The sequence below is a fragment of the Arthrobacter sp. B0316-5-4 genome (assembly GCF_059090325.1).
Genome location: NZ_JBNHFN010000001.1, coordinates 859169 through 916144 on the forward strand (window position 1 = coordinate 859169; position 56976 = coordinate 916144).

At 64.2% G+C, this 56976-nt stretch carries 50 protein-coding genes and 1 pseudogene (2 of these 51 only partly in view); 15 read left to right on the plus strand and 36 right to left on the minus strand.

Annotated elements, in window-relative coordinates; genetic code table 11:
• Positions 1 to 165: the 5' portion of a YesL family protein gene (locus AC5RU9_RS03925; protein WP_494015398.1), read on the minus strand. 528 nt of this gene lie to the left of the window's left edge; the window shows 165 of its 693 coding nt (coding positions 1-165); the start codon lies at positions 163 to 165; the stop codon falls past the left edge of the window.
• A 337-nt stretch (positions 166 to 502) separates the two neighbouring features.
• Between AC5RU9_RS03925 and AC5RU9_RS03930 the strand changes: the two genes are divergently transcribed.
• Positions 503 to 2608: a DUF6807 family protein gene (locus AC5RU9_RS03930; RefSeq protein WP_494015399.1), complete on the plus strand. Its 2106-nt coding sequence runs from the start codon at positions 503 to 505 to the stop codon at positions 2606 to 2608.
• 62 nt (positions 2609 to 2670) lie between these two features.
• Here AC5RU9_RS03930 and AC5RU9_RS03935 read toward each other — a convergent pair whose 3' ends face one another.
• Genes AC5RU9_RS03935 through AC5RU9_RS03955 form a run of 5 tightly spaced genes read right to left on the minus strand, consistent with a single transcriptional unit; the run spans position 2671 to position 7843 of the window.
• Positions 2671 to 3954 (minus strand): MFS transporter, encoded by a 1284-nt coding sequence (locus AC5RU9_RS03935; RefSeq protein WP_494015400.1) that lies wholly within the window; start codon positions 3952 to 3954, stop codon positions 2671 to 2673.
• A gap of 17 nt (positions 3955 to 3971) precedes the next feature.
• Positions 3972 to 4640, minus strand: coding sequence for a Poxvirus protein I5 (locus tag AC5RU9_RS03940; RefSeq protein ID WP_494015401.1), 669 nt, complete (start codon positions 4638 to 4640; stop codon positions 3972 to 3974).
• An 11-nt stretch (positions 4641 to 4651) separates the two neighbouring features.
• Positions 4652 to 5578: a carbohydrate ABC transporter permease gene (locus AC5RU9_RS03945; protein WP_494015402.1), complete on the minus strand. Its 927-nt coding sequence runs from the start codon at positions 5576 to 5578 to the stop codon at positions 4652 to 4654.
• Positions 5575 to 6525, minus strand: coding sequence for a carbohydrate ABC transporter permease (locus tag AC5RU9_RS03950; RefSeq protein WP_494015403.1), 951 nt, complete (start codon positions 6523 to 6525; stop codon positions 5575 to 5577). The genes AC5RU9_RS03945 and AC5RU9_RS03950 overlap by 4 nt, the downstream gene beginning before the upstream one ends.
• Positions 6526 to 6556: 31 nt before the next feature.
• Positions 6557 to 7843: an ABC transporter substrate-binding protein gene (locus AC5RU9_RS03955; RefSeq protein ID WP_494015404.1), complete on the minus strand. Its 1287-nt coding sequence runs from the start codon at positions 7841 to 7843 to the stop codon at positions 6557 to 6559.
• Between the two features lie 207 nt (positions 7844 to 8050).
• Between AC5RU9_RS03955 and AC5RU9_RS03960 the strand changes: the two genes are divergently transcribed.
• Complete coding sequence (locus AC5RU9_RS03960; RefSeq protein ID WP_494015405.1) at positions 8051 to 10069, plus strand: beta-galactosidase; 2019 nt, start codon at positions 8051 to 8053, stop codon at positions 10067 to 10069.
• A gap of 72 nt (positions 10070 to 10141) precedes the next feature.
• Here the strand turns inward: AC5RU9_RS03960 and AC5RU9_RS03965 are convergent, their stop codons facing one another.
• The 3 genes from AC5RU9_RS03965 to AC5RU9_RS03975 form a co-directional block, all read right to left on the minus strand.
• Positions 10142 to 11497 (minus strand): ABC transporter substrate-binding protein, encoded by a 1356-nt coding sequence (locus AC5RU9_RS03965; RefSeq protein ID WP_494015406.1) that lies wholly within the window; start codon positions 11495 to 11497, stop codon positions 10142 to 10144.
• Positions 11498 to 11630: 133 nt separating this feature from the next.
• Positions 11631 to 12563, minus strand: a complete 933-nt coding sequence (locus tag AC5RU9_RS03970) for a carbohydrate ABC transporter permease (protein ID WP_211713444.1) — start codon at positions 12561 to 12563, stop codon at positions 11631 to 11633.
• Positions 12556 to 13500: a carbohydrate ABC transporter permease gene (locus AC5RU9_RS03975; RefSeq protein WP_494015407.1), complete on the minus strand. Its 945-nt coding sequence runs from the start codon at positions 13498 to 13500 to the stop codon at positions 12556 to 12558. The genes AC5RU9_RS03970 and AC5RU9_RS03975 overlap by 8 nt, the downstream gene beginning before the upstream one ends.
• Before the next feature lie 300 nt (positions 13501 to 13800).
• Between AC5RU9_RS03975 and AC5RU9_RS03980 the strand changes: the two genes are divergently transcribed.
• Genes AC5RU9_RS03980 through AC5RU9_RS03990 form a run of 3 tightly spaced genes read left to right on the plus strand, consistent with a single transcriptional unit; the run spans position 13801 to position 18244 of the window.
• A complete protein-coding gene (locus AC5RU9_RS03980) occupies positions 13801 to 15081 on the plus strand; it encodes a dienelactone hydrolase family protein (RefSeq protein WP_494015408.1) in 1281 nt (426 codons plus the stop codon).
• The gene (locus AC5RU9_RS03985; protein WP_494015409.1) at positions 15078 to 17138 is read left to right on the plus strand and encodes a DUF6807 family protein; all 2061 of its coding nucleotides are present in this window, start codon (positions 15078 to 15080) and stop codon (positions 17136 to 17138) included. Before AC5RU9_RS03980 ends, AC5RU9_RS03985 begins: the two co-directional genes overlap by 4 nt.
• On the plus strand, positions 17135 to 18244 hold the full coding sequence (locus AC5RU9_RS03990) for a M24 family metallopeptidase (RefSeq protein WP_494015410.1): 1110 nt from the start codon (positions 17135 to 17137) through the stop codon (positions 18242 to 18244). The genes AC5RU9_RS03985 and AC5RU9_RS03990 overlap by 4 nt, the downstream gene beginning before the upstream one ends.
• 73 nt (positions 18245 to 18317) lie before the next feature.
• On the opposite strand, the gene AC5RU9_RS03995 is transcribed toward AC5RU9_RS03990, so the two are convergent.
• From AC5RU9_RS03995 to AC5RU9_RS04015, 5 genes are read right to left on the minus strand one after another with little or no spacing between them, the layout of a single operon-like run.
• Positions 18318 to 19772: an aldehyde dehydrogenase (NADP(+)) gene (locus tag AC5RU9_RS03995; RefSeq protein WP_494015411.1), complete on the minus strand. Its 1455-nt coding sequence runs from the start codon at positions 19770 to 19772 to the stop codon at positions 18318 to 18320.
• Positions 19753 to 20889 carry a mandelate racemase/muconate lactonizing enzyme family protein gene (locus tag AC5RU9_RS04000; protein ID WP_494015412.1) on the minus strand — a complete coding sequence of 379 codons (1137 nt, stop codon included), beginning with the start codon at positions 20887 to 20889 and terminating at the stop codon, positions 19753 to 19755. Before AC5RU9_RS04000 ends, AC5RU9_RS03995 begins: the two co-directional genes overlap by 20 nt.
• A complete protein-coding gene (locus AC5RU9_RS04005) occupies positions 20889 to 21794 on the minus strand; it encodes a 5-dehydro-4-deoxyglucarate dehydratase (RefSeq protein WP_494015413.1) in 906 nt (301 codons plus the stop codon). Before AC5RU9_RS04005 ends, AC5RU9_RS04000 begins: the two co-directional genes overlap by 1 nt.
• Positions 21791 to 22789, minus strand: a complete 999-nt coding sequence (locus tag AC5RU9_RS04010) for an NAD-dependent epimerase/dehydratase family protein (RefSeq protein ID WP_494015414.1) — start codon at positions 22787 to 22789, stop codon at positions 21791 to 21793. Before AC5RU9_RS04010 ends, AC5RU9_RS04005 begins: the two co-directional genes overlap by 4 nt.
• A gap of 29 nt (positions 22790 to 22818) precedes the next feature.
• On the minus strand, positions 22819 to 24231 hold the full coding sequence (locus tag AC5RU9_RS04015) for a Gfo/Idh/MocA family protein (protein ID WP_494015415.1): 1413 nt from the start codon (positions 24229 to 24231) through the stop codon (positions 22819 to 22821).
• A gap of 179 nt (positions 24232 to 24410) precedes the next feature.
• On the opposite strand from AC5RU9_RS04015, the gene AC5RU9_RS04020 reads away from it, so the two are divergent.
• Entirely contained in the window at positions 24411 to 25439 is a 1029-nt protein-coding gene (locus AC5RU9_RS04020; protein WP_211713453.1) for a LacI family DNA-binding transcriptional regulator, read from the plus strand.
• A gap of 19 nt (positions 25440 to 25458) precedes the next feature.
• Here AC5RU9_RS04020 and AC5RU9_RS04025 read toward each other — a convergent pair whose 3' ends face one another.
• Complete coding sequence (locus AC5RU9_RS04025; protein ID WP_494015416.1) at positions 25459 to 26208, minus strand: FadR/GntR family transcriptional regulator; 750 nt, start codon at positions 26206 to 26208, stop codon at positions 25459 to 25461.
• Between the two features lie 77 nt (positions 26209 to 26285).
• Here AC5RU9_RS04025 and AC5RU9_RS04030 point away from each other — a divergent pair, with 77 nt between their 5' ends.
• Complete coding sequence (locus tag AC5RU9_RS04030; protein ID WP_494015417.1) at positions 26286 to 27617, plus strand: alpha-hydroxy acid oxidase; 1332 nt, start codon at positions 26286 to 26288, stop codon at positions 27615 to 27617.
• Positions 27618 to 27634: 17 nt separating this feature from the next.
• On the opposite strand, the gene gdhA is transcribed toward AC5RU9_RS04030, so the two are convergent.
• The 3 genes from gdhA to AC5RU9_RS04045 all read right to left on the minus strand — a co-directional run bounded on the left by gdhA (position 27635) and on the right by AC5RU9_RS04045 (position 31028).
• Positions 27635 to 28972, minus strand: coding sequence for an NADP-specific glutamate dehydrogenase (gene gdhA / locus AC5RU9_RS04035; RefSeq protein WP_211713454.1), 1338 nt, complete (start codon positions 28970 to 28972; stop codon positions 27635 to 27637).
• A gap of 204 nt (positions 28973 to 29176) precedes the next feature.
• Positions 29177 to 29710, minus strand: a complete 534-nt coding sequence (locus tag AC5RU9_RS04040; RefSeq protein ID WP_211713455.1) for an ArsR/SmtB family transcription factor — start codon at positions 29708 to 29710, stop codon at positions 29177 to 29179.
• Positions 29711 to 29801: 91 nt separating this feature from the next.
• Positions 29802 to 31028 (minus strand): acetoin utilization protein AcuC, encoded by a 1227-nt coding sequence (locus AC5RU9_RS04045; protein ID WP_494015418.1) that lies wholly within the window; start codon positions 31026 to 31028, stop codon positions 29802 to 29804.
• 103 nt (positions 31029 to 31131) lie between these two features.
• Here AC5RU9_RS04045 and AC5RU9_RS04050 point away from each other — a divergent pair, with 103 nt between their 5' ends.
• Both AC5RU9_RS04050 and AC5RU9_RS04055 read left to right on the plus strand, forming a co-directional pair.
• Complete coding sequence (locus AC5RU9_RS04050) at positions 31132 to 32565, plus strand: TrkH family potassium uptake protein (protein ID WP_494015419.1); 1434 nt, start codon at positions 31132 to 31134, stop codon at positions 32563 to 32565.
• 40 nt (positions 32566 to 32605) lie between these two features.
• Entirely contained in the window at positions 32606 to 33244 is a 639-nt protein-coding gene (locus tag AC5RU9_RS04055) for a potassium channel family protein (protein ID WP_011775951.1), read from the plus strand.
• Between the two features lie 3 nt (positions 33245 to 33247).
• Here the strand turns inward: AC5RU9_RS04055 and proC are convergent, their stop codons facing one another.
• From proC to AC5RU9_RS04090, 7 genes are all read right to left on the minus strand, one after another.
• Entirely contained in the window at positions 33248 to 34078 is an 831-nt protein-coding gene (gene proC, locus AC5RU9_RS04060; protein WP_211713458.1) for a pyrroline-5-carboxylate reductase, read from the minus strand.
• Between the two features lie 307 nt (positions 34079 to 34385).
• The gene (locus AC5RU9_RS04065; protein WP_211713459.1) at positions 34386 to 35219 is read right to left on the minus strand and encodes a sugar phosphate isomerase/epimerase family protein; all 834 of its coding nucleotides are present in this window, start codon (positions 35217 to 35219) and stop codon (positions 34386 to 34388) included.
• Position 35220: 1 nt separating this feature from the next.
• On the minus strand, positions 35221 to 36336 hold the full coding sequence (locus AC5RU9_RS04070) for a Ppx/GppA phosphatase family protein (RefSeq protein ID WP_494015420.1): 1116 nt from the start codon (positions 36334 to 36336) through the stop codon (positions 35221 to 35223).
• A 77-nt stretch (positions 36337 to 36413) separates the two neighbouring features.
• Positions 36414 to 36848 carry an SseB family protein gene (locus AC5RU9_RS04075; protein ID WP_211713461.1) on the minus strand — a complete coding sequence of 145 codons (435 nt, stop codon included), beginning with the start codon at positions 36846 to 36848 and terminating at the stop codon, positions 36414 to 36416.
• Between the two features lie 66 nt (positions 36849 to 36914).
• Positions 36915 to 39638, minus strand: coding sequence for a type I DNA topoisomerase (gene topA / locus AC5RU9_RS04080; protein WP_211713462.1), 2724 nt, complete (start codon positions 39636 to 39638; stop codon positions 36915 to 36917).
• A gap of 125 nt (positions 39639 to 39763) precedes the next feature.
• The gene (locus AC5RU9_RS04085; protein ID WP_494015421.1) at positions 39764 to 40465 is read right to left on the minus strand and encodes an ArsR/SmtB family transcription factor; all 702 of its coding nucleotides are present in this window, start codon (positions 40463 to 40465) and stop codon (positions 39764 to 39766) included.
• Positions 40462 to 42129 carry a DUF7059 domain-containing protein gene (locus AC5RU9_RS04090; protein WP_494015422.1) on the minus strand — a complete coding sequence of 556 codons (1668 nt, stop codon included), beginning with the start codon at positions 42127 to 42129 and terminating at the stop codon, positions 40462 to 40464. Before AC5RU9_RS04090 ends, AC5RU9_RS04085 begins: the two co-directional genes overlap by 4 nt.
• 94 nt (positions 42130 to 42223) lie before the next feature.
• On the opposite strand from AC5RU9_RS04090, the gene AC5RU9_RS04095 reads away from it, so the two are divergent.
• Positions 42224 to 42667 carry a DUF6023 family protein gene (locus AC5RU9_RS04095; RefSeq protein WP_494015423.1) on the plus strand — a complete coding sequence of 148 codons (444 nt, stop codon included), beginning with the start codon at positions 42224 to 42226 and terminating at the stop codon, positions 42665 to 42667.
• A 65-nt stretch (positions 42668 to 42732) separates the two neighbouring features.
• Positions 42733 to 43263, plus strand: coding sequence for a DUF6023 family protein (locus AC5RU9_RS04100; RefSeq protein ID WP_211713466.1), 531 nt, complete (start codon positions 42733 to 42735; stop codon positions 43261 to 43263).
• A gap of 9 nt (positions 43264 to 43272) precedes the next feature.
• Here AC5RU9_RS04100 and trhO read toward each other — a convergent pair whose 3' ends face one another.
• Positions 43273 to 44169 carry an oxygen-dependent tRNA uridine(34) hydroxylase TrhO gene (trhO, locus tag AC5RU9_RS04105; RefSeq protein ID WP_211713467.1) on the minus strand — a complete coding sequence of 299 codons (897 nt, stop codon included), beginning with the start codon at positions 44167 to 44169 and terminating at the stop codon, positions 43273 to 43275.
• A gap of 146 nt (positions 44170 to 44315) precedes the next feature.
• On the opposite strand from trhO, the gene AC5RU9_RS04110 reads away from it, so the two are divergent.
• Both AC5RU9_RS04110 and AC5RU9_RS04115 read left to right on the plus strand, forming a co-directional pair.
• Complete coding sequence (locus tag AC5RU9_RS04110; protein WP_494015424.1) at positions 44316 to 45011, plus strand: GNAT family N-acetyltransferase; 696 nt, start codon at positions 44316 to 44318, stop codon at positions 45009 to 45011.
• Between the two features lie 95 nt (positions 45012 to 45106).
• Positions 45107 to 47449: a DEAD/DEAH box helicase gene (locus AC5RU9_RS04115; protein WP_494015425.1), complete on the plus strand. Its 2343-nt coding sequence runs from the start codon at positions 45107 to 45109 to the stop codon at positions 47447 to 47449.
• A 64-nt stretch (positions 47450 to 47513) separates the two neighbouring features.
• On the opposite strand, the gene AC5RU9_RS04120 is transcribed toward AC5RU9_RS04115, so the two are convergent.
• From AC5RU9_RS04120 to ssd, 7 genes and pseudogenes are all read right to left on the minus strand, one after another.
• Entirely contained in the window at positions 47514 to 47798 is a 285-nt protein-coding gene (locus AC5RU9_RS04120) for an Rv3654c family TadE-like protein (RefSeq protein ID WP_494015472.1), read from the minus strand.
• Between the two features lie 95 nt (positions 47799 to 47893).
• Positions 47894 to 48280: a TadE family type IV pilus minor pilin gene (locus tag AC5RU9_RS04125; RefSeq protein ID WP_494015426.1), complete on the minus strand. Its 387-nt coding sequence runs from the start codon at positions 48278 to 48280 to the stop codon at positions 47894 to 47896.
• Positions 48277 to 48435, minus strand: a pseudogene (locus AC5RU9_RS04130) (DUF4244 domain-containing protein); the annotation flags it as partial. The gene AC5RU9_RS04125 and the pseudogene AC5RU9_RS04130, both read right to left, overlap by 4 nt.
• Before the next feature lie 472 nt (positions 48436 to 48907).
• Positions 48908 to 49516 carry a type II secretion system F family protein gene (locus tag AC5RU9_RS04135; protein ID WP_494015427.1) on the minus strand — a complete coding sequence of 203 codons (609 nt, stop codon included), beginning with the start codon at positions 49514 to 49516 and terminating at the stop codon, positions 48908 to 48910.
• Entirely contained in the window at positions 49516 to 50292 is a 777-nt protein-coding gene (locus AC5RU9_RS04140) for a type II secretion system F family protein (RefSeq protein WP_494015428.1), read from the minus strand. Before AC5RU9_RS04140 ends, AC5RU9_RS04135 begins: the two co-directional genes overlap by 1 nt.
• Positions 50289 to 51551 carry a TadA family conjugal transfer-associated ATPase gene (locus AC5RU9_RS04145; RefSeq protein WP_494015429.1) on the minus strand — a complete coding sequence of 421 codons (1263 nt, stop codon included), beginning with the start codon at positions 51549 to 51551 and terminating at the stop codon, positions 50289 to 50291. Before AC5RU9_RS04145 ends, AC5RU9_RS04140 begins: the two co-directional genes overlap by 4 nt.
• Entirely contained in the window at positions 51548 to 52660 is a 1113-nt protein-coding gene (ssd, locus tag AC5RU9_RS04150) for a septum site-determining protein Ssd (protein WP_494015430.1), read from the minus strand. Before ssd ends, AC5RU9_RS04145 begins: the two co-directional genes overlap by 4 nt.
• A 143-nt stretch (positions 52661 to 52803) precedes the next feature.
• Between ssd and AC5RU9_RS04155 the strand changes: the two genes are divergently transcribed.
• Together AC5RU9_RS04155 and AC5RU9_RS04160 are read left to right on the plus strand one after the other, a co-directional pair.
• Complete coding sequence (locus AC5RU9_RS04155; protein WP_494015473.1) at positions 52804 to 54495, plus strand: bifunctional 3'-5' exonuclease/DNA polymerase; 1692 nt, start codon at positions 52804 to 52806, stop codon at positions 54493 to 54495.
• A 160-nt stretch (positions 54496 to 54655) separates the two neighbouring features.
• A complete protein-coding gene (locus AC5RU9_RS04160) occupies positions 54656 to 54874 on the plus strand; it encodes a YegP family protein (protein ID WP_494015431.1) in 219 nt (72 codons plus the stop codon).
• Here AC5RU9_RS04160 and AC5RU9_RS04165 read toward each other — a convergent pair.
• The 3 genes in view from AC5RU9_RS04165 to AC5RU9_RS04175 are tightly spaced (at most 8 nt apart) and all read right to left on the minus strand, a layout consistent with a single transcriptional unit that may run on beyond the window.
• Positions 54871 to 55548: an NUDIX hydrolase gene (locus AC5RU9_RS04165; RefSeq protein ID WP_494015432.1), complete on the minus strand. Its 678-nt coding sequence runs from the start codon at positions 55546 to 55548 to the stop codon at positions 54871 to 54873. The genes AC5RU9_RS04160 and AC5RU9_RS04165 overlap by 4 nt on opposite strands.
• On the minus strand, positions 55545 to 56339 hold the full coding sequence (nth, locus tag AC5RU9_RS04170; RefSeq protein WP_494015433.1) for an endonuclease III: 795 nt from the start codon (positions 56337 to 56339) through the stop codon (positions 55545 to 55547). The genes AC5RU9_RS04165 and nth overlap by 4 nt, the downstream gene beginning before the upstream one ends.
• 8 nt (positions 56340 to 56347) lie before the next feature.
• Positions 56348 to 56976: the end of a hypothetical protein gene (locus AC5RU9_RS04175; RefSeq protein ID WP_494015434.1), read on the minus strand. The gene runs 811 nt beyond the window's last position; only the last 629 of its 1440 coding nucleotides appear in the window; its start codon lies beyond the right edge, outside the window — the gene reads right to left on this strand; it ends in the stop codon at positions 56348 to 56350.

Genomic DNA, 56976 nt, shown 5'->3' on the forward strand with positions numbered 1-56976 from the left:
CACCTTGTCCCGCACCAACACCTGCGCGGCAGCTGTACTGGGCCCGAAGCCCAGAACGACGCCACCCAGGACCGTGAAGACGATCCACAGCACGTTCAAACAGGCTATCCAGACGAGCGTGTCGAAAAGCGTGTAGGCCTTGAAGCCGAATCCACCGGACGCCATGGCTCCCCTTTCTCCATCGTTGCAGAACAGGCCCAACCATCCGGCGGCACTGGTTCTTTCGAGTGGCCAGAAGAACGGCGAGGGCCGGTCACTTGGGTGCGGCCCAGGTGGGCCATCTCACAGAGTAAACGCTTTCCCGAAAACTTAGACGCTCCGCGCGGATGGAGTCAAGACCCTTCTTGAATCGTTACATTTCCGGGCAAGTCGCGTTACACTGGGCTGGACCGGAGATGGGAAAGCGCTTGCTGGGTATAGCCTGAACCCTCCGGAACACTTGATGTGAAAACCCGACGACGGCGTCACCCGCCTTCGTCTGCACCGCCAGCAGAGGAGAGCCATGGACGCCCGCTCCGTCGAGTCCGCCACCAGCCCAAACCCCCTTGGCGCCGCACCAGTGCGCAGCGAAGGAGCAACGAGCGAAACAACAGCACCCGAGCCGACCGCCCGGACTACGCCGGCGCGGATCGCTTTGGTAGGTGTCCATGGCTTCGGCGTCCATCACCTGCACAACCTCGAAAGGCTCCGCGCCGAGGGCCTGGTGGACTTGGTCGCAGTAGCGGATCCCAACCCTCCGGCCGCAGGAACCCTGCCAACGACAACCGCCGTCCATAGCAATCTGGAAGGGCTGCTGGCCGGCAATCACCGTCCGGACGTCATCATCGTGGCCACCCCCATCCAGACCCACGCCCCTTTGGCCTTGTCCGTGCTTGCCGCCCGGGCCGACCTCTACCTGGAGAAGCCACCAGTCGCCTCCATGAAAGATTTCCTCCGTCTCCAGGAAGCTGCGAGCGCGGCCGGTCGCAGCGTGCAGATCGGCTTTCAGAGCCTGGGATCCCATGCCCTGACCGCACTGGAGAAGCTGGCGCAGGGCCAATCCACGGCGGAACTACCCCGGATAGGCACTCTCAAAGGCATCTCCGCCACCGGCCGATGGGTCCGGGACCGCGCCTATTACAAGCGCTCCCGTTGGGCAGGCAAGCGGAGCCTGGACGGCGTTGATGTGGTGGACGGCGTAGCTACGAACCCGTTGGCCCACGCCATCGCGACAGCACTGCGAATCGCCGGTGCACGCCACGCCGGGGATCTTGCCTCCGTAGACACCGATCTCTATCGCGCCAACGACATCGAATCGGACGACACCTCGGTGATCCGAATGCGTACCACCGCTGGTTTGCCCATCACGTGTGCCCTCACGCTTTGCGCCGCGGAGTCGGTGGAACCGTACGTCACGCTGCATGGCACGGAAGGAACGGCGGTATTCCATTACACGGAGGACCGCGTCACCGTTCGCACCGAAAGCGGGGAAACGTCGCACACCTTCGGTCGCGAAGACCTCACCGCGAACCTCCTGCAGCACCTCTCTGATGGCACGCCGCTGCTCAGCCCGCTCGATCACAGCGGCGCGTTCATGCGGGTCCTGGAAGCCATCCGTACGGCCGACGCGCCGGCCCTCATCCCCACGGAAAGCGTCATCTGGGTGGGAACGGGCGATCAAGCCCACGCCGTGATCCCCCATATCGAGGACATCCTGGACCGTGCCACCCGTGCGCATGCCACCTTCGCCGAACTGGGGCTCCCCTGGGCGCGGCCGGTCACATCAGGCGCCGAGGCCCTGTTCACTTCCCCCGCCGCCGCCGAGCCAGCCATGCCGGCCGCCGTCCTGCGCAGCGGAAGGGGCCTCGAGCGGGAGCTCTCCCCCCGTCCCTACCTGCACCCGGTGTCTACCCAAGCCGGAATTGTGGTGACGGACCACCTGGCCTCGGACCATGCCTGGCATCTCGGCACCGGGTTCGCGCTGCAGGATGTCAACGGAAGCAACTTCTGGGGCGGCCGCAGCTACCGCAGGACTGCTGGAAAGTACGTGGACCTGAACGATCACGGCCGGGTGGACATCCTAGGCGTAACCCGCGGAAGTGGCCACGCAGCACTGGAACTTGAGTGGTTCGGGGCCGACGGCAACCTGCTCCTGGAAGAGCATCGAACCTTCAACCGCAGCCTCGTCAGCCCCAGCACGTGGCGGCTGGACATCCAGACCCAGCTCACCGCCGTCGTCGATGTCACGCTTGGGAGCCCGGGTTCGCATGGTGCCGCCGGAAGCGGCTACGGTGGCTTCTTTTGGCGGCTGCCTGTCAACTCTTCGCCGCGCGTCTTCTCCTCCACAGCCGAGGGAGAGCCGGCTGTGCACGGTTCCGTTTCGCCGTGGCTGGCTTGGTCGGGAGAGTTCGACGGCGGCCCCGCCACCTTGGTGTTCGGCGCGCCTGTGGAGTCCCCCGATCCGTGGTTCGTGCGCTGCAGCGGCTACCCGGCAGTGGGCTCGGCCTTGGCCTGGGACAGTGCGGTGGAGTTGGCCCGGGGCACTTCGCTGGCACGCACCAACACGGTCTGGATCAGTGATGGTTCCCTGGATGTGGACGAGATCGAAGCGCTTGTAGCCAGCCGCTGATTACACGCACCACGTCGCCGGGAGTTGGCAGTTAATAACAGTCCGCTCCCGTGGAACTGTCATCAATTGCCACCTCGACGGGAACAGCGCCACAGCAGCAACCCGATCACCGCGGCAGACGCCATGCCCAGCGCCCCGGTGATGACCAGCCCCGTACGCACACCGAAATCCTCGGTCAGCCACCCCGCCAACAACCCACCCAGGGCGTGACCGCCCAGGAGGAGGGGGAAGTAGAGCGCCAGGACACGTCCGCGGACACTCGCTCCGGCTTCGAGTTGGACGGCAGTCGCAGCGCTGGTGAGGAACACCAGGGTCATGAAGCCCACCACAATGAGCATCACCACGAACCACTCCTGCGTCGGCATCAACGCGGCCAGCAGCTGGGTCAGGCCAAAGAGCCCGGCGCTGGCCACCATTCCCTTGCGTCCGAACCGTTTGATCCGGGTAGCGACCAAGGCGCCGGCCAGGGCTCCGAGCGCGCTGACGGTGTTGAAGAGGCCGAAACCGGCCGGACCACTGTGCCACACCCGGTCAGCGAAGGCTGCCAGGACAACGGGCCCGTTCATGCCGAAGGCACCCAGCAAACCGGCCAGGAGCATGGTTAGGAGGAGGGGTGGACGGGCACGGACGAACCGGAACCCAGCCAGGACCTGGCCGCGACCTGACCCGGGGCCGGGCTGTACCGGCGAGTGGTGGAGCTCCCCCGGACGGATGGATGCGATCATCACCAGGACCGCCACGCCAAGGCCTGCGTTGGCAGCGAAGGCCGCTGCCGGACCCGTATGGGCAATCACCACACCGGCAAGCGCAGGACCTGCCATGGCTCCCAGTTGCCCGATCGCACTGTTCAGTCCGATGGCCGCAGGCAGGCCGGCGTCGCCTACCACTTCATTGACGAACACCTGCCTGGCCGGCCCATCAATGGCACTCGTTATCCCCAAGGCGATGCACGAAGCGTAGACCACCCACACGTCGGTGCCGCCCATCGCATTCCACACGGCAAGGCCAGCAGCAAGCACCACGGCGACCGACTGGCATACCAGCAGGATGCGGCGTTTGGGGAAGAGGTCCACCAGCACACCACTGACGGGGCCCACCACCAGCATGGGAAGGAACTGAAGTGCAACGGCCAGGCCCACCGCAGCCGGGCTGCCGGTGAGCTGGAGGACCAACCAGTCCTGCGCGAGCCGTTGCATCCAGACGCCGCCGCTGCCAACCAAGGAAAGGGTGACGAAGATCCGGTAGTTGTGGTGCCGCAGCGGATAGTGCCAGGACTCTGTGGATCGGGCACGCGTGGTTGGGGGCTTGGTTGATTGGGGGCGCGGTGGGAACGGGCGCGGCGACACGGGGAGGTCTGCTCGATTCAGCGGGTTGGTCTGGAATTTCGGTGGGAACGGATCTTGATGGCGGCTGCCGCGAGCACCAGCGTTCCGGGCACAATCACGAACAACGCCTGCAGCATCCAGACGAAGACAACTGCCATGAACACGGCGGCGAGAAGCAGCAGCGAGCCACTCCAGTCACGCAGGGAATCGCTCGTCGCACTGGCATAGGCCGCCGCCCAGCGCTGGGAGCCCGGAACGTCTGTGGGCACCTGGTCCTCGTCCCCGTTCCATGCCACCTGGCCACTCCAATTGGCCGTGATGCGCAGCAAGAGCACCGCACCGCCGGCCGCCAGGATGACTGTGGCAGGCAGGATCGCAGCCCGCCCCGGCAGTTGCCCCACCAGGGCGAGCAACAGGTTCAGGACAATCACGACGGCGGCTGCCGCCGTCGTGATTCCCAGCTTCCAACTGCCGGGAAGCGCCCGGCGGAAGTTTCCCCAAAGGCTTCGCAGGGAATCGTCCCTGCCGCTGAGGTGCCTTTCCAGGTGCGCGACGCCGGCCGCGTAGGCAGCAGGCGCCGTCACCAAGGGAACCGACAGGAGGAGCACGATGACTCCGGCCAGGATGGTTTCGGAGAACAACGCAAAGCGGTTGACCGGGATGCCGGACGTCCCCGATGACTTGCCTGTGGTGTCGATGGTGCTCATTGCCCGCTCCCTTAGCCCTTAAGCCCTTGTGTGGAAACGCCCTCGACGATGTAGCGCTGGAACACCAGGAAGAACACCAGCACGGGCAGCAGCGCCAGCACGGACATGGCGATCATCGCACCGTAGTCCGAGGACTGGGTCTGGTCCACGAAGAGCCGCAAAGCCAAGGGCAGCGGGTACTTCTCGGGGGTGTTCAGGTACAGCAATGGGCCCAGGAAGTCGTTCCAGCTCCAGATGAAGGAGAAGATCGACGTGGAAATCAGGGCCGGCTTCATCAGCGGCAGCATGATGGACCCGAAGATCCGGGCGTGCCCCGCCCCGTCGATGCGCGCCGCTTCGTCCAGTTCGGCCGGCAGGCCACGCATGAACTGGACCATGAGGAAGACGAAGAACGCATCCGCAGCAAGGAACTTACCGATTAGCAGCGGCACATAGGTGTCCACGAGGCCGAGCTGCTGGAACACGATGTACTGCGGGATGATCACCACGTGGAAGGGCAAGAGCAAGGTGGCGATCATCATGCCAAAGAAGAATCCCCGGCCGGGGAAGTTGATTCGCGCGAAGGCGTAAGCCGAGATACTTGCCGACAGGACAGTACCCACCACCGCGCCGACAGCCAGGATCAGGGAGTTGGTGAAGAACGTGAGCGTTGAGACACCGCCGATGCCGTCCATCGCGGTGGCGAAGTTGTCGAAGCTGAAGTTGTTGGACCACAGCGCGTTGTTGGCCCCGCCGATCTCGGAGTTTGGTTTGAAGGACGAAGCGATCATCCAGATAGCCGGGTAAAGAACCATTACCACCAGCGCCAAGGCAACGATGTGGAAGATGGTGCTCTTGATGCGCTTGGCCGTGACGGACTCGGACTTCGGGTTATAGACCGGTGCCGGAGTGGCGGGCTTTATCGGTTGGGGTTGTGTGGGGGTTGCTGTCGTTGTCACTTTGAATCACCGCTGTAGTGGACCCAGGACTTGGAGGTCTTGAAGAAGATCAGCGTGATGATGCCGACCACGATCACCAGTAGCCACGCCATCGCCGAGGCGTAACCCATCCGGAAATCGCTGAAACCGCGCAAGTACAGGTAGAGGGTATAGAAGAGTGTCGAGCCCGCAGGGCCACCTTCACCGTTGGAGATGATGTACGCCGAGGCAAAGATCTGGAACGCATGGATGGTTTCCATGAGCAGGTTGAAGAAAATCACCGGGGAAAGCATGGGCCAGGTGATGTTCAGGAACTTCCGGACCGGGCCGGCACCGTCCATGGAGGCTGCCTCGTAAAGGTCCGCAGGGATCTGTTTCAGGCCAGCCAGGAAGATCACCATGGGCGCACCGAACTGCCACACAGTCAGCAGGATCATCATGCCCATGGTCATGTTGGGGTTACCCACCCAGCCGCCGAGGTTGATGCCGAAGAACGACAACCCCTGGTCGACGGGGCCGGAGTCACCAAACATTGCTTTCCACACGATGGCGATGGACACGCTGGCCCCAATGAGGGACGGTGCATAGAACGCCGACCTGTAGAAGCCCTGGCCCTTGCGCTTGCTGTTGAGAAGCATCGCGATCGCCAAGGCTGCGGCGAGCTTCAAAGGCGTTCCGAACACCACGTACTGCAGGGTGACTCCCACTGATTGGAGGAAGCGCTCGTCCTGCAAGAGCGTGGTGTAGTTGTCCAGGCCGATCCATTTGGGGGCGTCGAACAGGTTGTAGTTGGTGAAGGAGAGGTACAGCGAGGAAATCATCGGGCCTACGGTCAGGGCGATGAATCCCAGCAGCCACGGCAACAGGAAGGTGTATCCGGCGCGGGCGTCGGCCCCCCGCCGCCGCGACGTGCGCGGCTGCGAGGGAGCGGACGAGGCACGCCTGCTCAGGGTTGGGCTTTGAGTCACAAGATTAATCCGTCAGTTGGGAAAGCCTGGATCAGGCGTTCTGCTTGATGAGGTCTTCGGCTTCCTTGAACCACGCATCAGCTGCACCGTCGATGGTCAGCTTGCCGTAGTTCAGGTCCGAACTGACCCGCTTGAACGTTGATTCAAGCGTGCCGAATCCGACGATGGGCGGCTCGGGAGCATCCTTGAGGTACTTCTCGATGGACTTCTCGTAATCCACCACCAGCTTGTCGGTGCCTTCGAACGTGGTGCCGTCGCGCTGGGTCTTGGACGCCGGGACGCCGCGGGAGGTCTTGAAGATCTGGCCAACCTCTGGGTCGTTGACCATGAAGTCGATGAAGCGGGCTGCGGCATCCTTGAACTTGGTCTTGGCGCTGGCCACCATCAGCATGGACGGCTTGAGGAAGAGGCCCAGGTTGTCGGGATCATCGGAGGGTACGGGAACAAGCTTCAGTTCCTTGGCGCCGCTGTCCGCAAGATAGCCGGCCATGAAGTTGTCCCAGGTGACTTCCGTTGCGGTGACGTTGGAGCCGAACGGGGACTTGGGCAGCAGTTGGGTGGTCTTGTCCTCGCCGACGATTGCGCCGGTGCCTCGCAGGTCTGCGCTGAGGTTCCACCACTTCTTGAGGTCGTCCTTGGAGAAACCAAGCTTGCCCTCATCGGTGAAGGCCTTGATGTTGTTCTGCCGCAACCAAATGTTGAAGTTCCACCAAACACTGGTGTAGTCGGTGCCGCCAAACAGCGCGCCATTGCCCTTCTGGCCAACTTCGGCCAGGAAGGCGTTGAACTCCTTGTAGTTCCATGAACCGTCCGGCTCGGCAATGCCCAGTGAAGCGAGCTTCGCGGGATCGTAGTAGACCGCGAAGGCGTTCGTGCTGGTGGGAATGCCGAACGTCTTGCCCTTGATTTGGCCGGACGGAAGGAGGGACTTGTCGAATCCGTCGGTGTTGATCTTGACCGTGCCGAGGTCCAGGAGCTGGTTCCGCTGGCCGTAGTCGCGGAGGTAGGACAGGTCCCACTGCATGACGTCCGGCAGGCCACCGCCGGCGGCTTCGGTGGCGCGCTTCTGCCAGTAGCCTGCGAAGTCGGAGAAGTTGCCGTTGACTTTGATGTCCGGGTTCTTCGTCTCGAAGAGCGCGATGGCCTTGCGGGTTCGTTCTGCACGGTCGCCATTGCCCCACCAGGTGTAGGTGATGGTGACGGGTTTGTCCGCTGAACCGGTCTGGCCCGAGGACGAGGACTGGCCACAGGCCGAGAGGAACGCAGCAGATGCGGTGCCGAGAGCCACCGTGGTGAGGAATTTCCTTCTGTCGATCATGAGAGCCTCCTTGCTCAGTTGGTGCAAGCTTGTGGAGTTCTCTACAACGTGGCAGTGATCTCGCTTACACTCGTTCTGAATCGATACAATAGCGTCAATACGGAAACTGGGCAAGCGTTTTCCAAAGAACGCGTTTTGACCGATATTCTGCATGCATACGTTCAGCAGCACCCGCAACAGTTCGGCCAACCTGACGAAGGAGTCCCCTTGACCTCCCCCTCAATTCCCCGCAGCCCCTCGGTCTGGAACAGCATTGACGGCCTCGCTTACGGTGGCGACTACAACCCCGAACAATGGCCCCGTGACGTCAGGCTCGAAGACATCGGGCTCATGAAGGAAGCCGGCGTCAACTTCCTCAGCGTGGGCATCTTCTCCTGGGGCCTCCTGGAGCCCAGCGAAGGCAACTACGACTTCGAGTGGCTGGACGAGGTTATGGACAACCTCCACGGAGCCGGCATCAAGGTAGCCCTCGCCACGGCCACCGCTTCACCGCCGGCCTGGCTGGCCCGCAAGTACCCGGAAATCCTTCCCGTCACCGCGGAAGGCACCCGACTGGAGCGTGGATCGCGACGCCACTACACGCCGTCGTCTGCTGTTTACCGCCGGTATGCCACCGGCATAACGCGCGTGATCGCCGAGCGCTATAGGGACCACCCCGCACTGGCGCTCTGGCACGTGGACAACGAACTCGGCTGCCACGTTGGCGAGTTCCACGGCGAAGAAGACGCCAATGCTTTCCGCGCCTGGCTGGAACGCCCTTACGGCACCATCGAAGAGCTGAACGAGGCCTGGGGAACGGCTTTCTGGTCCCAGCACTACGCCTCATTCGAAGAGATCATCCCGCCCGGCGCGGCCCCCACAACGCTCAATCCGGGCCAGCAACTGGACTTCGTCCGATTCAATTCGTGGGCATTCATCGACTACTACCGCGAACTGTTGGCCGTGTTACGCGAAGTCACTCCGAACGTACCGGCCACCACCAACTTCATGGTCTCCAGCGCAACGAAAACCCTGGACTACTTCGACTGGTCCAAGGACATGGATGTCATCGCCAACGACCACTACCTGGTGGCGGCAGACCCTGAGCGCAACATCGAACTAGCCTTCAGCGCCGACCTCACCCGTGGCGTGGCGGGCGGCGATCCGTGGATCCTGATGGAACACTCGACGTCGGCGGTCAACTGGCAGCCGCACAACCAGCCCAAAATGCCCGGCGAAATGCTCCGGAACTCACTGGCGCATGTGTCCCGCGGCGCAGACGCTGTGATGTTCTTCCAGTGGCGCCAAAGCAAGGCAGGCTCCGAGAAATTCCACTCGGCCATGGTTCCCCACGCTGGCCGCGACACCCAGGTATGGCGGAACGTCGTGGAACTCGGCGATGCCCTGGACAAGCTCGAACCTGTCAAGGGATCCCGGGTGGAATCGCGCGTTGCGATCGTCTTCGATTACGAGGCCTGGTGGGCTTCCGAACTGGACTCGCACCCGAACAACTCCCTGAAATACCTCGACACGATGCGTGCTTTCCACCGCTCCCTGTACCTGCGCGGAGTGACTGCGGACTTCGTCCACCCATCCGGTGACCTGTCCGGATACGACCTCATCCTGGTCTGCACGCTCTACTGCGTGACGGACGCCGCGGCGGCCTCGATCACTGCGGCCGCCGAGGGTGGCGCCACCGTCCTGATCAGCTACTTCAGCGGCATAGTTGACGAACGCGACCATGTTCGGCTCGGCGGTTACCCCGGCGCTTTTCGGGAACTGCTGGGCGTCCGCAGCGAGGAATTCCATCCGCTTTTCCCAGGCGCTTCGGTGACGCTGAGCGACGGAACAGTTGGCACGGTCTGGAGTGAACAAGTCTCTGCGGGCGCCTCCACGGACGTCCTTGCCACGTTCACCGACTACCCGCTCGACGGCGTCCCTGCACTGACCAGGCGCACCGTCGGCAACGGTTCGGCCTGGTACCTCGCAACGCTTCCCGACGCCGATGGCATCGACGCACTGACCGCCCGCCTAATCGAAGAAGCAGGGGTGACCGCCGTGACCGAGGTTTCTCCCGGCGTCGAACTCACGCGGCGGCGTGCCGAAACCGGCCGCACCTTCCTCTTCGCCATCAACCACAGCCGCGAGGACCAGCCGGTCAAGGCCGACGGCGAGGAACTGCTCAGCGGGGCCCGCTTCACTGGAGTGGTTCCCGCCGGCGCCGTGGCTGTCATCGCGGAGGACTAAACAGCATGCGCAAAAAACCGCGCCCCGGGCAGATCACGAATGATCGCCCGGGGCGCGGTGTCTTGATAAAAGCTAGCTGATGGCGGACTTCATTTCGTCCACAGCCTTCTTGCCTGCTTCGTCCGTGGAGAGCCTGTTGAAGAGGACCTCGGAGGTGTACCTCTTGACGATTTCCTGGATGGCGCCAGCACCCTTGGGCGGTGCTGCCGGAGCATCCCCGAGCTCGCCCTTGATCTGGTCGATGAAGCTCACAACCTTGACGTCGGCCTTGGCGAGCTTGGGTGCGATGGCCTCACGGACATCAGAGTTCGGGTAGACGCCGCGGTCCGCGAGGAGGGCTTCGCCGGCCTTGACGTTGTTGGTCAGGAAGTCGATGAACTTTGCTGTTTCTTCAGGGTGCTTGGTGCGGGAGGAAGCGGACCAGAACTGGGAGGCCTTGTACCAAAGCTTGGCGTCGGCTGCCTTGCCGGTCTTGGACGGGAAGCGCAGGATCTGCAACTCGCCGCCAGCAGCCTTCTCGAGGGCCGGAAGCTGGTTGGACCACCAGAAGGCGAGACCGTTCTTGCCGGTTGCAAGACCACTCTGGTCCAGCGGCGCAGCTTCGGCTTCAACTACCTCCGAGGCGGACGGGACTGCTTTCTTCTCGCTCAGTTCCTTCAGGAAGCTCCACCACTGGGCAATGTCCGAGGGCTCGAAGCCCAGTTTGCCGTCCTCGGTGTAGAGGGACTTGCCGTTCTGCCGGAGCCACACACCGAGGGAAGCCTCATCGGTGCCGTACGCTGCTGCGCCATAGGTACCCTTGGGCGACTTGGCGGTGACCTCGGCAGAGATGCGTTCGAAGTCTTCCCAGGTCCAGGTCTTGTCGTCCGGCAGGGCCACCCCTGCTGCCTGGAATACGGCCGGGTTGGCCAGGATGGTCGCAGCGTTGATGCCTGCCGCGATTCCGGTCAGGCCCTTCTCGCCCTTACCCGCATCCAAGGCGGCCGCGTCCAGCTTGGAGGTATCGATCCGGTACTTGGAGAGGTCCAGCAGTGCGCCGCGGGTGGAGTACTCGGTGATGTACTTCTCGTCCATCTGGATGATGTCCGGGGCGTCGTTGGCGGCAACCTGGGTGGCCAGCTTGTCCCAGTAGCCGCTCCAGTCTCCATACTCGGGCTTGATCTTGATGTTGGGGTTCTCGGCTTCGAAGGCGGCGATGGCTGCCTGGGTTACCTGCGCTCGCTTGTCGCCACCCCACCAGGCGAAGCGGAGCTCCACTTTTCCGTCGGCGCTCTTGGCTTCCGAGCCGCCACCGCAGGCGGTGAGCGCCAGGACGGCGGCGGCCGTTGCCGCGATGAGGGCCGAGGCGCGGAGCCTGCGCTTGGTTCGGCGGGGGGCTCCTGTTGTTGTTGCGAGGGCGACTGCTTCACCCTTGGGTTGTGCGGGCACTGTTGTCTCCGATCTTCATTGATCCTGATGCGATGTGGGAAAGCGTTTTCTTGGCTGTGTTTATGATACGAGTCACATTCTTGTATTACAAGATGGCGACTTGTATTAGTTGCTGGAATTTACGACGGCGGGCCTACTTGATGCCGGTGGTGGCGATGCCCTTGATGAGGAATCGCTGGCCGAACAGGAACACCAGGAACACCGGGAACAACGACACGATGGACATGGCGAAGAGTGATCCCCAGCTGGTTGCGGACTGCGAATCAACGAAGGCGCGCAGGGCAACGGGGACCGTGAACATGTCCGGGTCCGTCAGGTAGATCAGAGCTCCGAAGAAGTCGTTCCAGGTCCAGATGAACGTGAAGATGGTGGTGGTGGCCAACGCCGGGACCATCAGGGGCAGGATCACGCGGAGGAAGATCCGGGGGTGTCCGGCGCCGTCGATGCGGGCCGCCTCGTCGAGTTCCTTCGGGATGCCGCGGATGAACTGGACCATGAGGAACACGAAGAACGCGTCGGTGGCCAGGAGCTTGGGAACGATGAGCGGCCAGAAGGTGTTCACCCAGCCGATCTGGGAGAACAGGATGTACTGGGGCACGATCACCACGTGGAACGGCAGCATGATGGTCAGCAGCATGATGCCGAAGAACAGCTTCTTGCCGGTGAACTGCAGGCGGGCGAACGCGTAGGCGGCCATGGAGCACGAGACCAGGTTGCCAACGATCGAGCCCAGCACCACGATCGCCGAGTTGATCATGTAATGCCCGAACGGGTGGGTCAGTGCGGACCATCCGTCGGTGTAGTTGGTCATGTCCAGGCTGTTCAGCCAGAGGCCGGGTTCGCGGAAGATGAGGTCATTGGGCCGCAGGGAAGAAACCACCATCCACAGGAGCGGGTAGATCATGACAAGCCCCACCACGATCAGGATGGCGTGCTTGACCAGCCCTTTGATGCGGGCGCTGCGGCTGAAGGCCAGGTTTCCCGGCGATTCGCGGCGGCGCGGAGCCTTGCCCGACGTGCCGGGCCCGGTGGTTTTTGCTGCGGGAAGGCTCTGGAGTTTAGTCATCGTAGAACACCCAATACTTTGAAGCGATGAAGTTGATGGCGGTGAAGACGCCGATGATGACCAGTAGGACCCAGGCCATCGCTGAGGCGTAACCCATGTCGAACTGGCCAAAGCCCTTTTGATACAGGTACAGCGTGAAGAACATGGTGGAGTCGGACGGTCCGCCGTTGCCGCCGGAGACGATGAACGCCTGGGTGAACGACTGGAACGAACCAATGATCTGGAGCACCAGGTTGAAGAAGATGATGGGGCTCAGCAACGGGAGGGTGATCCGCCAGAACCGCTGGAGGGTGGTGGCGCCGTCAACTTCAGCGGCTTCGTAGTACATGTTGGGGATCTGGCGCAGGCCGGCCAGGAAGATGATCATCGGAGCGCCAAACGTCCACACATGCAGGAGGATGATCGATCCCAGCGCGGTGCTGGGATCCGAGATCCAGCCGGGCCCCTCGATGCCACCCATGGCCAGGACCTGGTTGACCAGGCCCGTGGTGCCGAAGATCTGCTTCCAGAGGATGGCAACGGCGACGGAGCCGCCAAGGAGGGACGGCAAGTAGAAGATGGAGCGGTAGAACGGCAGGCCGCGAAGACCTTTGTCCAGGACCAGTGCGATCAGCAGGGCCACGGCCAACTGCAGGGGAACACCCACCAGCACATAGGTAAAGGTGACCCGCAATGAGTTGTGGAGGCGGGCGTCGCCGAACATCCGGACGAAGTTGTCCAGGCCTACCCATTCCGGAGGCTGCAGGAGGTTGTAGTCCGTGAAGGACAGGTACAACGACATCAGCATGGGGCCCACTGTGATGGCAACCAAGCCAACGAGCCAAGGAAGAAGGAAGATGTAGGCGGCTTTGTTGTCGCGGCCGTTGGCCTTCTTCTCTTCCTTGGTCATGGGGCCCTTGCGGCGGGTCATCGTTGAGAGTTCGCCAATGGCACTCATTGATTCCCCCTCTCCGGACCGCGAACGCCCTGCGGCGTCCCCGTGTGTACTACAGCGGCCATGTGGTCTCCTTTGGTCATCGTGGCCATCCACGGAGTTCGAGTCTGTTGGTGCTTGCCTTCCGGGATGCCGTCGATCTTCCGGCACTCCCCTGAACTACCTGGATTGGCTCCCGACGTTCAGCGGCTCCGTACCAAAGTAAACGTTTTCTTGACCCGTGTACAGCCTTTTGCTAATTTTTGAGAAAGCGTTTTCTTACGAAGCCGCCACCATCGATTTCCCACGCTGAAGAAGCCCGGCGTGCGCCTCCGCACACCCTCCCGCATCGACAAGGCAGGACACCATTGTTTACCCACCCCAGCGCCTGCCGTGATTGCCGCTGACATGGCTGGCCCCCCTTTCCGCCCGAGCGCGCTGGCCGGGTATGAGGACTGGCCGGGCTACGCGCCACACCTTCACCGAGCCGGGTCCACCGCCGACCAGGAACTCAGCGACGTGCTTGGCATACCGGCTGTCGTCCCGGACCTTGGATACACGATCCACTCGGAAACAGCGCACGACGACGTCATCACCACCCGCCTTTCCTGGCAGTTGGGCTTCGGGCCGAGGACGTCCGCGTGGTTCGTGCGGCCAGCCCAGGCCACCGGCCCGCTGCCGGGGCTCCTCGCGATGCACTGCCACGCCGGCATCAAGTCGCATGGCGCCGAACGGCTCGTGAAGCTTCCTGCCGGGGTCGAAGACCACGACGCCGATACTCCTTTCGCAAGTGGCTTCGGCCCCGTGCCGCTTGGGTTGCAGGCGAAGCTCTACGGCGGCCGGGCCATTGCCACCTGGTTGGCCCAACAGGGCTTCGCGGTCCTTGCCCATGACGCCTTCAGGTGGGGCAGCCGCCGTTTCGGGCTCGACCCCCTGCCCTTCCGCTCTGCCACAGCGGTAAGCGGCCAGCAGTCGCTCTGGCGGGAGGCCGGCGTCGAACCCTCCGTGGCGGAGCTGTACGATTCCGCGGCCGCCGCCCACGAGGAAACCGTGGCGAAAGCGGCGACGCTTCTGGGCAGCAGCGTCGCCGGGACGGTGGCCCACGATGACCTCGCGGCGCTGGATATCCTCGCCTCGCTCCCGGGGGTGGACCAACACAGGATGGGGTGCCTCGGCTTTTCCGGCGGCGGGCGGGCGATGCTGCTCGCGGCCCTCGATTCCAGGATTCGCAGCTACGTGGTGACGTGCATGATGACCACGTTCGCCTCGCTGTTGCCGTCGTATCTGGATGCGCACTCCTGGTTGCTGTACTCCCCCGGCCTCGCCCAGCTGGGCGACTGGCCGGACCTTGCCGCCCGGTCCAGTGCACGCGCGCTGGTCCAGTACGCCCTTAATGACCAGCTCTTCCCGGAACAAGGAATGCACGACGCCCTCGCCCACCTGTCCAGCGCACTACCTGAGCTGTACACCGGTACCTTCTGGCAGGAATCCCACGTCTTCAGCAAAGCCATGCAGGAAGAGGCAGCAGCTTTCCTCACCGAGGCCCTGCGGTTATCGGCCCCCGACACATCCCACGCACCTGACCCCGCTAGGACAGCATCATGACCCAACAATTGGCCGCCACAACAGCGGAGGGACCGGCACGACTTCCCCGCATCGCACTGGTGGGTGTGCACGGCTTCGGAGAACGGCACCTGGAGAACCTGGATCAGCTGAGTGCTGAAGGTGCCTTGGAGCTGGTGGCAGTCGCCGATCCAAACCCGCCGGCTAAGGGCACACTCGAACAGGGCGTGCATGTCTACGCCTCGCTCGACGAACTCCTGGCCGCAGGAGTGGCCCCCGACGTCGTCATTATCTCCACGCCCATCCAGACCCACGCGCCCTTGGCCATTGCAGCACTCAACGCCGGAGCCAACGTGTACCTCGAAAAGCCGCCGGTAGCCTCCATGGTGCAGTACAGGGAGGTGATGGCGGCGGCCGCGAGCGCCCGCCGCCTGGTGCAGGTGGGGTTCCAGAGCCTGGGTTCCGAGGCACTGCCTGCGATCGAAGCACTGGTGGGGGCCGGTGCCATCGGCGAGGTGCGAGGCATCAGCGCCACAGGCTTGTGGCTCCGGACCAAGGCGTACTTCAAACGGTCCCGGTGGGCCGGCAAGCGCAGCCTGAACGGTACGGACGTGGTGGACGGAGTGGCCACCAACGCCTTGGCGCACGCCGTAGCCACCGGGTTGCGGCTGGCCGGGGCAAGGGCCGTGGCGGATGTCGAATCCGTGGACACCGATCTTTACCGTGCCAACGACACCGAGAGTGACGACACCTCCGTGGTGCGGGTACGCACTATCAACGGCACGGTGCTGACGTGCGCATTGACGCTGTGCGCGTCGGAGCAGTCTGCACCGTCGGTCACCGTGTACGGCACCGAGGGCCAGCTCACCCTCTTCTACACGGAGGACAGGTTGGAGATCACCACGCCTGAGGGAGTCCGGACTGAGACGTTTGGGCGGAAGGATCTCCTGGAGAATTTGATGGCCGCACGCAATGACGAGGACCTGCTCAGCCCGCTCGGTGGGGTTGGTGCCTACGTGTCAGTGCTCGAAGCCATCCGCACAGCGGACTCACCCCGAGCGATCCACCCCGAATTCATCACGTGGGTCGGCGACGGCGACGACGCCCACCCCGTGGTGCACGGCATCGGGTCCCTGATCCGGCGCGCTGCCCTGGGTCAAGCCAACTTCGCCGAGCTCGGAGCGCCGTGGACTGCAGTGGGTCCGGCATCAGGTGGTCCGGCGCTGGAGATCGACGGCACTCCCGTCGCCACCGTCCAGGACGGGACCCACATCCGGCCGACCTCGTCCCCCCGCCCCTACCTCCATCCCGTTCGGACCCTTGCCGGTACTGTCGTCACCGACCACATCCCGGAAGACCACGTGTGGCACCTTGGCGCAGGCGTTGCCCTCCAGGACGTGGATGGCATCAACTTCTGGGGCGGCCGGACCTACACCCGCGACGCCGGCGCGTACGTCTGGCGCAAGGACCATGGCCGCATCGTCATCGAATCCGCGGAGCACAGTAACGGGCAGCGGCGCGAACAGTTGGGCTGGATCGGACCGGACGGCACCCGGGTGCTCCGCGAACAGCGCGAGTGGCGCTGGGCCGCCGTCGGGAATTCAACGTGGAAGCTGGCGCTCGACTTCACGCTTGAGTCCGCCACCGGCCATCCCGTCCTCCTGGGCAGCCCAGGTTCCAACGGGCGGCCGCAGGGCGGTTACGGCGGCTTCTTTTGGCGCTTGCCCAAAGTCAGCGACGCGACCATCTGGACCCCCGGCGCACGCGGCGAGGACGCCGTGCACGGCAGCGTGGCGCCGTGGCTGGCGTGGTCGGGAACGTTCGACGCCGGAACCTCCGGCGCAGCGCACGTCACCGGCGACCCCGGGTTGGGCCACCCGGCAACACTCATCTTCCTTGCCTCACCACAGGCTCCGGACCCGTGGTTCGTGCGGCATTCGGGCTATCCCGGCGTCGGGTTGTCGCTGGCCTGGGATGCCCCGGTGTCCACCGAACCCGGGAACCCTGTCCACAGGACCGTCACCGTGCTCATCACGGACGGCTTCCTGGCAACACAAGACATTGAACAGCTCATCACCACTTTGGGGGAATCGGCATGACCACGCCACTACAGTCCACAACGCCCACCACAGCACTTACCGCCCCCGGCAACGTTGCCGACCGCGCAGTGAAACGCCGCCGCGTGCTGGACATCCTGGACGCCGCGGGCCGCGACTCGCTCCTGCTCACCACCAACACCGCGCTCACCTGGTACCTGGACGGCAGCCGGGTGCACATTAGCCTCGCCGGCGATCCCATTGCTGCCCTCCTGGTGGACCGCTCCGGCGACCACCTGGTGACATTCACCAACGAAGCCGGGCGGATCGCCGCTGAGGAATTGCCGGAAGGGGTCAGCCTGTCCACCGTTCCCTGGCACGGCCAACTGCACGCTGCGGCCGCGGGACTGGCCATCGACGGGAACCCGTTGGTGGAAGCGGCCGTGACCACCGAACTGCGGGCCGCCCGCCAGCAGCTCCTGTCAGCCGAGTCCGCCCGCTACGCTGCACTATCGGCGGATGCTGCCGCTGCCATGACCGAGGTCCTCACAGCAGCGACCCCCGAAACCACCGAATTCCAGCTGGTCTCGGCGCTTGCCGCCAGGATCGTCGCGGCCGGGGCCGAGCCCTTGGTCCTGCTCTGCAACGGTGCCGACCGGAGCGACTTCCGCCACCCACTGGCAACACACTCTCCCATCGGTCGCCGCGCCATGGTGGTGGTGTGCGCACGCCGAAACGGCTTAGTCTCCAACGTCACCCGTTGGGTAGCGTTCGACGCCGGCTCAGCGCAGGAACTCGACGCCGAGGCCCGCATCGCAGCCGTTGAGGCCGACATCTTCCGGGCCACAGTCCCCGGGGCACAGCTCAACGAGGTCTTCTCCGAGATCAAAACTGCCTACGCGCGGCACGGATTCGGCGACGATCAATGGACCCTTCACCACCAGGGCGGACCCGCCGGCTACGCAGGCCGCGACCCCCGCGTCACCGCTGACGTCACGGATACTGTGGTGCTCAACCAGCCCTTCACGTGGAACCCTTCAGGGCCCGGGGTGAAGATCGAGGACACGGTGCTGCTCACGGACTCCGGCCTGCGCGTGCTGACCGTGGACGACCGTTGGCCGACCACCCTGGTGGACGGCCGCCGTCGTCCTTTGACCCTGCGCCCGTAACCGCCGGCACTCCATCCGTACCAACGCGAAAGGGGGGGTCACCATCACGGTGACCCGCCCCTTCTGCGTGTGCCTAGCCAACCAGGGTGAGCACACCGTCCACGCGACGCGGGATACCAAGCGGGTTGGCGTCGTGCAGGGCTGGGTGCAGCACGCTCTCCGGAGCATCCTGGTAGGCCACCGGGCGTTGGAAACGACGCACCGCCGTGGCACCCACAGACGTGAACAGCGAGGTGGTTGCCGGGTACGGGCCACCGTGCTGCTGGGCCCAGTTCACGGCGACACCGGTGGGCCAGCCATCGAACAGGACCCGGCCGGCCAGGGTGCTGAGCTGCTCCACCAAGCCGGAGACATCCTCGCCGGGCTGGGCGTGCACCGTGCCGGTGAGGCTCCCCGGGACCTTCGCGAGGGCTGCCGACAGCTCCTCCTGGTTCGCGTACTCGATGAGCAGGGTGGTGGGGCCGAAGCACTCTTCCAGCAGTTCATCCGGGCGTTCCAGTACATTGGCGGCACTGGTGGAGAACACCACCGGCGCGGCGCCGTCGGCCAGGCTGTCCTGCTGCACAGTGCCACTGACGACGGCGACACCCGGCTGTTCCGCGACGCTGCGCAGCCCGTCCGGGTAAGCCTCGGCGATGCGCTCGGTAAGCATGGCAGCGGTGGGCTTGTCCTTGCTCGCCTCGGCCAGTTGTGACGCGAAATCGGTGCCTGCAGGGATGAAGACCAGTCCGGGCTTGGTGCAGAACTGGCCCGCGCCCATGGTGAAGGAACCGGCCAGGCCCGCTGCGAGCTGCTGGCCACGCTCGGCCAGGGCATCCGCGGTGATGACCACCGGGTTCAGGCTGCCCAGCTCGCCGTAGAACGGGATGGGTTCCGGGCGGGACGTGGCGAGGTCGAACAGTGCGCGGCCACCGGGAATGGAGCCGGTGAATCCCACGGCTTTGATGGCCGGGTCCTGGACGAGGGCGGTTCCTGCCTCGCGGCCACTGACCAGGGCAAAGATGCCTTCCGGGGCGCCGGCCTTGGCCAGGGCTTCCGTGACGATCTCCGCGGTCCGCTCGCTCAGGCGCAAGTGACCTGAGTGGGCCTTGACGATCACCGGGCAGCCGACGGCCAATGCGGACGCCGTGTCGCCTCCCGCCACGGAGAAGGCGAACGGGAAGTTCGACGCCGAGAACACCGCCACCGGACCAATCGGACGCAGGATGCGGCGAAGGTCGGGCTTGGGCGGAGTCGCTGAAGGGTCAGCGTGGTCGATAACGGCTTCCAGGTACGAGCCTTCGGTGATCACTTTCGCGAACAACCTCAGCTGCCCGCTGGTCCGCGCTACCTCGCCGGTGAGCCGGACAGCGCCCAGGCTCGTCTCGGAATCGGCGATAGCCACCAGCTCGGTGACGTTGGCATCCAAAGCGTCGGCGACGGCGGTCAGCCAGGCCGCGCGTTCGGCGTCGGAAGCAGCTGCGGTCACCTTGAACGCTGCGGTTGCGGCGCCCGTGATGGCGGTCAGGTCAAGAGTTGCTGTACTCAATGCGGTTTCCTTTGCTCTGAGGTTCTGGGCTGTCAGCAACCGGCGGTGTCTTGCCGGTGAATTCGAAGCCAAGGCCCGTACGGCTTGTACTGCTGAGCCTGCTGTTGTGGATGCGTACCGGGGAGGGCCCGGCCAGGATGCCGAGCTGCTCGAACGAGGCATCTTCCACGTCCTCCACGCTCACGGCGTCAGCCAGGGTGAGGGCCAGCTGTCCGGAAAGCTCCGGAAGCAGGTGCGGAGCTACCCTGATGCTGTTGGCCCGGGCCAGCTCAACGATCCTGCGGAACGGCGTAATGCCACCCACCCGAACAATGTTGGGCTGGATGATGTCTACCGCTTCGGCTTCGATGAAGTCACGGAAGCGGTAGATGGTGTGGACGTTCTCGCCCAGGGCAATGGGCACAGGTGACTGCTTGCGCAGGCGGCGGTAGGCCCAGAGGTCGTCGGCGCGGATGGGTTCTTCCAGCCATTCCAGTCCGTACTCCCCCAAAACATCCAAGGCACGGAAGGTATGGGCCAGGTCCCAACGCTGGTTGGCGTCAATCATGAGCAACCGGTCCGGGCCGATGACCTGCCGGACAGCGGCGACGCGCTCGGCGTCTTCCCTGAGTTCGGGCTTGCCCACCTTGATCTTCACCGCGTTGTGTCCGGCAGCAACCCAGCGCCGGGCCTGCTCGACGAGCTGCTCCAGGGTGTAATGCAGGTTCACCCCGGAGCCGTACACCTCCACGGACTCCTGGCGTTGGCCCAGGAGCCCGGTGACAGAAGTACCCGCCGTGCGCGCGGCAAGGTCCCACAGGGCCAGGTCCACGCCAGCCATGGCGATGGTGGTCAGGCCTCCCCCGCCGGCTTCGTGCAGCCGCTTCCAGAGCTGGTCCCAGACAATGTCCGCGTTCGCTTCCAAACCGACAATGAACGGTGCGATGTCGTGGTCCAGGAGGGCTTTGACCGCCTGGGGACCGATGGTAGGTGTCCACGAGAAGCCATGGCCCGTGCCGCCGTCGTCGGTGGTCAGTTCAGTGACGATCACGTGGTTCTCGGGCGCCTCCGCACCCCAGCTGCGCAGCAGCGGGACCGTGATGAGCCGGGTGGCCAGGCCCGTGATGCGGGCCGGCATCAGCTGCCGGCCAGCTCGTGGCCCTTGGCCAGGATGGACTTGAGCTCCAGTAGCTGCTCCTCCGAGGGGTCAACCAGCGGCGGACGGACGGGGCCGACCGGCAATCCGGCGAGGCGCAGTCCGGCCTTGATGAGGGAGACGCCGAAGCCCGGAGTCTGGTCGCGGAGACGGACCAGCGGCGCATAGAAGCCCTCGAGCAACGCGTGGCGGCGTTCTTCGTCACCGGAAACGTAGGCGTCGTAGTAGGCCTTGGCGATTTCGGGGGCCATGGCGAACGCCGCCGAGGAGTACAGGGGAATGCCGAGGCCCCGGAAGGCGCCCTGGGTCAGTTCGGCCGTCAGCAGGCCATTGAAGAGTGCGAAGTCCTTGCGTCCGCTCGCGTTGATGGCCGAGACGATTTCCTGGGCCAGGCCGACGTCGCCAATTCCGTCCTTGAAGCCAACCACCTTCGGGTTGGCGGTGAGGCGGGTGATGGCCTCGGCAGTGAATTTAGCGGTGCCGCGGTGGTACACGATCACAGGAAGGCTACTCGCGGCGGCGATGGCTTCGACGTACGCCACCACGCCATCGGTGGGGCCCGTGACCAGGTACGGCGGGAGCACCAGGAGGGCGTCCGCACCGGCTTCCTCAGCCACCTTCGCGGCGGCGATGGCGTGGCCCAGCGGACCACCGGCACCGGAAACTACCGGCACGGCTCCCGCAACGGCCTCGACGGCGGCCGTGACCACGGTGCGGATCTCATCAAGGGAGAGCGCGTGGAATTCGCCGGTGCCGCAGGCTGGGAAAACGCCGCCCGGGCCGTAGGGAAGACGGGAGGTAATGTGCTCCTTCAGCAATGCCACATCTACGGTGCCGTCTTCAGCGAAGGGAGTGACGGGGAAGAACAGTACGCCGTCGAAGTTCATGGTGTCTCCTTGGTTGCTCCCGCCGGGACCAGGCCGGCATGGATCTCGTCATTGAGTGCTGCTTGTTCGGATGCTGCGGTGTCAGGGCCCTCGTAGGGCGGAGTGAGCTCGGTCCGCCACGTGCGCTTGGGCTCCCAGCCGAGGAGTTCGCGGGCCTTGTCGATGGAGAACGCCGGGCTGGTCCCCGTGAGGTGTTCGGTCAACGGGCCGCTGCCGGGGAGGAACCGTGGGAAGAGCTCCGCGAGGGGCGCAGTGGCCAAGGCATCCTTCGCGCCAACAAAGAACACCTCGCCGTTGGGGATCGAGCCCATCTTGGCCAGGAGCACGTCCAGGAAGTCGGCCACGTCCCGGGCATCGACGTAGTTGAACTGGGCGGGTGCCGAGAGGGCAGGATCGTCCAGGCGTTCGCGGACCGTGTGCCCCTGCTGCGTCAGGGCGCCCTCCCACTCTTCGGGGGAAATCACATAGCACGGGCGGAAGGCCGCATACCTGGTCTTGTTGCCCTGGGCGGCCGCGAACATCTGCACAGTCTGTTCGGCGATCAGCTTGGACAGCGCATAGGCGTTCCACGGCTTGGGTGGCGTCTGCTCATCCAGCGGGAACGACGGCGGCAACCACCCGGCCGGTGAGCCGTAACCCAGGGCGGTGGGGCTGCTTGCCGTCACGATCCTGGGAACACCGGCGTCGGTGGCCGCGCTGACCACCGCGTAGGCGAGCCGGGTGTTCGTGCTGAAGATGACGTCCTCGGGCGCACTGAAAGGTACGGCTATAGCAGCGAGGTGGATGACGGCGTCGGGCGCTGTTTCGCGGATGAGTCGCTCCGCCTCCCCCGGCGCCAGCAGGTCTGCGGTGTATTGCTCGGTGCCTGCCGGCAGCTGCTCCGCCCGGACGGCATCCCGGTCAACTGAGATCACCTTGTGGCCGGCCTCGGCGAGGCCGGCCACAACGCTGCGGCCAAGCCGGCCGGAACCGCCGGTGACGAAAATCCTGCTCATTCTCTGTTCCTCGTACTTTCGGTAGCCGGTCAGCCCTGGCTACGGCTGAGGTCGGCGCCGAGGCCAAGTTCGCTGATACGAACGGGTAGGTCGGTGTCCAGGGACTGGTTGCCGGCGATGCCCACCGACACTGAACGGAGTCCGTCGATGTAGCCGGACGGGCGGCCCAACGGGTCGACGCCGGGGCCGTTGAAGAGGTCCGAGAGCAGGAGGTTGTCGCCGCCGCCGTGGCCCCCCTCGCCGTTGATGATCGGGACTTCGTAGGCCGCTTCCCAGTGGCGCTGGACCACCAGGCGTTCGCCGTTGCGGCGCACCGCGTCCTCTTCTTCGATCGGTGTGGCGCTCGGGTCCACCACGGTCTTCTTATCGGTACTGGACTCGACGGCGGCGCGTTCAACCACTTCGAGTTCGGCGCGGCCCTCAGTGCCATTGACGGTGACACGGTAGCCCTCCCACGGGCTGTGGGCGTTCAGCGAGTAACTCAGCGTGGGTCCGCCCTGGTAGTCCACCACGAGGGCCAGGTTGTCCTCGATGGTGATGCCTTCGGTGAACACGTCCTGGTCGCGGAGGTAGCCGTCGAACTTCTCATTGTCGTAATACAAGGCCTTCAGGCGCTCGTCTTCGCGCATGTCCAGGCGGAACGGATCGTGTTCCAGGCCGTCAACGGTGCCGCGCTCCGGGCGGGCGCCCAAGCCACGCTCCGCAGCATTCTTGTCACCGTAAAAGCGCAGGCCGCCGGAGGCGAACACTCGCTCCGGGACGTCATTGATCCACCAGTTGACCAGGTCGAAGTGGTGCGAAGCCTTGTGGATGAGCAGGCCGCCGGAGTTCTTCTTTTCGCGGTGCCAGCGGCGGAAGTAGTCAGCGCCGTGCACGGTGTCCAGGACCCAGCTGAAGTCGACGGAAGTGACTTTGCCGATGACCCCGTTCTGGATTACTTCCTTCAGCGCACTGTTGCGCGGCGAGTAGCGGTAGTTGAACGTGACCACAACGTTGCGGCCGGTCTTGGCCACGGCCTCGGTGATACGGCGGCAACCCTCGACGTCGATGGTCAGGGGCTTTTCAACCACGACGTCGGCGCCCGCCTCGAGCGCCTCCACAATGTAGTCCGCGTGGGTGTAATCGGGCGTGGTGACGATGACGCGCTCGATGCCGTTGGCTTGGATGAAGCTGGTGAGCTGTCCGGGCTCGAAGGAAGCCACGGGCTCTGTGCCGCCGAGTTCCTTGATGAGGTCCTGGTAGAACTGCACGCGGCCCTGGTTGACGTCGGACAGGGCAATGAGTTCAGCGACGTCCGCGTGCTGTCCGTAGATGGCCCGGATGTACATCTCGGAGCGGCCTCCGGTGCCGATGAGGGCAATCCGGGTTCGCTGGGGGCTTTCGGCCTGGACTGTGGTTGCGCCAGGTGCGGTCTGGGTCTCGGCTGAGTCGACGTTGACCATGGGGATGCCCCTTTCAAAGAGCAGGAGTGAACCGCTTGACGGCCCGGCTTCGTATGGGAAGAATCATGAGAAAGCGTTTTCTCAGAGCGTTATAAGCTTTGTATCAAGACTCTGGTGGTCACGTCAACCATTGCTCCAACGACGGAGCAAACGGGAGGCGGCCAATGGGAAGGGGCCACATGGCACGCAGGAACACCAACAGGCGCGTCGGGATCGCCGACGTCGCGGAGAAGGCGGGCGTCTCGCACGCCACCGTGTCACGCGTCATGAACGGTAACGCCGCCGTGGACCCTGGTATCGCCGCGCGCGTCCGGGCCGCCGCGGCCGAACTGAAGTACCAACCCAACCCGGTAGGCCGCAGCCTTGCGCTGGGCAAGACAGACACCATCGGCATCGTGGTTCCGGACCTGGCCAACCCCACGTTCCAGGCCATCCTTCGCGGGCTCAGCATCGCAGCCGCGCAGGACGGGTATCGCGTCCTCATCGCCGATTCCTCCGAAGTCACCAGCGAGGAAGCGATCCTTGCCGGCGAGGCCCGGCGGCGCTGCGACGGCGTGGTCCTCTGCGCACCCCGAATGTCAGATGCCGAACTCGAGGAACTCGCTCCCACCCTGCATCCGCTGGTGCTCATCAACCGCACCACCGTGGCCACCAATACGCCCAGCTTGAGCGTGGACTACGGTCAGGGAATCCAGGAATTGGCCCAGCATTTGGTCTCCCTGGGCCACCGACGGCTGGCATTCCTCTCCGGCCCCGAGCACAGCGCATCGAACCGCCAACGCCTGGTTGGGCTTGACCAATTCCGGGCCAAGCACCCGGAGATCGAACTGCAAATGCTCCACGGCGGCTCCAACTTCGACTCCGGTCACGAATCCACCGAAGCCATCATCGCCAGCGGTGCCACGGGAATTTTGGCCTTCAACGACCTCGTTGCCATGGGGCTGCTCAGCGGTCTCCACGAACGCGGAGTGCGCGTGCCGGAAGACATCTCCGTGACGGGCTTCGACGACATCCCGTTCGCGAAATACACCACTCCCCCACTGACCACGGCAGCCGTACCCATCAACGAGCTCGGAAGCCTGGCGTGGCGGCGCATGCGCGAACAGATCCAGCAGGCTGGGGAAGCAGCCACCCAGGCGCAGGATGAGTTCTCGCCCAGGGTGGAGATCCGCAAGAGCACCGCGGCGCCCGCCCTCAAGCCCGCCTAGAAATGCAACGCGGGGTCACTTACGGCCCATGTTGCGCCCCATTATGGGCCGTAAGTGACCCCGCGTTGCTGTCATTCCCGGCAGCCTGCGAGCCCACTCCGGCCTCCGCGTAGAAGCCCTGGATGTGGGCCGCCACAAGCTGGGCTGCCTTGCCGCCGTCGTTGTTGTTCACAGCGTTCAGGATGGCGCGATGTTCGGCGCGAAGCCTGGTGGAAGTCGCGTTCCAGTCGGGCAGGTTTTCCGTCAAAGTGCTTGCGTAGTTCTCGATTGCACCCCTCAGCGAGGCCATCATGGCGCTGACCACCGAGTTGCCGGCAGCCTGGGCTAGCGCCACGTGGAACCGGGCATCGAGGGCAAGGAACGTATCGATGTCCGGCGCCTCATCCATTTGGTCCAGCAGCGCAGCAGCTTCCTCCAAAGCGGGAACCCCCACCTGGGCCCGTTCGGCCGCCCAGGATTCCAGCAGCACGCGGGTCTCCACGATGTCGGCCACCGGAAGATGACGCGTGGCCACATGCAGCCGGAGGGTTGAACCCAGTGCGGACCCAGGCTCTGCGATGACCACCGTTCCGGCGTCCTTACCGGAACCAACACCGGCTCGGACCACCCCCATCGCCTCAAGGATCCTGACGGCTTCGCGCACGGAAGTCCGCGAAACCTGAAGCTGCTCGGCCATGGCACGCTCGCCCGGCAGCCGGCCCCCGAGGGTGAGGTCTCCATCAGACAGCTGCTTCTCGATCCACTGCAGGACCAACTCGTGCGTACGCATATCCGAAATACTAGTTGATGTGGTCCAACCACATGGATTACAGTGTGGTTAGACCACAGACTTCAAGGGAGAACCTCATGACCGAGACAATGGATCCCAAGCTCACGGCCGCCCCTGCCAACGCCGGCAGCGACGAAAACGTGACCCGCCCGCCCCAGCCGCGGCCCGCCGTCGTGCAGCCACCGGCACTCAAGCGCCGCGTACCCAAGGTCTCCGACCTGGCGCCGCTGATGCAGTTCAAGAAGCCGGAATTCAGCAAGGCCGCGCGCCTCAGGCGCGCAAGCACCATCTGGGAACTGCGTGAGATCGCCAAGCGCCGCACCCCGCAGGCACCCTTCGACTACACCGATGGCGCTGCAGAAGAAGAGATCACGCTGCGCCGTGCGCGGCAGGCTTTCCAGGACATCGAATTCCGCCCGGGCATCCTGCGCGATGTATCCAGGATCGACCTCCGAACGGACATCCTGGGCAAGGAATCACGGCTCCCGTTCGGCATCGCGCCAACCGGCTTCACCCGCATGATGCAGTCCGAGGGCGAATACGCAGGCTCCCAGGCAGCCGAAGCCGCCGGAATTCCGTACACCCTGTCCACCATGGGCACAGCGTCCATCGAGGACGTCGCCACTGCCGCGCCGAACGGCCGAAACTGGTTCCAGTTGTACCTGTGGACGGACCGTGAACGCTCACTCGAACTCATCGAGCGTGCCGCGAAGGCAGGCAACGACACCCTCATGGTCACCGTGGACACCGCAGTAGCCGGAGCCCGCCTGCGCGATGTCCGCAACGGCATGACCATCCCGCCGGCCCTGACCCTCAAGACCGTGCTTGACGCGTCCTACCGCCCGGCATGGTGGTTCAACTTCCTCACGCACGAGCCCCTGACATTCGCCTCGCTCTCCCGCTACACGGGCACTGTGGCGGACCTTATCAACTCCATGTTCGACCCCACCCTGACCTACGAGGACCTCGATTGGCTGCGGGAAACCTGGAAGGGCAAGCTGGTGGTCAAGGGCATCCAGACGGTCGAAGACGCCCGGCGCGTTGTTGACCACGGCGCCGACGGCATCATCCTGTCCAACCATGGCGGCCGCCAACTGGACCGCGCTCCCATCCCGTTCCACCTGCTGCCGGAGGTTACGTCGGCACTGAAGGCGGACAACAGCAAGGCCGCGGTCATCCTGGACACAGGCATCATGAGTGGCGCCGACATCGTGGCAGCCCTGGCCTTGGGAGCGGACTTTACGCTGATCGGGCGCGCCTACCTCTACGGCCTGATGGCCGGGGGCCGCGAAGGCGTGGACCGGACCATCCAGATCCTCGAAAAGGACATGACCCGAACCATGGCACTCCTGGGCGTCAGCAAGGTGGCGGACCTGAACCCGGACCACGTCCGGCTGCTGCAGCGCTGACCTGGTGGGTGAGGGCGCTAGATCAGGCCCTGCGCCAGCATCGCGTCGGCTACCTTGACGAAGCCGCCGATGTTGGCGCCCACCACGTAGTTTCCGGGCGCCCCGTATTCCTCGGCAGTGGCCGCGCAACGGTCATGGATGCCCACCATGATTTCGGTCAGGCGCTGCTCGGTGTGTTCGAAGGACCACGAGTCGCGGCTGGCGTTCTGCTGCATCTCAAGGGCTGAGGTTGCGACACCGCCGGCGTTGGCCGCCTTGCCTGGCCCGAACAGGATCCCGGCGTCCTGGAACACCGACACAGCCTCACGGGTGGACGGCATGTTGGCGCCTTCAGCCACCGCAATGAGTCCGTTGCTGACCAGCTTGGCGGCAGCATCGCCGTCGAGCTCGTTCTGCGTGGCGCACGGCAGCGCAACGGTGCCGGTGACATCCCACACGGAACCGCCGGCGACGTGGCTGGCACCCGGACGGCGCGCTGCGTAATCGGTCAGGCGACCCCGCTCCACTTCCTTGATCTGGCTCAAAAGCGCGACGTCGATCCCGGCTTCGTCCACGATGTAACCGGCGGAGTCGGAACAGGCCACGACGGTGGCACCGAGGGATTGCGCCTTGGCGATCGCGTGGATCGCGACGTTGCCCGAACCGGACACCACTACCCGCTGGCCATCAAAGGAAGCGCCGCGCGTCTTGAGCATTTCCTGGGCGAAGATCACCGTGCCGTATCCCGTGGCTTCCGGCCGGACCAGGGAGCCGCCCCATGAGATGCCCTTGCCGGTGAGCACGCCGGATTCGTATCGGTTGGTGATGCGCTTGTATTGGCCAAAGAGGTAGCCGATCTCGCGGCCACCCACGCCGATATCGCCGGCGGGAACATCGGTGTACTCGCCAATGTGACGGTACAGCTCGGTCATGAAGGACTGGCAGAACCGCATGATTTCCGCATCGGAACGCCCGCGGGGATCAAAGTCCGAGCCGCCCTTTCCTCCGCCGATCGGCATGCCCGTGAGCGCGTTCTTGAAGATCTGCTCGAAGCCCAGGAACTTGACGATGCCCAGGTACACGGACGGATGGAAGCGGAGCCCACCCTTGTAGGGGCCCAGCGCCGAGTTGAACTCCACCCGGAAGCCGCGGTTGACGTGCACGCGGCCGGCGTCGTCAGTCCATGGGACACGGAAAATGATCTGTCGCTCGGGCTCGCACAGGCGCTCCAGGACTGCGCCCTCAAGGAATTCAGGATGACGATCGTGGACCGGGCCAAGGCTTTCGAAGACCTCAATGACGGCCTGGTGGAATTCCTTCTCCCCCGGGTTCCGCGCCAACACGGTGTCCCGGACAGCTTCGAGCCTTGAATCCATGCGTCTTCCTATCCTCAGTGCGCCGCCCAGCGGCGGGACGATCAGTCCCGCCCATGGTTGCACCCGAGGAGGTGGGATCTCCATCCGGTGAGTATGTGACCCTCACTGCGGAGTTAACACAACCGTAGAAAATCGTTGGGAAATCAAGGGGGTGGCAGGCCAGCAAGAACTCACAATGTGAGTAGGATCACGCCAGGTTGCCCGCTACCGCTTGCGGCCGAATTTGGGCAGGTTGGGAAGGTTCGGGAGATTGGCGAGGAGGTCGGCGGCCTTCGTGGCAGCCCGCCCTACGGTACGGCCAATCTGCTGGGGAACGGTGTCATCGGACGTCAGGTCCAAGGAAACCGGGGTCCCACTGGCATGGACTTTGACAGCCTGGCCCACTGCGTCGGCGCGGGTGGGCGCAACCTCAGGAGCCGTGCTCGGCGCGGCGGCAGCCACCTCGCTGGAAGGCACGACGGCGGCGGGCGCCGCGGGTCCGACGTCGAACGTTTCAAGCCAACTCACCACACCGGCGAGCGGCTTGGGATTCAGTGCGTAAAAACGCTTCTGGCCCTGCGCGCGCATGCTGACGAGGTCCGCCTCGCGGAGCACTTTCAAATGCTTGGAGATTGTGGGCTGGCTTGCAGCCAGTTCTTCCACCAGTTCGCCTACAGCTTTATCCCCAGAGCGGAGGGAGACCAGGATGTCGCGCCTGGTTGCCTCAGCTATGACGGCAAATACGTCGTCAGTCACCATGCCTCCCACCCTAGCGACATATACGCCAAATGGCATCCCTATTTCGTTGTGATGCGGGCTGCACACGCGAGGTCGCGCGGGCGACGCACACTCAATCGAACCAGGGATCCAGGCCGTACAGCGGGAAGATCTCCTTGCGGGTGGCGATGACCGTCCGATCAACCTCATCGGCGGGATCGTAGCCGACCTCCCATGAGCGCCACCACACATCCACGTCGTCGCCCATCTTCTCGGGCGCCCACACCCCATACGTTTCCTTCACGTACGTCCGCCACGCTTCCGGGACAGGCGTGCTCAGCGGGACCGGCCGTTGGGTCACCATGCCGATCAGGTGGCTCCAGGCCCTGGGCACCACGCCCGTGACGTCGTAGCCGCCTCCCCCGGTGGCGATCCAGCGGTTGTCGCAGTAGCGGGCGGCGAGGCTGCCGACGGCGGATGCCGCCTCGCGCTGTCCGTCGACGCTGAGGTTGAGGTGCGTCAGGGGGTCGTCCCTGTGCGAATCGCAGCCGTGCTGGCTCACGATCACTTCGGGTTGGAACGCCCCCACCAATTGGGGCACCACCGCGTGGAACGCCCGCAACCAGGCAGCGTCACCGGTGAAGGTGGGGAGCGCAACATTGACCGCCGTTCCGGGTGCCTCCGGGCCGCCGGTTTCGTTGGCGAAGCCGGTCCCGGGGAAAAGTGTCAGGCCCGTTTCGTGAAGCGAAATGGTCATGACGCGGGGATCGTTCCAGAAGATACTCTGCGTCCCGTCGCCGTGATGCGCGTCCACGTCGATGCTGACGATCCGCTGCACCCCGCCGTCGAGCAGTCTTTGGATGGCCATTGCGACGTCGTTGTAGACACAGAACCCGCTGGCCCGCTCCCGGGCCGCGTGGTGCATGCCGCCGCTGAAGTTCACGGCCCGAACGGCGCGGCCGGTCAGGATGGTGTCCGCCGCCAGCAAGGAACCCCCTGCCAGGCGTGCGCTGGCTTCATGCATACCGGCAAACGCGGGATCGTCCTCGGTGCCAAGGCCGCGGCTTTCCTCGGGGCGGGTGGGGTCGGCGCTGACGCGGCGGACAGCGTCCACATACTCGCGGCTGTGAACGGTGTAAAGCTCGACGTCGGTGGCCACCTCAGGTGCCTCGACGGCCACGTGCTGGTGGTCGAAGAGCCCCAGGGAACCCGCGAGCCGAGCCGTAAGTTCGAGTCGTTGCGGCGCCATGGGATGGCCGGGGCCGAAGTTGTACGCAGTCATGGCTGGGTCCCACACCACCGTCGTTGGCAGTGCGGAACGCGTAATGCTGGAAGCAGTTGTCCCAAGCCTGGAGTTCATCCAGAACAGGCTACCTGAGGCTGGCGGGGGCCAACGCCCGGTTACGCCGCAGGAATAGTGGTTTACTACTCAGGAAAGCTTGTTTCAACCGAGGAAGAGCGCCATGTCTCAAAGCCAGTCGCGGTCCACCAGCCCGACCAACTGGCAACCCAACCAGCCGGAGCGGGAAGGCCTGTGGATCTTTACACGGGTACGCGACTTCATCGACAACATTGCCAACACCTCACCGGCCCGCCTGGCGCTGACCGTCTTCGCGGTGGTGATCCTGGTCTTCACGGGTTTGCTGTCTCTGCCCGCCGCTTCGTCTGCCGGTACCGTCACACCTTTGCACCAAGCCATGTTCACTGCGGTGTCCAGCGTCTGCGTCACCGGGCTGACCGTGGTTTCCACGGCAGCCCACTGGACGTTCTTCGGTCAGCTGGTCATCCTGGTTGGCATCTTCGTTGGCGGTTTGGGCACCCTGACGCTCGCCTCGCTCCTGGCCCTGATGGTCAGCAAGCGGCTGGGCGTGCGCGGCAAACTGATCGCGCAGGAAGCCATGAACAACGCGGGCCGCCTCGGTGAAGTGGGTACCCTCCTGCGGATCGTCATAGTCACGTCCGTGGTCATTGAGGGAGCCCTGGCGTTGGCATTGATTCCGCGCTTCATCGTGCTTGGCGAAGACTTCTGGCAGGCCGTCTGGCACGGCGTCTTCTATTCGATCTCATCTTTCAACAACGCCGGCTTCACGCCCCACTCCGACGGTATCGTCCCCTACGAAACCGACCTCTGGATCCTCATACCCCTCATGCTGGGCGTGTTCCTGGGCAGCCTTGGCTTCCCCGTGGTGATGGTTTTGCAGCAGAACGGGCTCAACTGGAAGAAATGGAACCTCCACACCAAGCTCACCATCCAGGTCTCGTTCATACTGCTGGCGGCCGGGACCGTTCTGTGGGGGCTCATGGAGTGGGACAACGTGCGGACCATTGCCCACATGAACCTTGGTGACAAGATCACCCATTCGCTGTTTGCCTCCGTCATGACCCGTTCGGGCGGCTTTAGCCTGGTGGACCAAAACCATATGGAATCCACCACCATGCTGCTCACCGATGCCCTCATGTTTGCCGGCGGCGGCTCAGCTTCCACGGCGGGCGGCATCAAGGTGACCACCATCGCCGTCATGTTCCTCGCCATCATGGCCGAAGCCCGTGGCGACGCCGACGTGAAGGTCTACGGCCGCACCATTCCCCAAGGAACCATGCGGGTGGCCATCTCCGTGATCGTCGCTGGCGCCACCCTGGTATCCGTGGCAGCATTCCTGTTGCTTTCCATCAGCGGAGCCTCGCTGGACAGGGTGCTCTTCGAATCCATCTCGGCCTTTGCCACCGTTGGACTGAGCACCAACCTCAGCGCCGAGCTGCCGCCGTCGGGCGTTTACGTCCTCACAGCGCTCATGTTCGCCGGACGCGTCGGCACCGTGACCCTTGCTGCCGGGCTCGCCTTGCGCCAGCGCAGCCAGTTGTTCCACTACCCGGAAGAGAGGCCAATCATTGGCTAGTACCACGGGGGCCGCCAACCGCCCCGCCCACAACGCCCCAGTGCTGGTCATCGGCCTGGGCCGGTTCGGCTCAGCGACGGCCGAGCAACTGGTCAAGCAGGGCCGCGAGGTCCTGGCGATCGAGCGCGACAGGACCCTTGTCCAGAAATGGGCACCGGTCCTGACTCACGTGGTCGAAGCCGACGCCACCAACATCGACGCCCTGCGCCAACTCGGCGCACAGGAGTTCAGCTCTGCCGTGGTGGGTGTAGGCACGTCCATTGAATCCTCGGTGTTGATCACCGTAAACCTGGTGGACCTGGGCATCCAGCACCTGTGGGTCAAGGCCATCACGCCCTCGCACGGCAAGATCCTGACGCGGATCGGCGCCAACCATGTGATCTACCCTGAGGCCGACGCCGGCGTCCGCGCCGCGCACCTGGTGTCCGGCCGCATGCTTGACTTCATCGAGTTCGACGACGACTACGCGATCGTCAAGATGTACCCGCCCAAGGAAACGGTGGGCTTCACCCTGGAAGAATCCAAGGTCCGCTCCAAGTACGGCGTGACCATTGTCGGCGTCAAAACCCCGGGCGAAGACTTCACCTATGCCCGGCCGGAAACCAAAGTGTCCGGCCACGACATGTTGATCGTGTCCGGACACGTGGACCTGCTGGAGCGCTTCGCCGCAAGGCCCTAAGGGTCAGCCGAGCTGCTTGGTGATCTCCGCCGCCCGGGCGGCCGCGGCCCGGGCGCCGTCGGCGATGATCTTGGGGATACCGCCGTCGTCGAAGGCCATGATGGCCCGCTCGGTGGTGCCGTTGGGGCTGGTGACAGCAACCCGCAATTGTGTGGGGTCCGCGCCTGGCTCAGCCAACATGAAGCCAGCGCCGGCCACGGTTTCGCGGGCCAGCATCACAGACAGCTCCCGGTCCAGGCCAAGCTCGACGCCGGCCGCAGCCATGGCCTCGGCCAGGTAGAACGCATAGGCCGGTCCGGAACCGCTGATGGCCGAGAGCGCGTCAACCTGCTCTTCGGGGATCTCCACCACCGTGCCGGCCCCGGCGAGGGCCTTCTTGGCCTGCTCCAGTTGCTCCGGGGTGCAGTGCGTCCCGGGCGAAACGGAGACGACGCCACGGCCCAGCCGGGCCGGCGTGTTGGGCATGGTGCGGATGACCGGCTGCCCCTCAGGTAAAGCGGCTTCAAGTTGGGCGATGGAGACGGCAGCAGCGACGCTGACCACCAAGGTGTCCTTGGCCAGTGCTGGGCTGATCTCGCGGGCCAGATCCAGGATGCCAACGGGCTTGACGCCCAGGATGACCATTCCGGCGCCCTTGGTGGCCAGTTTGTTGTTATCCGGCTCTTCCTCGCCGGCGATGGCCATGACGCCATGGCGCTGGGCCAACTCGTCCGCCCGTTCCGCCCGGCGGACGGTGGCAACAATATCGGACGGGTCCGCCCCCGCGGCCAGCAGACCGCCCAGGATTGCCTCGTTCATGGATCCACAGCCAAGGAATGCGATTCGGTTGCTCATGGCTCCATCATTGCAGTTGGCATCCGACGCGGTCTAACAGGTTCAGCATTCCCAGCTTGTTCCCAAGGTTATTGCAGGCAGCACTCATGCTCGGTGCCTAATGTAGTTATTACCTCATTGAGGGTGCGAGTGATGAGGCGGGCATGGGGATGTCCGCCACAAGCACCGGTGGCCGGGCGGGTTTTCCCCCATTTCCCGATTCGGCCACCGGTGCTTTCGCTTTTAAGCAGCAAAATCCCGCCCTCGCCCGCCTGCCGGGCCGTAGTACGGCGGGGCAGGCGAACAAGAACGGGAAAGCCCGACGCCGTTACTGCTCGGAGCTGCGCACCAGCGGAACGCTGAGGTGCTGGCGGGCGAAACGCAGGGTTTCGGCCAGCATCTCCTCGCGCTCCCCCGCTACCTTTGCTTTGCGGGTGGAAATCTCTGCCACCACCACGCCGTCGAAACCGGTCGCAGCCAAGTGCTGCAGGGCATCGGCACACTGTTGCGTCCCGGTACCGGGCACCAGGTGTTCGTCCTTTCCGGAACCCGACCCGTCCGTCAGGTGGACGTGGCGCAGCTTGCTTCCCAGAGCCTTGATGGCTTCCAAACTATTGGCCCCGGCAGTGGCAGCATGCGAGAAGTCCCACGTGACGTCGTCGTAATCCTGGCCCAACGGATCCCAGTGCGGGAGGTAAGCCACGGCCTCCCGTCCCCGGACCCGCCACGGATACATGTTCTCCACGGCGATGCGCACCTGGTACGTGGCGGCCATCTCCCGTACGCCCTCCACGAAGTTCTCCGCGTAATTGGACTGCCAGCGGAAGGGCGGGTGCACCACGACGGTGTCGCAGTCCACCTCTGCCGCCATCTGGCACGACTTCTCGATCTTGCTCCATGCCGTACCCCACACCTGTTGCGTCAACAACAGGGTGGGCGCGTGGATGGAAACGATCTTTTGGTGATACCGGTGGCTCAGCTGGATCAGGGCATCAGGGTTTTGGCTCACCGCGTTGTTGGTGACCATCACCTCCACGCCCTCGTACCCCAGGTCCTGGGCCACTGCGAAGGCGTCATGGACGCTCAGGGGGTAGACGGACGCACTGGACAGCGCCACTGGGATCTGGCGGTCATTCACTTCAGGTTCGACGTCGTTACTCATCTCAGGAGGCCAGCCCGCCTGCCACAGGGGCTGGGATGGGTGATGGGGATGGGTTGTTTACGGGGACCGGGAATTCCTTGACCGGGTTGGGCTCGTCAATGTCCGTGGTCTTGCCGCTTTCTTTGGACTTCTTCTTGGATTTGTCCTTCTTGCGCTTGCCCACGTGCGGCGCAGGATCCAGGGCGTCCTCGAACACCAGCTGGTCCAGGCGGCGAAGGATCAGGCCTTCGCGCAGTGCCCAAGGGCAGATCACCATGGTGGGGAACTCGAAGAGCTCCAAGGCAGCCTCGGCAACCAGGGCGCCAGCCAACAACTGGCGTGCGCGGGCGTCCGATACACCCGGAAGGTACAGCCTGTCCTCCACCGTCATAGCCGAAATGCGTTGCGCCCACAGCCCCAGGTCGGCCGCATGCAGTTCGCGCTTCACATAAGGGCCGGCCGCACTGGGCGCTGCCCCCGCGATACGCGCCAGCGAACGGAACGTCTTGGACGTCCCAGCCACCAAGTTGGCCCGGCCGAGGTCGTCGAATTGACGGACCACCGGTTTCAACGTGGAACGGATATAGCGCCGCAACTCCTTGACGCTCTTGGCCGTAGGGGGATCATCGTGAAGCCAATCGCGCGTCAGGCGGCTGGCACCCAACGGGACAGACGTGGCGAACTCCGGGAGCTCGTCCGTTCCATAGGCCATTTCAAACGAACCGCCACCGATGTCGAGATCGAGGATGGGGCCGGCGCCCCACCCGTACCAACGGCGAACGGCGAAGAACGTCATGGACGCTTCCTCGCTGCCTGTGAGTTCCTGGAGGGTCACCGTGGTCTCGTGCTTGACCCTTGCCAGGACCTCAGGACCGTTCGTGGCCTCGCGGATGGCGGAGGTACAGAAGGCCAGGAGGTCCTCGGCCTTATGAGTGGCAGCGAACTCCCAGGCTTCCAACACGAACTCAATGAGCTCATGTTGTCCGGCGTCGTTAATGTTCCCGTCGCCGTCGAGGTATTGCACCAGTGACAGCGGGCGCTTATGGGAAGCGAAAGGTACCGGGCGCGCGCCGGGATGAGCATCCACCAGCAGGAGATGGACGGTGTTGGACCCGATGTCGAGAACGCCAAGACGCATTCTGCCATTATTCCCCGATTCGAAGGCCGCAAAGCAACTTGTGGACTTCGTTTCGCGTTCGGGGATCTGGTTGGCCGCTATTCGGTGGGCTCGCCGGCGTCATCCGCTCGCTTGAAGTCGCGGCGGATGTTCGCGATGCCCTCGGGATCGATTTCGAAGCCGAACTCGCTGCCCGGATTGATGACCATGCCCAGCTCATCACCAATGTTGCCGAGGATGGCCGAACCCATGGTTCCCAGGACGTGCGGGGCTGCTTCGAGGAAGCGTTCGTCGACGCGGCTGGGGTGGCTGAACACAGCCAGGACGGGCTGGCCGTCAGCGTTGGAAAGCACCAAAGGCTCAACCGAGGAATCAGGGCCGTCCACGGCTTCCGAGCTGACAAGGTAAACCTCGTTGTTCAGGAAAGCGAGGATGACGTCCACCGGGTTCGCGTCCGGTTGTTCGGCCAAGGCGAGCTTCGCCTCGAGGTCGTTCAAGGGTTCGTTGTCCGGGGAAACGGTCTGTTCAGTCATGGTTCTACTCGACCACGATGCAGGCCGGGACGCAATTCGCGCATGCTGTCCCGGCCGGCACCGTTGTTACTTCTTGGCTGCGGCCTTACGTGCCGGTGCCTTACGGGTTGTGGTCCGTTTGACCGGGCCCTTGGCCCGCTTTTCAGCCAAAAGCTCGACGGCGCGTTCCCGGGTCAGTTCCTCAAGGGACGTTGAGCGGGGAACCGTGATGTTCGTGACGCCGTCGGTGATGTAAGGCCCGAAACGGCCTTCCTTCACCACGATGTTCTTCTCCGAAACCGGGTCAGGACCGAACTCGGCAAGAGGCGGCACCGCTGCCCGCGCACCACGTTGCTTGGGCTGCGAGTAGATCTCCAGGGCCTGTTCCAGGGTGATCGTGAAGATTTCCTCTTCCGATCCAATGGAACGGGAGTCGGTGCCCTTTTTCAGGTAAGGCCCGAAACGGCCGTTCTGAACGGTGATGGGGTTGCCTTCGGCGTCCTCACCGAGGACCCGGGGAAGGCTCATGAGCTGAAGGGCCTCGTCCAAGGTGACACTGTCCACTGTCATGGACTTGAACAGGGAACCCGTGCGGGGCTTGGCCTTGACGGGCTTCTTCGGCGGCTTGGGCTTGCCGTTCTTGTAGTACTCCACGGGCTGGTTGGCCAATTGTTCCTCGGTCATCTCAGGGATGATCTCGGTGACGTATGCGCCGTAGCGCCCGTTCTTTGCAACAACCGTGTGGCCGGTGTGCGGGTCCGTTCCCAGGACGCGTTCCTCCGGGGCTGCCGTTTCCATCAGCTCTTTGGCTTTGGCTGCGGTGAGTTCGTCCGGAGCCAACTCCTCAGGAACGTTTGCCCTGGCGGACTCCACTACTTCGCCGGTCTTCTCATCCACGGTGGGAATGGAGCTTTCCAGGTACGGCCCGAACTTGCCCACGCGAAGGGTGATGCCTTCGGCAATGGGCACGGAGTTGATTTCGCGGGCATCGATTTCGCCGAGGTTGTTGACGATGCTCAACAGCCCGGGGTCGGCGTCTTCACCGTAGTAGAAGTGCTTAAGCCAGGCGGTGCCTGCGGCTTGGCCGTTGGCGATCTTGTCCAGATCGCCTTCCATGTCCGCTGTGAACTCGTAATCGACATAGTCGGTGAAGTGCTGTTCCAGCAGGCGGATCACGGAGAACGCAATCCAACTCGGGACCAGGGCGGAGCCCTGCTTCCGGACATAACCGCGGTCCTGGATGGTGGAGATGGTGGAAGCGTACGTGGAGGGGCGTCCGATGCCACGCTTTTCCAGCTCAGCAGTCAGCGACGCTTCCGTGTAGCGCGGGGGCGGCGAGGTTTCGTGGCCTACAGCCAGGATGTCCGAAGCGGTCAGGGCATCGCCCTTGGCGACGTTCGGCAGGCGCCGGGCCTCATCGGAGTCGTCGTCGCCGCGGCTTTCGTCCTTGCCCTCTTCGTAAGCGGCCAGGAAGCCGGGGAAGGTGATAACGGTGCCGGAGGCCGAGAACTCTGCGTCGCGGCCGTCAGCGGCAACCGCTCCGAGGCGGATGGTGGCCGTGGAGCCCTTCGCGTCAGCCATCTGGGAGGCAACAGTCCGCTTCCAGATGAGCTCATAAAGGCGGAACTCGTCACCGCTGAGCTGCTTGGCAACCTGGGCCGGGGTCCGGAAGGAGTCACCGGCAGGACGGATGGCTTCGTGCGCTTCCTGCGCGTTGGCCGCTTTGTTGGCGTAGACGCGGGGACTCTGCGGCACATACTCGGGGCCGTAAAGCTCGGCGGCCTGGCGACGGGAAGCGGTCAGGGCTTCGTCACTCAAGGCCGACGAATCCGTACGCATATAAGTGATATAGCCGTTTTCATACAGGCGCTGGGCTACCTGCATGGTGCTCTTCGACGAGAAGCGCAGTTTACGGCCGGCTTCCTGCTGGAGGGTGGACGTGGTGAACGGCGCGGCCGGCCTGCGGGTATACGGCTTGGTGTCCACCGAACGCACGCGGAAGTCCGCGTTTTCCAGGCCGGACGCCAAGGACGTGGCGAGTTCCTCATTGAGGTGCACCACGTTGGAGGAAGTGAGTTGGCCGTTGTCGTTGAAGTCACGGCCACTGGCAACCTTGGAGCCGTCCACGGCGGCGAGCTTGGCCTTGAACGAGCCGGAGTCCGCACCGAACTGTCCGGTGAGGTCCCAGTACGACGCTGCGCGGAAGGCCATGCGTTCACGTTCACGGTCCACCACCATGCGGGTGACCACTGACTGCACACGGCCGGCCGACAGACCGCGGGCCACCTTGCGCCACAGGACGGGGGAAATTTCGTAGCCATAGAGGCGGTCAAGGATTCGGCGCGTCTCCTGGGCATCCACCAAGGCCGTATCGACGTCGCGCAGGTTGTCCATGGCGCGGTGGATGGCTTCCTTGGTGATTTCACCGAAGGTCATGCGGTAAACGGGAACCTTGGGCTTCAGGACCTCCAGGAGGTGCCACGCGATGGCTTCGCCTTCGCGGTCCCCATCGGTTGCGAGGTAGAGCGCGTCAGCGTCTTTCAGCTGGGCCTTGAGCTCGGCAACCTTTTTCTTCTTGTCCGGAGAAACAACGTAGTACGGCTTGAAGTCGTTTTCGACGTCGACGGCGAACTTGCCCAGCGAGGTCTTCTTCAGTTCTGCAGGCAGGTCAGAGGGCTGCGGGAGGTCACGGATATGGCCGATCGAAGCCTCGACGATGAAGCCCTCGCCAAGATACTTGGCGATGGTCTTGCTTTTGGCTGGAGACTCCACAATCACGAGTTTCTTGCCGGTTTTTGCCTTGCTGGGCACGGTGCTCCTACAGAAAAAATGTGTCATTGGGCTGGTGCCCATACTGGCCTAGTTCACCATAGTTTGTAGAATCCTGCGTTGCGGCAGGGAAACCAGGGCGGTGGTGCGAGGACCCGGATGGGCTCCTACTGTCCGGGTGCTACGCGGTCATCCGGGATCATTGACCACAAGGTTGCCACACGTTCGGCACCTTCGGGTATTTGGGTGGGGTCGTCGAGTTCGTACTCGCGCAGAATTTCGCGGATCCGGTCCGAAAGCTCCTTGCGTTGCGGGTTGGTGAGGTACAGCAGGTTGCTTGCCAAGACCACGGCAGCAGGCTCTTCGGCGGCGCCGCCCCGCTGGCGGCGTTCGCCACGGGCCCTGGCGAACGCCGAAGCCCTCCGTCGGAAAGCATCGAGCTCCAGGTCAACCACTGCAATTTCAGGGCTGGCGACGCTGCCGCCGGAAATAGTGAAGTCCGTCCCCGCGGCCTTCCATCGCCGCTCGCGGGCATCCCCTGCGTTCTCCGCCGGGGCCACGATCCCCCACTTTTGGAGGGCCCGGAGGTGATAGCTCATTGCGCTGGGGGTGAGACCGGTCCTTGCAGCGAGTTCGGTGGCCGTGTGGCTGACCTGGGTGGCGTAGAGCTCGGATATGACCTCGATACGGGCAGCGTGTGCCAGTGCGCGGATGGCCTTCGGATCGGTGATCTCAATCGTCTTTTCGGCACGCTTGCGCCGCGGAACGTCGCCTGACGCTTGGGATGGCTGGTTGTTCGCAATCACTTCATCAGTGTAGTCAGCGTCACTTCCGCGCGGATCGCTGGGCGGCGCATTGTCCTTTTTCATGCCGTGGCCTGCCCGGCGTCGGGAAGAAGGAACGTGTCAGGGAGCAGGAAGCCATCCAGGACCAGGTTGGTGACCTCCCGGGTCAGGCCTTCCCGAAAGGCATCCTCGTCAAAGTCTTCGCTGCCGCCCAGCAGGGCCACCAACGCCGATACGATCTGCCCCACGGACAACTGTCCATCGCATGCCGAGACGAAGCCGGCGAGTTCGGTGCTAAGCAAATTGGTCCGGCGGAGGCCTGCACCCTGGCGCAGGAGAATGACCCCGGGGTGCTCGGCACCCGGACGCTGGTGGCGTTCCTCAGTGACGTCTTCCGCGACCACCAGATGAGCGTCCGGCAGCGAATTGGCTGCCACCCAGTCTGAGCGTTCCACGGCGGCGCCGAGGTGGGGTCCAATCGGCTGCTCGATGGCGTAGGTGATTTCTTCGAAGCGGTTGACGCTGGCCCCATTTGCGGAGACCGGACGGCGGAGCCAAATCATGCCAAACCCGATGCCCTGGACATTCCTCGACGCGAAGTCCCGCAGATAGGCAGCGTAGGCCTCTTTATACTGGCCTCCCTCACGGTTTTGCGAGGCGTCCTGCAACCAAGTTTCCGCGTACTGCTCCGGACCAACCTGCTCGCGTTGAATAAACCAAACATCCAGTCCGGAGTCCTTCAGCCACGCTATGGGACGGTCCCTCCAGTCTGTCCCCGAGGTAACTTCCCAGTTCCCGAGCATTTGGGCGGTTCCTCCGGGTTGGAGGACTCCCTCAAGTGACTGGACCAGCGAAGCCACGATCTCGTCGCCGGGCAGGCCACCGTCGCGGTAGGTGAACTGCTCCGAGGCCAATTCACCGCCTGTCCGGGGCGTGATCACGAACGGAGGGTTGGACACCACCAAACCGAACTGCTCCCCCTCCACGGGGTCAAGCAGCGATCCCAACCGGAGGCTTACCCTGCTCCCCAAATCGGCGGGGTCCAGTTCCAACTCCTGTGCATTCAGGAGCAGGTTGAATCGGGTGAACGCCAGGGCCCGCTCGGAAATGTCTGTGGCGGTCACATGGTCGCAGTGGTGCAACAGGTGGAAGGTTTGGATGCCGCATCCGGTCCCCAAGTCGAGCGCCCGCTCCGTGTGGTGCCTGACAGTTGTTTGGACAAGTGTTGTTGATGCGCGGCCGATTCCCAGCACATGGTCGTGCCTCAGCACACCTGGCTGCTGGTGGGCGGCGAGGTCGCTTGCCACCCAGAGGTCCGCTCCCCCGCTGCCGTCTGGGTTGGCATCCCAGCCGTAGGGTCGCAGGTCCACCATGGCTTGGACGATTCCGGACTCCGCCGTGACCAGCCCCAGCTCCACCAGTCCCTGCACGCCGGTCCGGGGGACGGCTGCCTCCATTGCGGTGGTGGATTGCGGGACGGCGAGCAGCCATAGCCGGACCAGGGTGGTCAGCGCCCGCACCACCGGGTCTTCAGAGACAGCGAGCCGTTCGCTGGCCAACAATGCGGGGATGAGTTGGTCCCTTCCCAGCGCATCTGACGCGGATTCGCCCAACAGCTCAGCCACCCCGTCCACGGTGTACGAAATTGCGCGGAGGTCCCCGGCGAGCGCCGTGAGCAGTTCGGGACGGTCGCTGCGGGGAGCATCGTCAGTGTTGCCGGCGGTAAAGAAGGTAGCTGTCTCAGTCACCTTGCAAGTGTAGGTGCGGTAAACAGTGGCCGCGGGCGATGGACCGATGCTATGTGGACAAAGGTCAGTGGCCGAACCCGGTAGCGTTGATAACATGCTCAACTTTTCCTCCACAAGGCGCCGCACGGGCCTTGTTGCCATCACTGCTGCAGTCCTCTTGGGAGCCTGTGCCTGCCAGGCACCGGTCAACATCGCGGACGCGGACGTCCCAGCGTGGAAGGCGACAGCTCTCCCGGAAGCCAACGGTGTGGTGTTGGAGGACTCGGGAAAGATACTGAACAGGGACCCGCTGCTAAAGGAAGCGGCAAGTGTCCAGGCAGGAACCTACACCCTGACCATGGCATGCGATGGGAGCGGCAAGGCCTACTTCGCGGTCTCCTCGGGCGGGAACAAGATCACCGACGCGGCTGCGGCATGTAACGGTAACCGCGACATCGTCAAGATCAAGGTACCGGTCACCGGCCCCCTCAGCATCTCCACCAGCAGTGTCGACGCCCCGCTGATCTTCGCCTATCACCTGGCCCCGGCAGCCAGTTAGGCGAGCGCTGCCACCTCCCGCATTCGGGCCTTCAGCCGCCGGCCGGGCGGGCGTAAAGTCAGTGCATGGGGAGCAACGCAGCTCGCTCGGTGATGGCGCGGCGGTTGGCGAGGGCCGCCGTCGTACTTCTTATTGCGCTGTGCGGTAGCTTGTCGGGCTGCGAATACACTGACGACGGCGACGGCAGCCCGGAGGCAGCTCCCACCGCTTCCGCGGGTAACGTGGTGCTGCCGCCCGATCCCGAGCTGGAACAGACCGTCACCGGGGAGGCACTGCAGGAATGGGCGACGGCGGCGCTGCCCGAATCCCAGGGCAAGTCTTTCTACTCAAGCAGTGGTTACCTCAACGCCGGCGAGTCGAAGTCGGAGCAGACGGTGCAGTTGCCGGGCGGAACGTACGCGGTGACACTGGCATGCCGCGGCACCCGAAGGGTGATGTTTGCGGTCAAAGTGGGCGAAGCGGAGCTCGTGGACCTCACGCTGGGGTGCGCCAATGCGCGCGTGAACGTGGTGCAGCTTGAAACGGACGCCGTGCTGTCCATCACGGTGGGATCCAGGTCAGAAGCGAACTTCGCCTACCGGGTGAGCAAACTGTAGGTCAGCCGATCACGCGGCTTCGCAGCCCCCGGGGCAACGCAGGGTTTCGGGACTGGAAGCACACTCGGCACAGTAAAGGGTCAGGGTGCGGCAGCTGAGGTTTGAGCAGTTCTCGAACTTGTTGGTCGGAGCTGCACATCGGACGCATTCACCAATGGTTTTCGCTTCGTCGCTGAACTCAACGTGCATGCGCTTGTCGAACACGTAGAGGGAACCCTCCCAGAGTCCCTTGTCCTTGAACGTTTCGCCGTATCGGACGATTCCACCATCCAGCTGGTAGACCTCTTCGAAGCCGCGGTTAACCATCAAACTGGACAGCACTTCGCAGCGGATACCCCCGGTGCAATAGGTCACGACGGGCTTGTCCTTGAGGTGGTCATACTTGCCCGAATCAAGTTCCTTGATGAAGTCGTGGGTGGTGTCCACCTCCGGAACGATCGCGTCCTTGAACTTGCCGATCTGCGCTTCGAAGGCGTTGCGCCCATCAAAGAACACCACGTCTTCGCCACTGGATTTCTTGGCATCAACCAAGGCATGCAGTTCCTCCGGCTGAAGGTGTTTGCCACCGCCAACCACACCGCTGGCGTCCACCTTGAGTTCGCCGGGTGCGCCGAAGGACACAATTTCGTCGCGCACTTTGACGCTCAGGCGCGGGAAGTCCGCGGCGCTTCCCTCCGACCATTTGAAGTCGATGCCGTGGAATCCCCGATACTCACGGGTTGTCTTCACGTACTGCTTCATGTTGTTGAGTTCGCCGCCAACAGTGGCGTTGATGCCGTCCTTCGAGATAAGGATCCGGCCGGTCAGCCCGAGTTTTTCGCACAGGGCACGCTGCCACAGACGCACGGCGTCGGGGTCGGCAATCGGGGTAAAGCCGTAGAAGAGCACAATTCGGTTCAAAGCCACTATTCAAGGGTACTTGGTGCAGTAAAATCGGCTCCGCCGGGATCGCGGCTGCCCGTCATCCATGGAGAAGTCACAATTGCATAAGCAACGATCCTCCGGCTGATGTCGCTCTGTTGCTTCCCCGGGCGCTGGCATACTCTCTCTACATGAGTCCAGACGCCTTGGTTGAAGACATTGCGCACCTCTTGGAGGTCTGGGTAGCCGGCTGGGCCGGCTGCCGTGGCTATGAGAAACGCCAGGAGGGACGCTTCCCTGCAGCCCTTCGAGCCGACAAAACCGGTGACTGGGAGTACTTCGCCCACGATCCCTCCGACGAAGAGTTCACCACCCTCGCGGGAAAGACCTCGGAAGCAGCAGCCCGCATCCTGACGGTCCTCACCAACGACGTCCAAAGGTACAAATACCTGGCCGAGCAGCACGGGCTGACCGTGACGTCCGCTTCCCAGACCATGATGATCGTGGACATGGAAACCCAGGACGCGGAGGATCCGTGGCTTCCTGATGACGACCTGGAGCTTGCTACGTCCGAGTCGAACGGAGTCCACCACGCGGTGGTCCACAGCGGGGAGAAAGTCGCTGCCAGCGGCCGGGTGTTCGTGGTGGATGGAACCGCCGTCTTTGACAAGATCGTCACCGAACCTGATTTCCAGCGACGGGGATTGGGAACCTTCATCATGAAAGCCCTCGCGGCCCAGGCCTTTTCGCACCACGTGGAGAACGGGCTTCTCCTGGCATCCTTGGATGGCCAGAAACTGTACTCGCACCTTGGGTGGGACGTGGTGTGCCATGTGCTGATGATGTCCGCCAGCGGAACTGAAGGATCTGACCTCTCGGGCGCCTAACAACCCTCCGGAAGCCACGAACGACGGCGGCGCCCTTGGGTGCCGCCGTTCATGGCTCTGCGGGGCGACAGCATGAACAGTGACAGAATGATTCGGTGGCTTTACCAAATTCGCTGATCTCCTTGCTGGGCCGGACTCCCGACCCAGAGCAGCTGCGCCACGTCCACACCATCCCTGCCCGAAAAGCCGTCAACGAGCCATGGCCCCAGTGGGTGCACCCGGACATCGTCGATGCCTACGGGACACTCGGCATCCAGGAACCGTACCTTCACCAGGTCCAGGCTGCCGACATCGCCCACTCCGGCCAACACGTCGTCATCGCCACGGGTACAGCCTCCGGAAAGTCGCTCGCCTACCAGCTCCCCGCCTTGGACGCCATCCACCGTTCGGAACTGCGGGTCCTCTCCGACCCGGGAAAAATCCACGACGACGGCGCCGTCACCTTGTACCTGTCCCCCACCAAAGCCTTGGCGGCAGACCAGCTCGCGGCCATACGCTCGCTGAAGCTGCCCACGGTCAGGGCAGAAACGTACGACGGCGACACGGACGTCTCCGCGCGCCGTTGGATCCGGGACCACGCCAATTTCATCCTCGCCAACCCGGACATGCTGCATTTCGGAATTCTTCCCAACCACACTTGGTGGGCCCGGTTCTTCCGGCGGCTCCGATACGTCATTGTGGACGAAGCGCACAGCTACCGGGGCGTCTTCGGTTCGCACGTGGCCAACCTCATGCGACGCCTTCGCCGGATCTGCGCTTACTACGGGGCTGGCACCTCTTTTCCGGAGCCGGTGTTTATCGCGGCTTCCGCCACCGCTTCCGACCCCGGAGTCTCGTTCGGCCGGCTGATCGGCGCCCCCGTCAGGGTAGTATCCGAAGACTGCTCTCCCCACGGTTCCACCACGGTGGCGTTCTGGGAACCCGCGCTGACCGACGTCAGGGGTGAAAACGGCGCCAAGCAGCGCAGGACGGCCGTGGCGGAAACCGCGGACATCCTGGCCAATCTGGTCTCCTCCCGTGTCAGGACCATCGCCTTCATCAAGTCCAGACGCGGGGCCGAGTCCATTTCCTCCATCACCAAGAGGCTTCTGGACGAGGTTGACCCCAGCCTGCCGGGTAGGGTGGCCGCGTACAGGTCCGGTTACTTGCCCGAAGAACGGCGAGCCCTGGAACAAGCGTTGAGGTCCGGGCAGCTTTTGGGGGTCTCCAGCACATCTGCGTTGGAGCTCGGCATCGACATATCGGGGCTGGACGCCGTGCTGGTGGCTGGCTGGCCGGGAACCCGGGCGTCCCTTTTCCAGCAGATTGGACGCGCGGGGCGCGCTGGACAAGACGCCATCGCGGCCTTCGTAGCCAGCGACGACCCCTTGGATACCTATCTGGTGAACCATCCGGAAGCCATCTTTGACGTGTCCGTTGAGGCCACCGTCTTCGATCCGGGTAACCCCTACGTCCTGGGTCCGCATTTGTGCGCGGCGGCGGCCGAGTTGCCCATCGGACCCGCAGAGCTGGAGCTCTTTGGTGCCACAGCCGAAGGTCTCCTGGATCGTTTGGTGGCCCAGGGGTATCTCCGCAAACGTCCGGCGGGATGGTTCTGGACCCACCCGGAGAGTGCGGCCGGAATGGTGAACCTCCGGGCCGACGGCGGCGGACCTGTGAGCATTGTCGACGCCGGAACCGGATCCCTGCTGGGAACAATGGACTCGCCGCAGACGCACTACCAAGCCCACACCGGCGCTATCTATGTTCACCAAGGCGAAAGCTACTTGGTGGAGGACCTGAACGAGGCAGATCATTGCGTGATGGTTCGTCGGGTGAACCCCGACTTCTACACCACGGCCCGTGACGTCACCCAGATCGAAGTGCTTGAAACGTCCCGCACGGTCCAATGGGGAGACATCACGGTGCATTTCGGCGATGTCAAAGTAACGACGCAAGTGGTTTCCTTCCAGCGCAAGGCATTGATTTCGAACGAGATCCTCGGGGAGGAACCGCTTGAGCTCGGGGCCCGGGATCTGTTTACGAAGGCAGTCTGGTTCGTGGTGGACAACCGTTCGCTTCATGGCGCGGGGCTGGTGGAAGCCCAGTTCCCCGGCGCCTTGCATGCTGCCGAACACGCTGCCATTGGGCTCCTTCCCTTGGTTGCTTCCAGCGACCGATGGGACATTGGCGGTGTATCGACTGCCTTGCATGCCGACACCGGAGTGCCCACGATCTTCGTCTATGACGGACACCCCGGGGGCGCCGGCTTCGCGGAACGCGGCTACGAGAAAGCCAAAATATGGTTGTCGGCCACCCGGGACGCCATCAAAGCCTGCGAGTGTGAGGCTGGCTGCCCGTCCTGTGTTCAGTCTCCTAAGTGCGGCAATAAGAACAACCCCCTGGACAAGGCAGCCGCCGTCACCCTGCTGGACGTCCTGTTGAAGGACGCCATCTAGGCTCGCGGAAGGGCCCGACGCCCAAGGCCCGACGCCCGACGCCCGAGGCCCGAGGCCCGGCTGCCTAGGGTGGTGGCCCGGCACGAGCCCGTCCGGTGGCAGTGCCCCACGCAAAGGGGTACGCCAGTTCGGTGACGACTTCTACCTCGTCCCCGCCGAGCACCTTGCAGGACGCGAGCCGGGCTTCGTGGCGCCCAGCAACATCGCCAGCCACTGCACAGGGTTCTCCCGACGCAAGACCCCGTTGGACATCAGCCGCTGCCAGCGCCGCGAGGTCTGCCGCGGTGGCTGCCCGCGATGCCATAACACCGGCCTGGGCCAGCAGCAGCAGTCCCGCCAACAAGGCCATCACCACAGCTCCCAGCGCCAAAGCCAGGACCGTCCCGGCCCCGCGGTCGGAATGGACATCGCCTGGTGGCGGATCATGGGATGTCGCAGTCGCTTTCACGGGGTACCCGACTCGCTCCGGGCAGACGCAGTGGCCGTCATGGTCCAAGGGATCAGGTACCCCAAGGCCCCGCCAACCGGAGAGGAAGCTGTGACCGTGCGCCAGCCGCCGTCCTCGGATAAGCCGGGAACTGCAGCTTCCCCGGCCAAGCGCTTCACGATGGCTTCCACCGACCCAGCGGACTCACCCCGTGCTGATGCACGCGCTCCCGCCCGAACCGCTTCCTCCAGCCGTACCTGAGTGATGCCCGCAGCGCCGCCTGCCAACAGGAAGGAAAGGAGCAACACCACGGCCGGCAAAGCGACGGCGAACTCGGCAGTGACAGCGCCCTGTTGTTTGCCCCAGCGGAACTCACTCCTGCGGGCAGGCAGCACTGGCGTCATGGCAAGGACAGTGCCGTGCGGATCAGGTTGAGCAGGAAGCCGCGGACCTCTTCGCTGCGAAGGATGACCACCAGCAGACCCGCCAAGCCCACGGCCGCCAATGTAGCAATGGCGTACTCCGCGGTAGCCATGCCCGCTTCCGAACCGAAAAGCCGGGCGTCAGTGCCCATGCGCCTGCCCCGCTCCTTCCGCCGCTTGATTGTCCCGGCTCCGTAGGGCCCAGCGAGATGAAGGTCAGTTGCGGGCCTTGGAGCCGGCACGTCCCCGAAGCCCGAATCCCTAAACGGCTCCAGTTCGAACTGCTCGATTCCGAAGGGTTCCATTGCATGTCCTTCCCCTCCAGTGGCGAGTGCCTGCCTTCCGCGGCGCAGTTGGGAACGGCGTCCGGACGGAGCACGGAAAAGTGTTTTCACGATTGGTTCCTTTCAAGAGATGCCAGCGGTTCCGCCGACGAATCAGACTCTTCCGTGGCCCCATCCGGCCTGGTCGGGGACGATTCCCGCAAGTGGATAACCCCGGGCGTCGCGTCGTTTGTGGAGGAACAGTGCAACGACGGAGGCGACACGACCGAGCGCCCGGCACGATGGCGTATCGGGCGCTCAGGGAGCTATGTCGAGGCTGACCCACTTAGCCGGAGGGGATCATGGCGATCAACACGGGCACGATGCCAAGGCAGATGAACGCGGGCAAGGAACACAGGCCCAATGGAATGACGAGCTTCACTCCCAACGCCGCCGCCCGCTTCTCTGCGGCACGGAATGCTTCGCGGCGTTCCCGGGCAGCTTGGGCGTAGAGGATGGATGCTGACGGAGCGCCTGTGATCGCGGCGAAAGCCAACGCGTCTTTCAACCGCACCACTTCGGGGGCGTGCTGGGTGGGCGTACGCCAGGCGGTCTCCCAATCGGCACCGATTGCCAGGGCCGCAACGACTGGTCTCAGCGACTGCTGGATTGGAGGGGAAGCGGCTCGAGAGATGAGTTCCAGCGCACGCCCGATGCTTGCACCGGCGTCGAGCATGGAAGCCACCAACTCCAGCATCATCGCGGTGTCCCGGAGACCGTCGGTCGGAGAGGCAGGATGGTCCGAATCGTTGGATCGGTCGGGACCGGAGGCGTCCGCCAAGGCCCAAGGAAGCCCCTGCGATGTTCCGGGCGGCCCCTTACGACGCCCCCGCCCGGCACAAGAGATGAACGAGGCCAAGGCCAGAACGGCAACCATCAGCATGACTCCGGACATCAGTATCCGCCGGCAGCAGAGGCAACCAGCCGTGATGACCAGACCCTGCCCGCAACGGTCAACAGGAGCCCGGCTCCGAAGGTGGCAACACCAAGGACGTTGTCCAGCAGGATTCCCAAGGGATCCACCCCGAGGGCCATCCCCAGGACCAGTCCGAAAACCGGTAGCCACGACAACAACTTCACTGTGGCTTTGGGACCTGCGAGCGCAGTCTGCCGGGCAGCCTCCGCATCCTCTTCGGCAATAAGTTGGGCTGCGAAGCGGGTGAGGAGATCTGCCAGTGGGCAGCCGCTGGTTTCGGCAACATCCAGGCAGGCGGCCAATTCCATCCATACACGCCGCTCAAGGCTCGCCCTGAGCGGGTATGACTTGGCTGCTGAGGTGCGGATTGCGTGGGCGGGTGAATTTCCCACGGCGGACGCTGCCCGTGCAGCGGTCAGGACCCTTTGCGATCCTTCCGAAAGCAGTGCCGCTTTGGCTGGTAGGAAGGGGTCTTCATCCGGCTGCGCTGCGTGGACGAGCCATAGTTCTTCCCACAGACGGGAAGGCCCGCGGCCACCACGCAACAAGGCAGCGAGCTGCTGGACCAGGACCACGAGGGACAGGGGCGCCGGGCGTTTTCTCTTTCGTAGGAAGCCCCAGGTGAAGCCGTGGATAATCCCGACCCACACCGACTGTTTTCCCAGGCTCCGCCTGACACGTCGGCTGTCCGCTCGGGTACCTCGAAGATGCACCCACGCCGCGGACGCTGTGACGAGGACGAAGACGGCCATCATGCGTTCAGGCCAATCCCAGTGGAAGGCGTCGAAGCATGCAGGCCGTCGTACGTTGCCGCCACGTTCTGGTCTGCCAGCTCCAGCGCCAGCCGGGCGGCGAGTTCCGGCCACGCTGGTCCATGCTCCATTCCGGATGGACCACGTCGAAGTGCCGCTACTATCCGCTGCCCCTCGCTGGTGTCAGCCAGGACACCAATGGATGCCACCTTTCGTCCCCTATGCGTCCGCTCTACGTGGATCACTACGTCCAGCGCGCTTGAGACCTGCAACCGGACGGCCTCCGCGTTCAGCCCGGCGAGCGCGCCCAGCGCCACCAGCCGGGCCGGCACTGCCTCTGCGGTGTTGGCGTGGATGGTGCCCCCACCACCGGTGTGCCCGGTATTGAGAGCCGTCAGTAATTCCCGGACTTCAGCTCCCCGGCACTCTCCGACGATCAACCGGTCGGGGCGCATGCGCAATGCCTGCCTGACCAGGTCACCGAGGTCCAACGCACCCCCACCTTCCAGGTTCCCGTGCCGCGATTCCAGCGTCACCACGTGCGGGTGGACCGGGTTGAGCTCCGCCGCGTCCTCGATCAACACAAGGCGCTCCGTCGGACTGCTCAGCCCGAGGAGCGTAGAGAGCAAAGTTGTCTTTCCCGAGCCTGTGGCACCACTGATCAGGAAGCTCAGCTTGCGGGCCATGATGGCGCGAAGGACTACTTCCACGTGCTCCGGAAACATGCCCCGTTCCCGCAACTCCTCCAGCGCGAAGACTTCCTCACGTCGGATGCGGATGGACAGCAGGGTGCCTGCTGTCGATATGGGCGGGAGCACCGCGTGAATCCGATATCCGCCGTTCAGCCTGACGTCCACGCACGGCGAACCGTCATCCAGCCTTCGCCCGCCAGCCGAGATCAAACGGGATGCCAGCGACCTGACTTGTTGCTCTTGGTCGAAGCGGACAGCTGAACGTTCCAGGCCTTGGCCGCGGTCCACCCATACTGAATCCGGGCTGTTGACGAAGATGTCCGTGACCGCGGGGTCCCTTGCCAGCTGCTGCAGGGGACCCAGTCCGTTCAGTTCCGCATTGATCGACTCTGCTGCTTCCAGCGCACCGGCCGCGCCCAGGAGCCTGCCGCTCGCCTGGACTGCTGCCGCAACGGTGGACGGAGTAACAGGCCCGCTACCCGCGAGCACTGATTCGCGAACTGTTTCGAGAAGGACGGAGTCCAGCCGCCGGCTGTGCCTCCTGCGTGCTGGATCGGGCAAGCGGTTCATTGGCCGGTTCCATTCAGTTCAAGGACAGCCTCGGCAAAACGATCCACGGGTTTACGACGGCCGAGTTCCAGCAGGCGTCCCAGTTCGGTCCCGGACGCGACTCCCCGAAGCTCCGGAACCCGGCCTACCAGCGGCAACCCCAAGGAGTCGGCAATCAGTGAAGCGTCCAGGGATGTGGCACTGTTTCCGCGGAGGAGCAGGCCGGCATCCACCGGCGGGAGCTCTTGCAGGATCCGCGCCGCCGCCACCGCGGACTTGAGGTGGGCCAGGGCTTGGAGCAGCAATCTGTCGCAGTCCCATGCGAGCGTTGCCATTCCTTCACCGCTGCGTCCAATGTCCACCACAATGAGTTCGAAGCTCCGGCGCGCGGCATCCATGACTGCAGCGACGGCACCTGCGTCAGGACTCGGGACTGCGTCCCGCGTTCCCGGCCACGACAGGTACGCGAACCCTCCGGCGATCGGCAGGGAATCCCGGAACTGGGTGGGATCGATGCTTCCCTTGGTTTCCGCGAAGTCGGGCCATCGAAGGCCAGCGATATCGTCTGCCGTCACCGCCAGTTCCAGCCCACCACCCCAAGGATCGCCGTCGATAAGCATGGTGCTGATGCCATGGCTGGCTGCCGCCTGGGCCAGCCAGATGGCGGTGGTAGTGGCTCCTGCCCCGCCGCTGCCCCCGATAATGCCCACCACTGTCCCGCCCGGGTCAGGGGAGCCGGACATGCTGAGGTGCTCGGCCAACCAGCCCGCCGCCTCAGGCAGTACCGCGACCCGTTCCGCTCCCAGGGCCGCTGCCAACCTCCACAGTCCATCCCCGTCCGAAGCCCTGCCCAGCAGCACCGTGGGCGCTCTTCGCCGCGGTGGTAACTCCCGGACATCGCTGCCCACCAGGACGACGCCGGAGCTATCCCAGCCATGGAGGGCTTCCCCGACATCCACTGCGATCCTCAGGCTTCCTCCTGTGGCCGCGACGATTCGTTTGGCCTCCTCCTGAAGGTAGGTGTCACCGGAAACGAGGAGGACTTCGGCTGCATCCTGCGGCAGCCAGTTGGCGCCCACCTCGACACCTTGACTGCCGGTTCGCTGTTGCCTTCGATCGTGCTTGCTCATGAAACCCACAATGGCGGCAGGGGGACGGCCCTTGAAGCCGCTATCGTCCGTATGTGCATAAACCGGCGCCCATGGCCGTGTGGAGGAATGGAGGGAAGGCCCCTGTGGGGAAGTACACCCCCGCACAAGGCAGAATGGAGACCATGTATTTGCTGCTCGCCGCCCACCCGGAAGGCGCAGCCATACAGAGGATCTCCCCCACGGGAAAACCGACCTCCGACCCGCGTCTTGTCACGCGAGGCGAGCTGCCCGGAGTCGTACGTGAGCTGGAAGCCCAGCGGCCACGCTGGGTGTGGCACCGGGCCCAGGATTGGTACCCGGAACTCCTGGGTCACGGAGTCGAGCTGGAACGCTGCCACGATCTTGCCCTGTGTGGGGCGATTCTGGCCCATTCGGAGTTCACAGCCCACACGGACTACGCCAAGCACGCCGTCAAACTCACGCAGGACGACGACGCGGCACCTCCCCGCGTCCTGCAGCCCCCGCCCCCGCCGGCCGATCAAGGCGCCCTCTTCGATGACATCATCAGCTCGACCCCGAAGGCAGGCCTGGCTGAACTCAAGGAAGAGTTCACGGCCCAACAGCACGCCGTCGCCCAGGTGTCCACGGACCAGCAGCAGAGGCAGCGCCTCCAACTGCTGCTCGCCGCTGAGTCAGCCTGCGCAATTATCGCCGTCGAGATGCAACACGCCGGTGTCCCCTGGCGGGAGGAACTCCATCAGCAAATTCTCGCGGATGTCCTCGGTCCACGGCCCCAACCGGGACACCGGCCGCCCGCACTTGAGGCCCTGTGCGCCCAGCTCCGAAGCATCCTTAACTCCCCAGGTTTGAACCCCGACTCCCCGCAGGACCTCATGCGTGCCCTGCACCGGAACGGAATCGAAGTGAAAAGTACGCGGCAGTGGGAGCTCCAGGAGTCGAAGCACCCTGCCATCCAGCCATTGCTTGCGTACAAGAAGCTATCGCGCCTGCACACTGCCAACGGTTGGGCCTGGCTGGACGCATGGGTCAGTGACGGGCGGTTCCACCCGGAGTACGTCGTGGGCGGAGTAGTTTCCGGTCGCTGGGCTTCCCGGGGCGGCGGCGCCCTGCAGATTCCGCGCAACATCCGGGCAGCAGTCCATGCCGACCCGGGCCATAAGCTCATCGTCGCTGACGCGTCCCAACTGGAACCCCGGGTCCTGGTGGCATTGGCCCAGGACACCAAGATGGCGGAAGCGGCGCGGGACAAGGACCTCTACGCAGGCATCGCGGCGCAGGGCTTTGGCGGTGATCGAGCCAAGGCGAAGGTGGCCCTCCTGGGAGCGATTTATGGCGCTACCACCGGCGAGTCGGGCCGGCTCATGCCTCAACTGACGCGCACCTATCCCCGCGCTGTGGGGTTCGTGGAGCATGCAGCCCGTGAGGGCGAAGCGGGCCGGACCGTGACCACGAGGCTGGGGCGAAGCAGCCCACCGCCGTCGGCCGGCTGGTTACGGAGTCAGCAATCCACCACCGCAGAGGAACAGCGCCGGGCGGATAACCTGGCCCGATCACGGGGCCGCTTCACCCGCAATTTCGTGGTCCAAGGCTCCGCGGCGGAATGGGCGGCCTGCTGGCTGGCGGAATTACGACGACGGCTGCGGGCTTTCCGGGCCGAAGGATCGCCTTCCGGAGAACTCGTCTTCTTCCTCCATGACGAAGTCATGGTTCACGCGCCTGACAATGCTGTGGACGACTGCATCAGGGCCATCGAAGAGGCGGCGGCAGCGGCGAAACTGCTCATGTTCGGGCAGGTGCCTGTGGAGTTCCCAGTGAGCGTCGCCGTCGTCGACTCCTACGACAAGGCGAAGTAACAGGAACCGGCCCGGGTATCCAGTCACATCTCGCCATATGAGCCGCCATGACGAGTACCGAAAAGTAACTTTGGATATCCCGCCGTTCTGGATACTTTCACTGTGTGGACAGGTTTGCCCTTCCATATTCGCGTGCAAGGAAGCATCAGGGGGAAAAGCGATGGCTGGCAGGTTTGAGATTCTCAAAGGCACCGACGAGACGTACCGCTTCCGGCTCACGGCAGCCGACGGAACCGTCGTGGCCGAGTCACCGACATTTAGTCATTTGGAGGGCGTTGTTGCGGGCATCAACGCCGTCCGTGAGAACGCCGCCACCGGCCTGATCGTGGACCGTTCGACGGCGGCCCGCACGGCATCTCGGGTGGCGTCAAAGTCCTAGAGATCGATGTCGTGGAGCTTGTTCTGGTCCCAGGGAACGGTCCAGCCCAGTTCGTCGAAAAGGCCGCTGAGGACCATTCCGGTAAAGCCCCACACCACCACGCCGTTAACGGTGAAGCCCGGGCTGGTATATGTACGCCCGAACCGCGAAATGGTGGCGCTTACACGGTTGACCGGATCAAGCAGGTCCCGGACGGGAACCCTAAAAACCTGGGCCGATTCGCCATAGTCCACCACGCGAACCGGTGATGGCGCATCCCACCAGGCCAGCACGGGCGTGACCCGGAAGTTACTGCGGATAAGGCCGAGCTCGGGCATGACGCCGAGCACCCGGACGCCGCTGGCGTCCAAGCCGGTTTCTTCCACTGCTTCCCGGAGGGCCGCGGCCACAACCGACTCGTCCTCCGGGTCCACGCTGCCACCCGGAAACGCCACCTGCCCCGGATGGTCGTCAAGGGTATGCGCCCGTTCCAACAGGAGGACGTCAAGGTCTGCCGGGGCGATGGGACGCCCGGATTCCGCAGGCACATCGTCCAGCACGCCGAACAACATCAGGACGGCGGCGGCCCGGTTTGTCTCCTCAAGGACGGGCAGCTGGGCCCAAAGGCTCGAGTGCTGTTGTTCGCCGGACTCGTAGCGGGCAACGAGTGCGGACAACTCCTCAAGCGCGGTCACCCGGGCCTCCTTTGCGATTCCATGCGGATTTCCGCGGCCCGGTGGGTCTCAGCGAGCAATCGTTCCAACAGCGCTTCATTTCCGGGCGCGAGCTCGTACTTCAACAACTTGGCTGCTTTGACGGGGTCCGTCTCGCCGTCGCCGTAGCTGGGGCAGAGACTGGCGACAGGACAGGCACCGCAGGCCGGCTTCTTGGCGTGGCAGATCCTGCGTCCGTGGAACACCACGCGGTGGGACAGCATGGTCCAGTCCCGGCGTTCAAACAGCTCGGCAACATCAAATTCGATCTTGACCGGATCCTCGGAAGCAGTCCATCCGAACCGTCGTGCCAAGCGTCCAAAGTGCGTGTCGACGGTGATTCCCGGAACTCCGAAGGCATTGCCCAAAACAACGTTCGCGGTCTTCCGCCCGACTCCCGGCAGCGTCACCAGGTCTTCCAACCGGCCCGGGACCTCGCCGTCGTACTCGTCCACCAACCGTGTGCTCAGCGCCAGGACATTGCGGGCTTTTGCCCTGAAGAAACCCGTGGGTTGAAGGATTGCTTCGAGTTCGAAGGGATCCGCTTCAGCCATGGTCCGCGCGTCCGGGTAGCGGGCAAACAGGATCTTGGTTACCTGATTGACCAGGACGTCGGTTGTCTGGGCGGAAAGGACCGTGGCCACTACCAATTCAAACGGGTTCCGGAAGTCCAACTCCGCATGCGCGTAAGGGTACTTGTCAGCGAGGACCCTGTTGATCTTGCGTGCCCGGCGTTTGAGTGCGAGCAGCGAACCAGCTTCGGCGATGGCCACGGTGTCGCCTAGCCGCGTTCGATGTTGCTGAGCTCCCTGAGGACCCCAACCTTGCCGTCAGTGTCCTGCACCAGGAATTCGTGTCCTCGGTCCTCAAGCGCGAGGACCCAGCCGCCGGGTTCTATGGTGAAGGAAGGAGCGCCGGAGTGTTCGTCGTACGCCGTGCGTGGCTGGGCGACCGCGAACCAGAAGGCCTCATACGCGGGGGAATCGGACTCCTCGGGACGACTTGCTGGGTCCACGGTGGCGCCAATGGAGTCGCTGACCCGGCGGGTGTCACCGGAAACGATGGGCGTGGCCATGGTGGCAGCCCACGGCTGCTGCGCCGCGGGCTGCTGCGCGGGGGGCTGCTGCGCCGCGGCCTGGGCGTTGGCGGCCGACTGCCCGGCAGCGGGCTGAGTCGCGTGCTGGGTGGTGGCGGGCTCCGGAGCGGACGCCGGGGCTTTGTCCCCTTCACTGGACCCAGCAGCCCCGTTCCTCGTGGCTTCGTGAGCCGCAGGAGTTGCCGGCGACGCACCTGCACCTGACGGAGCAGGTGCGGTACCGGATGGAGCAGGTGCGGTACCGGATGGAGCAGGCGCGGTACCAGCGGTGCCGTCGGCTGAATGAACGGTGGCGGGCGCCGCGGTGGCGGGCG

Excerpts from the sequence above, each read along its gene's own strand:
- AC5RU9_RS03930 (WP_494015399.1), top strand. The coding sequence starts at position 503 with ATGGACGCCCGCTCCGTCGAGTCCGCCACCAGCCCAAACCCCCTTGGC.
- AC5RU9_RS03940 (WP_494015401.1), bottom strand. The coding sequence starts at position 4,640 with ATGAGCACCATCGACACCACAGGCAAGTCATCGGGGACGTCCGGCATC.
- AC5RU9_RS03955 (WP_494015404.1), bottom strand. The coding sequence starts at position 7,843 with ATGATCGACAGAAGGAAATTCCTCACCACGGTGGCTCTCGGCACCGCA.
- AC5RU9_RS03970 (WP_211713444.1), bottom strand. The coding sequence starts at position 12,563 with ATGACTAAACTCCAGAGCCTTCCCGCAGCAAAAACCACCGGGCCCGGC.
- AC5RU9_RS03975 (WP_494015407.1), bottom strand. The coding sequence starts at position 13,500 with ATGAGTGCCATTGGCGAACTCTCAACGATGACCCGCCGCAAGGGCCCC.
- AC5RU9_RS03985 (WP_494015409.1), top strand. The coding sequence starts at position 15,078 with ATGACCCAACAATTGGCCGCCACAACAGCGGAGGGACCGGCACGACTT.
- AC5RU9_RS03990 (WP_494015410.1), top strand. The coding sequence starts at position 17,135 with ATGACCACGCCACTACAGTCCACAACGCCCACCACAGCACTTACCGCC.
- AC5RU9_RS04000 (WP_494015412.1), bottom strand. The coding sequence starts at position 20,889 with ATGCCGGCCCGCATCACGGGCCTGGCCACCCGGCTCATCACGGTCCCG.
- AC5RU9_RS04005 (WP_494015413.1), bottom strand. The coding sequence starts at position 21,794 with ATGAACTTCGACGGCGTACTGTTCTTCCCCGTCACTCCCTTCGCTGAA.
- AC5RU9_RS04010 (WP_494015414.1), bottom strand. The coding sequence starts at position 22,789 with ATGAGCAGGATTTTCGTCACCGGCGGTTCCGGCCGGCTTGGCCGCAGC.
- AC5RU9_RS04015 (WP_494015415.1), bottom strand. The coding sequence starts at position 24,231 with ATGGTCAACGTCGACTCAGCCGAGACCCAGACCGCACCTGGCGCAACC.
- AC5RU9_RS04020 (WP_211713453.1), top strand. The coding sequence starts at position 24,411 with ATGGCACGCAGGAACACCAACAGGCGCGTCGGGATCGCCGACGTCGCG.
- AC5RU9_RS04025 (WP_494015416.1), bottom strand. The coding sequence starts at position 26,208 with ATGCGTACGCACGAGTTGGTCCTGCAGTGGATCGAGAAGCAGCTGTCT.
- AC5RU9_RS04030 (WP_494015417.1), top strand. The coding sequence starts at position 26,286 with ATGACCGAGACAATGGATCCCAAGCTCACGGCCGCCCCTGCCAACGCC.
- gdhA (WP_211713454.1), bottom strand. The coding sequence starts at position 28,972 with ATGGATTCAAGGCTCGAAGCTGTCCGGGACACCGTGTTGGCGCGGAAC.
- AC5RU9_RS04040 (WP_211713455.1), bottom strand. The coding sequence starts at position 29,710 with ATGGTGACTGACGACGTATTTGCCGTCATAGCTGAGGCAACCAGGCGC.
- AC5RU9_RS04045 (WP_494015418.1), bottom strand. The coding sequence starts at position 31,028 with ATGAACTCCAGGCTTGGGACAACTGCTTCCAGCATTACGCGTTCCGCA.
- AC5RU9_RS04050 (WP_494015419.1), top strand. The coding sequence starts at position 31,132 with ATGTCTCAAAGCCAGTCGCGGTCCACCAGCCCGACCAACTGGCAACCC.
- proC (WP_211713458.1), bottom strand. The coding sequence starts at position 34,078 with ATGAGCAACCGAATCGCATTCCTTGGCTGTGGATCCATGAACGAGGCA.
- AC5RU9_RS04065 (WP_211713459.1), bottom strand. The coding sequence starts at position 35,219 with ATGAGTAACGACGTCGAACCTGAAGTGAATGACCGCCAGATCCCAGTG.
- AC5RU9_RS04070 (WP_494015420.1), bottom strand. The coding sequence starts at position 36,336 with ATGCGTCTTGGCGTTCTCGACATCGGGTCCAACACCGTCCATCTCCTG.
- AC5RU9_RS04075 (WP_211713461.1), bottom strand. The coding sequence starts at position 36,848 with ATGACTGAACAGACCGTTTCCCCGGACAACGAACCCTTGAACGACCTC.
- AC5RU9_RS04085 (WP_494015421.1), bottom strand. The coding sequence starts at position 40,465 with ATGAAAAAGGACAATGCGCCGCCCAGCGATCCGCGCGGAAGTGACGCT.
- AC5RU9_RS04095 (WP_494015423.1), top strand. The coding sequence starts at position 42,224 with ATGCTCAACTTTTCCTCCACAAGGCGCCGCACGGGCCTTGTTGCCATC.
- AC5RU9_RS04100 (WP_211713466.1), top strand. The coding sequence starts at position 42,733 with ATGGGGAGCAACGCAGCTCGCTCGGTGATGGCGCGGCGGTTGGCGAGG.
- AC5RU9_RS04110 (WP_494015424.1), top strand. The coding sequence starts at position 44,316 with ATGAGTCCAGACGCCTTGGTTGAAGACATTGCGCACCTCTTGGAGGTC.
- AC5RU9_RS04120 (WP_494015472.1), bottom strand. The coding sequence starts at position 47,798 with ATGGCCTTGTTGGCGGGACTGCTGCTGCTGGCCCAGGCCGGTGTTATG.
- AC5RU9_RS04125 (WP_494015426.1), bottom strand. The coding sequence starts at position 48,280 with ATGACGCCAGTGCTGCCTGCCCGCAGGAGTGAGTTCCGCTGGGGCAAA.
- AC5RU9_RS04135 (WP_494015427.1), bottom strand. The coding sequence starts at position 49,516 with ATGTCCGGAGTCATGCTGATGGTTGCCGTTCTGGCCTTGGCCTCGTTC.
- AC5RU9_RS04140 (WP_494015428.1), bottom strand. The coding sequence starts at position 50,292 with ATGATGGCCGTCTTCGTCCTCGTCACAGCGTCCGCGGCGTGGGTGCAT.
- AC5RU9_RS04145 (WP_494015429.1), bottom strand. The coding sequence starts at position 51,551 with ATGAACCGCTTGCCCGATCCAGCACGCAGGAGGCACAGCCGGCGGCTG.
- ssd (WP_494015430.1), bottom strand. The coding sequence starts at position 52,660 with ATGAGCAAGCACGATCGAAGGCAACAGCGAACCGGCAGTCAAGGTGTC.
- AC5RU9_RS04155 (WP_494015473.1), top strand. The coding sequence starts at position 52,804 with ATGTATTTGCTGCTCGCCGCCCACCCGGAAGGCGCAGCCATACAGAGG.
- AC5RU9_RS04160 (WP_494015431.1), top strand. The coding sequence starts at position 54,656 with ATGGCTGGCAGGTTTGAGATTCTCAAAGGCACCGACGAGACGTACCGC.